Annotated in this window: 42 protein-coding genes (1 of these 42 running past the window's edge); 8 read left to right on the top strand and 34 right to left on the bottom strand. The window is 37.8% G+C overall.

What is annotated here, in order from left to right:
- Together NAT51_RS13090 and NAT51_RS13085 are read left to right on the top strand one after the other, a co-directional pair.
- Positions 1–810 carry the 3' portion of a hypothetical protein gene (locus NAT51_RS13090; protein WP_250599327.1) on the top strand. Its footprint begins 54 nt before the window's first position, so the window shows 810 of its 864 coding nt (coding positions 55–864); the start codon falls outside the window, past its left edge; it ends in the stop codon at positions 808–810.
- Positions 811–891: 81 nt separating this feature from the next.
- On the top strand, positions 892–3,144 hold the full coding sequence (locus tag NAT51_RS13085; protein WP_250599325.1) for a DUF5686 family protein: 2,253 nt from the start codon (positions 892–894) through the stop codon (positions 3,142–3,144).
- On the opposite strand, the gene NAT51_RS13080 is transcribed toward NAT51_RS13085, so the two are convergent.
- Positions 3,127–5,400 carry a cation:proton antiporter gene (locus tag NAT51_RS13080; RefSeq protein ID WP_250599323.1) on the bottom strand — a complete coding sequence of 758 codons (2,274 nt, stop codon included), beginning with the start codon at positions 5,398–5,400 and terminating at the stop codon, positions 3,127–3,129. The two genes, NAT51_RS13085 and NAT51_RS13080, sit on opposite strands and share 18 nt — an antisense overlap.
- Positions 5,401–5,571: 171 nt before the next feature.
- On the opposite strand from NAT51_RS13080, the gene NAT51_RS13075 reads away from it, so the two are divergent.
- Entirely contained in the window at positions 5,572–7,992 is a 2,421-nt protein-coding gene (locus NAT51_RS13075) for an efflux RND transporter permease subunit (RefSeq protein ID WP_250599321.1), read from the top strand.
- 136 nt (positions 7,993–8,128) lie between these two features.
- Here the strand turns inward: NAT51_RS13075 and NAT51_RS13070 are convergent, their stop codons facing one another.
- From NAT51_RS13070 to NAT51_RS13060, 3 genes are all read right to left on the bottom strand, one after another.
- Positions 8,129–8,596, bottom strand: a complete 468-nt coding sequence (locus tag NAT51_RS13070) for a hypothetical protein (RefSeq protein WP_250599319.1) — start codon at positions 8,594–8,596, stop codon at positions 8,129–8,131.
- Positions 8,597–8,604: 8 nt separating this feature from the next.
- Complete coding sequence (locus NAT51_RS13065; protein ID WP_250599318.1) at positions 8,605–8,742, bottom strand: hypothetical protein; 138 nt, start codon at positions 8,740–8,742, stop codon at positions 8,605–8,607.
- Between the two features lie 136 nt (positions 8,743–8,878).
- The gene (locus tag NAT51_RS13060; protein WP_250599316.1) at positions 8,879–9,460 is read right to left on the bottom strand and encodes a hypothetical protein; all 582 of its coding nucleotides are present in this window, start codon (positions 9,458–9,460) and stop codon (positions 8,879–8,881) included.
- A 477-nt stretch (positions 9,461–9,937) separates the two neighbouring features.
- On the opposite strand from NAT51_RS13060, the gene asnS reads away from it, so the two are divergent.
- Complete coding sequence (gene asnS / locus NAT51_RS13055) at positions 9,938–11,383, top strand: asparagine--tRNA ligase (protein ID WP_250599314.1); 1,446 nt, start codon at positions 9,938–9,940, stop codon at positions 11,381–11,383.
- Between the two features lie 78 nt (positions 11,384–11,461).
- Positions 11,462–12,928: an RNA polymerase factor sigma-54 gene (gene rpoN / locus NAT51_RS13050; RefSeq protein WP_250599312.1), complete on the top strand. Its 1,467-nt coding sequence runs from the start codon at positions 11,462–11,464 to the stop codon at positions 12,926–12,928.
- Between the two features lie 251 nt (positions 12,929–13,179).
- Here the strand turns inward: rpoN and NAT51_RS13045 are convergent, their stop codons facing one another.
- From NAT51_RS13045 to NAT51_RS13015, 7 genes are all read right to left on the bottom strand, one after another.
- The gene (locus NAT51_RS13045; RefSeq protein WP_250599310.1) at positions 13,180–13,734 is read right to left on the bottom strand and encodes a hypothetical protein; all 555 of its coding nucleotides are present in this window, start codon (positions 13,732–13,734) and stop codon (positions 13,180–13,182) included.
- Positions 13,727–14,158 carry a hypothetical protein gene (locus NAT51_RS13040; protein ID WP_250599308.1) on the bottom strand — a complete coding sequence of 144 codons (432 nt, stop codon included), beginning with the start codon at positions 14,156–14,158 and terminating at the stop codon, positions 13,727–13,729. Before NAT51_RS13040 ends, NAT51_RS13045 begins: the two co-directional genes overlap by 8 nt.
- Positions 14,159–14,372: 214 nt before the next feature.
- A complete protein-coding gene (locus NAT51_RS13035; RefSeq protein ID WP_250599306.1) occupies positions 14,373–18,188 on the bottom strand; it encodes a T9SS type B sorting domain-containing protein in 3,816 nt (1,271 codons plus the stop codon).
- A 184-nt stretch (positions 18,189–18,372) separates the two neighbouring features.
- On the bottom strand, positions 18,373–19,179 hold the full coding sequence (locus tag NAT51_RS13030) for a hypothetical protein (RefSeq protein WP_250599304.1): 807 nt from the start codon (positions 19,177–19,179) through the stop codon (positions 18,373–18,375).
- Entirely contained in the window at positions 19,167–25,463 is a 6,297-nt protein-coding gene (locus NAT51_RS13025) for an RHS repeat-associated core domain-containing protein (protein WP_250599302.1), read from the bottom strand. The genes NAT51_RS13030 and NAT51_RS13025 overlap by 13 nt, the downstream gene beginning before the upstream one ends.
- Positions 25,463–25,909 carry a T9SS type A sorting domain-containing protein gene (locus tag NAT51_RS13020; RefSeq protein ID WP_250599300.1) on the bottom strand — a complete coding sequence of 149 codons (447 nt, stop codon included), beginning with the start codon at positions 25,907–25,909 and terminating at the stop codon, positions 25,463–25,465. The genes NAT51_RS13025 and NAT51_RS13020 overlap by 1 nt, the downstream gene beginning before the upstream one ends.
- A gap of 227 nt (positions 25,910–26,136) precedes the next feature.
- Positions 26,137–26,871: a hypothetical protein gene (locus tag NAT51_RS13015; RefSeq protein ID WP_250599299.1), complete on the bottom strand. Its 735-nt coding sequence runs from the start codon at positions 26,869–26,871 to the stop codon at positions 26,137–26,139.
- A 337-nt stretch (positions 26,872–27,208) separates the two neighbouring features.
- Between NAT51_RS13015 and NAT51_RS13010 the strand changes: the two genes are divergently transcribed.
- Entirely contained in the window at positions 27,209–27,814 is a 606-nt protein-coding gene (locus tag NAT51_RS13010) for a hypothetical protein (protein WP_250599297.1), read from the top strand.
- On the opposite strand, the gene NAT51_RS13005 is transcribed toward NAT51_RS13010, so the two are convergent.
- The 9 genes from NAT51_RS13005 to NAT51_RS12965 form a co-directional block, all read right to left on the bottom strand.
- Positions 27,809–28,492, bottom strand: coding sequence for a porin family protein (locus NAT51_RS13005; protein WP_250599295.1), 684 nt, complete (start codon positions 28,490–28,492; stop codon positions 27,809–27,811). The genes NAT51_RS13010 and NAT51_RS13005 overlap by 6 nt on opposite strands.
- 64 nt (positions 28,493–28,556) lie before the next feature.
- The gene (locus NAT51_RS13000; protein WP_250599293.1) at positions 28,557–30,362 is read right to left on the bottom strand and encodes a cytochrome c oxidase subunit I; all 1,806 of its coding nucleotides are present in this window, start codon (positions 30,360–30,362) and stop codon (positions 28,557–28,559) included.
- Between the two features lie 25 nt (positions 30,363–30,387).
- Positions 30,388–31,575, bottom strand: a complete 1,188-nt coding sequence (locus NAT51_RS12995; RefSeq protein ID WP_250599291.1) for a cytochrome c oxidase subunit II — start codon at positions 31,573–31,575, stop codon at positions 30,388–30,390.
- Positions 31,576–31,594: 19 nt separating this feature from the next.
- A complete protein-coding gene (locus NAT51_RS12990; protein ID WP_250599289.1) occupies positions 31,595–33,145 on the bottom strand; it encodes a quinol:cytochrome C oxidoreductase in 1,551 nt (516 codons plus the stop codon).
- A 25-nt stretch (positions 33,146–33,170) separates the two neighbouring features.
- Positions 33,171–33,716, bottom strand: coding sequence for a c-type cytochrome (locus NAT51_RS12985; RefSeq protein WP_250599287.1), 546 nt, complete (start codon positions 33,714–33,716; stop codon positions 33,171–33,173).
- 7 nt (positions 33,717–33,723) lie between these two features.
- Positions 33,724–34,248 carry a DUF3341 domain-containing protein gene (locus NAT51_RS12980; protein ID WP_250599285.1) on the bottom strand — a complete coding sequence of 175 codons (525 nt, stop codon included), beginning with the start codon at positions 34,246–34,248 and terminating at the stop codon, positions 33,724–33,726.
- A gap of 6 nt (positions 34,249–34,254) precedes the next feature.
- Positions 34,255–35,661, bottom strand: a complete 1,407-nt coding sequence (gene nrfD, locus NAT51_RS12975; RefSeq protein ID WP_250599283.1) for an NrfD/PsrC family molybdoenzyme membrane anchor subunit — start codon at positions 35,659–35,661, stop codon at positions 34,255–34,257.
- 27 nt (positions 35,662–35,688) lie between these two features.
- Positions 35,689–38,724: a TAT-variant-translocated molybdopterin oxidoreductase gene (locus NAT51_RS12970; protein WP_250599281.1), complete on the bottom strand. Its 3,036-nt coding sequence runs from the start codon at positions 38,722–38,724 to the stop codon at positions 35,689–35,691.
- Positions 38,725–38,757: 33 nt separating this feature from the next.
- A complete protein-coding gene (locus NAT51_RS12965) occupies positions 38,758–40,089 on the bottom strand; it encodes a c-type cytochrome (protein WP_250599280.1) in 1,332 nt (443 codons plus the stop codon).
- A 217-nt stretch (positions 40,090–40,306) separates the two neighbouring features.
- Between NAT51_RS12965 and NAT51_RS12960 the strand changes: the two genes are divergently transcribed.
- The gene (locus tag NAT51_RS12960; RefSeq protein WP_250599279.1) at positions 40,307–40,696 is read left to right on the top strand and encodes an SPOR domain-containing protein; all 390 of its coding nucleotides are present in this window, start codon (positions 40,307–40,309) and stop codon (positions 40,694–40,696) included.
- 67 nt (positions 40,697–40,763) lie between these two features.
- Complete coding sequence (locus NAT51_RS12955) at positions 40,764–41,444, top strand: hypothetical protein (RefSeq protein WP_250599277.1); 681 nt, start codon at positions 40,764–40,766, stop codon at positions 41,442–41,444.
- A gap of 69 nt (positions 41,445–41,513) precedes the next feature.
- Here the strand turns inward: NAT51_RS12955 and NAT51_RS12950 are convergent, their stop codons facing one another.
- The 14 genes from NAT51_RS12950 to NAT51_RS12885 all read right to left on the bottom strand — a co-directional run.
- The gene (locus NAT51_RS12950) at positions 41,514–41,684 is read right to left on the bottom strand and encodes a hypothetical protein (protein ID WP_250599275.1); all 171 of its coding nucleotides are present in this window, start codon (positions 41,682–41,684) and stop codon (positions 41,514–41,516) included.
- A gap of 283 nt (positions 41,685–41,967) precedes the next feature.
- The gene (locus NAT51_RS12945) at positions 41,968–42,537 is read right to left on the bottom strand and encodes an NAD(P)H-dependent oxidoreductase (protein ID WP_250599273.1); all 570 of its coding nucleotides are present in this window, start codon (positions 42,535–42,537) and stop codon (positions 41,968–41,970) included.
- Positions 42,538–42,609: 72 nt separating this feature from the next.
- Entirely contained in the window at positions 42,610–43,431 is an 822-nt protein-coding gene (locus NAT51_RS12940) for an AraC family transcriptional regulator (RefSeq protein ID WP_250599271.1), read from the bottom strand.
- Between the two features lie 80 nt (positions 43,432–43,511).
- The gene (locus NAT51_RS12935) at positions 43,512–45,347 is read right to left on the bottom strand and encodes an autotransporter outer membrane beta-barrel domain-containing protein (protein WP_250599269.1); all 1,836 of its coding nucleotides are present in this window, start codon (positions 45,345–45,347) and stop codon (positions 43,512–43,514) included.
- Between the two features lie 303 nt (positions 45,348–45,650).
- A complete protein-coding gene (locus NAT51_RS12930; RefSeq protein ID WP_250599267.1) occupies positions 45,651–46,787 on the bottom strand; it encodes a type II secretion system F family protein in 1,137 nt (378 codons plus the stop codon).
- Positions 46,777–47,250, bottom strand: a complete 474-nt coding sequence (locus NAT51_RS12925) for a type II secretion system protein (RefSeq protein ID WP_250599265.1) — start codon at positions 47,248–47,250, stop codon at positions 46,777–46,779. Before NAT51_RS12925 ends, NAT51_RS12930 begins: the two co-directional genes overlap by 11 nt.
- Positions 47,243–47,572 (bottom strand): hypothetical protein, encoded by a 330-nt coding sequence (locus NAT51_RS12920; RefSeq protein ID WP_250599264.1) that lies wholly within the window; start codon positions 47,570–47,572, stop codon positions 47,243–47,245. The genes NAT51_RS12925 and NAT51_RS12920 overlap by 8 nt, the downstream gene beginning before the upstream one ends.
- Positions 47,560–48,774 (bottom strand): polymer-forming cytoskeletal protein, encoded by a 1,215-nt coding sequence (locus tag NAT51_RS12915; protein ID WP_250599262.1) that lies wholly within the window; start codon positions 48,772–48,774, stop codon positions 47,560–47,562. Before NAT51_RS12915 ends, NAT51_RS12920 begins: the two co-directional genes overlap by 13 nt.
- Positions 48,775–48,823: 49 nt before the next feature.
- Positions 48,824–49,330, bottom strand: coding sequence for a hypothetical protein (locus NAT51_RS12910; protein ID WP_250599260.1), 507 nt, complete (start codon positions 49,328–49,330; stop codon positions 48,824–48,826).
- A 2-nt stretch (positions 49,331–49,332) separates the two neighbouring features.
- A complete protein-coding gene (locus tag NAT51_RS12905; protein ID WP_250599258.1) occupies positions 49,333–50,265 on the bottom strand; it encodes a hypothetical protein in 933 nt (310 codons plus the stop codon).
- Positions 50,266–50,270: 5 nt separating this feature from the next.
- The gene (locus tag NAT51_RS12900; RefSeq protein WP_250599256.1) at positions 50,271–50,999 is read right to left on the bottom strand and encodes a hypothetical protein; all 729 of its coding nucleotides are present in this window, start codon (positions 50,997–50,999) and stop codon (positions 50,271–50,273) included.
- Positions 51,000–51,286: 287 nt separating this feature from the next.
- Positions 51,287–51,736, bottom strand: a complete 450-nt coding sequence (locus NAT51_RS12895) for a hypothetical protein (protein WP_250599254.1) — start codon at positions 51,734–51,736, stop codon at positions 51,287–51,289.
- Complete coding sequence (locus NAT51_RS12890; RefSeq protein ID WP_250599252.1) at positions 51,726–56,855, bottom strand: lamin tail domain-containing protein; 5,130 nt, start codon at positions 56,853–56,855, stop codon at positions 51,726–51,728. Before NAT51_RS12890 ends, NAT51_RS12895 begins: the two co-directional genes overlap by 11 nt.
- Before the next feature lie 43 nt (positions 56,856–56,898).
- Positions 56,899–57,671 (bottom strand): tetratricopeptide repeat protein (locus NAT51_RS12885; RefSeq protein ID WP_250599250.1); only part of this gene is annotated, 773 nt, incomplete at its 5' end.

Raw genomic sequence — 57,671 nt, 5'->3', positions numbered from 1 at the left:
CTTTTAACAGCATCGCTTTTAGGCAGTTTTTTTTACATCTATAAGATGTCTGACCGCTCAAAAAACATGATTATTTCCCTAAGACAACAAAAAATGGAAGTACTGAAAAATTTGGAAAAATCTGAATCAGTTCTCAACAAAACACTTACTTCTAATAAATCCCTGAGTCAAAAACTACAATCTGAGAAATCAAGGATCAGAAAGTTAATCAACGACCTGAAAAACAAAGAAGTTACCGAAAAAACAATAATCGTATATCAAAAATCCGCTAATGAAGTCGATAGCCGCATTCAATTACTGAATGACGAAATAAACGATTACAGACGAAAAATAGACAGCACTAAAACTGCTCTTTCGGTCGAAAAAACAAAAACCGACACCTTAACCAAAGCTAACAAGAAGCTGACAACCAAACTCAATACAGCTGCTAAGCTATATTACTACGACTTACAGACTGCTAGTCTAAAAATTAAAAGTTCTGGAAAAAATATTGAAACCGACAAAGCCAAAAGAGTTGACTTATTTAAAATCAGTTTCATGATTGCCGAAAATGAATTGGCTAAACCAGCTAAAAAAGACATTTACATACAGATTATCGACAATAAAAACAATGTATTGGGTGTCAAAAAAACAGAGAAATTCGGTAAGGACATTTTGACTTACAGCGCATTTGCCACTGTTAAATACCAAAGTAAAACCTTAAAAGTAGAACAGGATATTCCAGTTGCTGATCTGGAAGAAGGAACCTATTTCGTAAATGTCTTCGACAAATCAAAACTCGTCTTAAAAACATCTTTCATACTTGAATAACCAAAACATCAAATAATCCGGAATACAAAAGCTTATTTTGTTCAAATACAGCTATATTTGCCTTGTAATCCCTGTTATTTAATGAGTTTTAACAACAAGACGTTTTGGCTAATACTGTTTACACTGGTATCGTATCAGGCTTCTTGGGCTCAGGACATAACGGTTTCCGCTCAAAATTGCATCAAAAATGTAATCATCAAAGCCAAAGACAACAATCAGGGTTTTGAAACATTAGGATATTCCAAACTCATTATTACTGCAAATCCCGACTTAGTAGAAGGCAAAACAGACTCCATCTTTAAAATTAAAAGAGAAAAAAAAACACTGGTACGTATCGACTCATCGGATTATAATTTTAAAAAGCGAATCAGTAAACAGCACTTATACCAAACCGAAAAGCTTTCGCGTTTTTACCACCAGAAAAATAAAAATAAAGAACAGGTATTGGCGACTAAAATGGCAGGTTTCAAAGAACCGGTTTATGAATATTTTGCGTTGCAGCTACAGCCTTTCTCACCTTACGAAACTAAATTTACCCTTGCCGAGAAAGATTTCACAAGTCCGGTAACAAATTCCGGTTTATACCTTTACGACTATACCTTTGAGAAGGATATCCAACTCAATGGCCGAAAAGTTCTAATCATCAGCTTCAAACCCAAGTCTGTAAAGAAAAACAATATGCTAACCGGAAAGCTTTTTATTGATGCAGAAAAATTCAGTATCGCCAAAATGCAGTTGCAATCAATTGGCATCATAAATGTTTCCTCTGTACATGAATTCTCTTTTGACGAACAGGCTGCTAATTGGTTTCCATCAAAATCAACCCTGACCATCAAGAAAGGAAAAAGCAAGAATCCTGTAAAAATATTAGGTGAAACCATCACTTTCGAAGGCAACAATCCTCTTTTCATCACGGAAAACAAAAAAAACGCTTCCGATTTTATTGAAATCAGACTGAAGACCAAATATTATGCACTCAAAACAGAAAACCTCCGTCCTTTAAAAACAAGAGGAATATCGGTAGAAATAAGTGAACGTGCCATTGCTAAAAAAGAGAATCTTTGGTATGCCCACCTCAACGACACCATCGACTTGAGAAGCAACCCAACTTATGTATCAGTTGACAGTCTGGTAGAAGCCAAACGAATTGAAAACAAAATCAGGATTGGCCGCAAAATCATCAAAGGCTACTACCCTGTTTCTTTTTTTGATTTTGACCTCAGATACCTCTTCAAATACAACAATTACGAAGGAATACGGATTGGCCTTGGAGGTGTAACCAATGAAAAACTTTCAAAATATTACAAAATTGAAACCTATGGTGCCTATGGAACCAAAGACGGCTTTTTCAAAGGAATGCTTTCCAATTCAGTGAAACTAAACAAAAAAACCGAAACCTGGCTGGGACTTTCCTACAAAGATGATGTATCCGAAATTGCCAATACCGGATTTGAAATCGACAAAAAAGCCTTTAAAATATACGATCCGCGACCTTTTAACATCAGTACGTTTTACAACCATGAAACCTGGCGCGGATTCATTGAAACTAAATTCATACCCAAAACCGAAAGTGTTTTCCAGATTACCCAAAGTTTTATTGAACCGAAATTCAATTATCACTTTTTAAACGACAATCAACTGTATACAAACTTCCGAACGACACTTTTTACAGCTTCAATCCAATGGAATCCGTTCAGTAAATACATGCAGACACCAAACGGAAAAGTCGAAATAGAAAAGCGTTATCCGAAATTCACCTTCCAGTTATCAAAATCAATCCCTAATTTATGGCGAAATGACTTTGACTTCGGCAAATTGGATTTCAGGCTAGATTACCATAAAAAATTCAACTCCAATCACAAATTATTATTTCTAGCAAAAGCACAATACGCTTTTGGGGATGTTCCCCTTACCCATCTATACAATCATTCACCGAACAACCTCACGAAAGACAAATTAATCCAGCGCCTGACATTCGCCGGCCATGAAAGTTTCGAAACGATGTATTTCAATGAATTTTTCTCGAACAGGCTTGCTTTTTTCCAATTGGAACACCAGTTCCCGAAATTGGAAATAAGCCGTCAGATCAAGCCCATATTCTCTTTGGTAAGCCGATACGGAATCGGAAGTCTGGACCACAGAGAAAAACACCTGAATATTCCTTTTAAAACACTTGAAAAAGGATTTATGGAATCAGGATTCGAATTGAATCAGATATTCAAGGGAATTGGATTCAACGCTTTTTACCGTTATGGCCCGAATCAGCTTCCCCGCTTTGAAGACAATCTTGCCATCAAACTGAGTGTTCAGATTAATTTAGGGTTTAATGATTAAAACCGAAGGTAAGTTACTCAACCATACACTTTGCGAATCAACCAGCTTCTTCCAACTATCCAGACTGATCACCATTAAATCCTGCTTAATCAGGAATGACTGAACAATATTTTCCTCATGAACCAAAGTGATGTTATCAGGATGTTTTTGTTCCAAGGTATCAATAGCACTCTTAATCAGGAAATTATTTTCAATCTGGTTTTTTACATCAACAACATTTACTTTGGAATTATTATTAAATACAAACTTTTGAATGTAATCCATCAGGAACGCATCCTCTGAACTGAAGAAAGGTACAAATACCTTATCTGCATTGTGCAAATCATTATCGACCAAAATTCCAAGCGGCGTTTTATTTTTAGCAATAATCTGACGGGTACGTTCATCAAAAATGTTGTTTTCAAACAACCCTTCTTTACCGGTTAACTTATCCAATAAACGATCCGGGTTAATGATTCGGGTAGTAAAACCGATAACTTTCCCTAATATGGTTCCTTCGAAAATGGATTTACCCAATCCAACCAAAAGCAAATCATAATCGCCTTTTGTCGCAATTTCTGCTATGTCATTTTCAATGTCGGTAGTTGCTTTAAAAATAGTACTGATATTTTGATTTAGAACCTGTGACTCTTCAATAATAGGAATAAACGTTTCTTTTTCATATTCCTCCAGGTTGTATCCGTGGATTTCATCACTCACCGATAAATGCATCGCAGTAATCGTAGAGGCATCTTTTTGTTTTTTCACCAAACTGTTAGCCAATTTCAACAAGGATTTCCCTTTTTCATAATTCCCGAAAGAGATCAGGATTTTATATTTATTGTGATCGGCTACTACTTCTTCCGGTATTAATGCTTCTTTTGATTTAAAAATCCAATTGATCAAATCCAAAGCCGGACCCGTCATGAAAGTCGTCACCAAAGCCATGATTACCATCATGGTGAATATTTCAGAGGTTAACACTCCTAGATCATATCCGATATTCAACACGACTAATTCCATCAACCCTCTTGTATTCATCAAAGCCCCGATAGTAAGACTGTCTTTCCACGTTTGTCCTACAAATTTGGCAGCAATGGCACTTCCGACAAACTTACCCACTACCGCAACCAAAATGATGAACCCCGTAATTTTCATTAAATAGGGATCATTGATCAATCCGATTTCGGTACGTAATCCGGTAAATACAAAGAATAACGGCAATAACAAAATAACAGCCACATCTTCTACCTTTTCAATAAAAATGTTTCTGAATTTGCTGATATCAGGCATGATAGCACCAGCCATAAACGCGCCAAACAAAGCATGGATCCCAATTATTTCTGTTGCATATGATGAAAGGATAAGTGTCAAAAAGAAAATAGCCACAACCGGCTTGCTCAAATTCCCATTATTGGAATACAAATCCCCCACGCGCTTTAAGAACGGTTTCACAAGGAAAAGCATTGCTATTACATAAACAACAGACAAACCGATAACAAATAAAGAACTCGTAAAAGCGCCGGCTTTAACAATGGCAATAACGGCCGCCAGCAAACACCAGGCAGTAATATCGTCAGCAGCCGCACAGGTAATTACAATAGTTCCCAAACGGGTTTTGTGTATACCGCGCTCCTGTACAATTCGGGCCAAAACCGGAAAAGCGGTAATACTCATCGCAATTCCCATAAACAAACTGAAAGAAAGGAATTCTATTCCTTCCGGCGCAAACTGATGATACACAAAATAAGCCAGACTGATCCCCAGAGCAAACGGGAATACAATACTCGCATGACTGATTACCACAGCATCATTAGCCTTGTTTTTCAACACCTTCAAATCCAATTCCATCCCAATCACAAACATGAAAAGAATCAAACCTATCTGACTCAAAAACTGAAGATTCCCTAAAGATTCAACCGGAAATAAAACACGGGAAAACTCCGGGAAATACATTCCTATAAGTGACGGACCTAAAAAAATACCGGCAATAATTTCCCCAATCACCGAAGGCTGACCTATCTTCTTAAAAATCCAACCAAAGAAACGGGCAATAATGATAATTGTAATAATCTGCGCCAGCAAAATAGCCAGAGGATGCTGCAGATTATGAATAAGAGATTCCAAAAACTGATCCCATTCTGTTTTTTTGGCTGTGGGCGCAATTACTTTCCTCCCAATTTCCAAACCTTTCCCTTGACCTACCACCCAATACATTAAAGCAATAAAGCCACCGGTAAAAACAAAATAAAATATCGCGTTTTTTAATTTTTTCATATGTAAAGTTGAGTCTGTTTTGCACAAAGATGACAAAATAACCATACATTTAAAAACATTCGGTAAAATATTCATTATAATTTAAAACTTCACGGCAATGTGTTTTAAAAAATTCGCTTCAACTTCTTAATTCTTTAGCTTTTACTTACCTTTGTCAACCACTTTGGATTTATGAAAAAATTACTCAGCATAGGTTTTTGGGAACTAATCGCCCGAATCATTTTAAGAAACAGAATTACTATTTTACTGGGCGTTATACTGATAACGGTTGCTTTCGCGTCTCAATGGAAATACATCCGCTTTACGCAGTCCGAAGCTAACTTGATTCCCGCAGACGACAAAGTCAATATCGACTACAACAACTTCCTGGATAAATTTGGGGAAGAAGGAAACCTGATTGTTATAGCCACAAAAGATCCTTCATTATTCACACCCAAAGTCTTTAAGGCATGGACTGAAATGATGCACAACATCAGCAACCACAAAGAAGTGGATTTAGTAATATCGGTTGACAACTTAAAAACACTAACTAAAAACGACACCATACAATCGTTCCAACTGGCAAATCTGGTTGACAGTAAAAAAACGGCCGACCCGAAATATTTACAGGAAGTAAGAAACGAATTACTCAACAATTTACCCTTCTACGAAGGCTTATTGTTCAATAAAAAATCAGGAGCTATCCGTTCAGCAATTTATATTGATAAAAAAATCGTCAATACCAAAGCACGTAAGGAATACATTTTAAACAGCCTGATTCCCGAAATCAACAAGTTCGAAAAAGAAACCAAAATTGACCTGCGCGCCTCAGGAATGCCTTACATCCGAACACTAAATGCTAAAACCATCATTGACGAAATTGGATTGTTTATCGGAGCTGCCCTTTTCATTACAGGATTAATATTCTTTTTCTTTTTCCGTTCGTTCAGAGCCACGGTTATTTCGCTTTTGATCGTAATCATCGGGGTAATGTGGTCATTCGGACTGTTAGGATTACTGGGCTACGAAATCACTGTTTTAACAGCATTGGTACCAACTCTTGTAATCGTTATCGGAATTCCGAACTGTATTTTCCTGATCAACAAATACCATCAGGAATACCAAAAACACTCCAATAAAGCAAAAGCCTTACAACGTGTAATTACCAAAACCGGTACGGCTACTTTAATGACAAACCTGACTACCGCGTTGGGATTTGCCACTTTTATTGCCACCAACAACGTTTTACTGACCGAATTCGGAGTAATTACTTCAATCAATATAATCGCATTGTATTTATTGTGTTTATTGGTAATCCCGATCTTTTTCAGCTATATTCCGGCTCCAATTCCAAGACACTTGGGCCACTTGGAAAGAGAATACCTGACCTCTTTCTTCAGATGGATTGTCAATACGGTTAAATATAACCGCTTTGGGGTATACATTGTCGCCATTTCAATGTTGATTATCGGTATGATCGGAATTCACCGGATGAGAATATCAGGAAGTATCATCGAAGATATGCCAAAGAAAACAGGCTTCTTTGAAGACATTCGCTTCTTTGAAAAGGAATTCGACGGTGTGATGCCTTTGGAAATCATGATCGACACCAAGCGCAAAAAAGGCGTTATGAAATTATCAACTTTAAAGCGCATGGAAGAACTGGAAGAAACAATTTTGGAAATTCCGGAACTATCAAAACCCCTTTCCGTAGTGAATCTGGTTAAATATTCAAAACAGGCCTATTACAATAACAATCCTGACTTTTATGAATTGCCAACTGCCCAGGAACAGGCTTTCATCCTTTCTTATGCTAAAAATGCAACACAGAATTCCAAAGAGAATTTAATGAAAAGTTATGTGGATTCTACCGGACAATTTGCCCGCATCACCACTTTCATCAAAGATGAAAACGGTGAAAATATGGAAGCCATCGAAGCAAGGATCCGCGCCAAGGCAAACAAAGTATTCCCTTCACCACGATACGAAGTAATCATTACCGGTAAGCCGTCAGTTTTCCAGAAAGGAACAAAATACCTGCTGGACAACCTGCTTTCCTCTTTATTAATGGCATTCGGATTAACAGCCGGACTTGTAGCGATCATGTTCCGTTCTTTCAAAATGGTATTAGTATCAATCATTCCTAATTTATTACCGTTATTAATGACTGCAGGATTGATGGGATTCCTGAACATTCCGTTAAAGCCGTCAACTATTTTGGTTTTCGGAATCGCTTTCGGGATGTCTGTAGATGACACACTCCGCTTTCTGGCACAATACCGACTCGAATTGTCACGCAACGACTGGAAGATCAAAAAATCAGTATTTGCCACTTTTGACGATGCCGGAATCAGCATGTTCTACACGTCAATTGTTTTATTCTTCGGTTTTTCAGTATTTATGCTGTCAAGCTTCGGAGGAACGGTTGCCTTGGGAGGATTGGTTTCCCTGACACTTTTCTTCGGAATGCTGTCAAACCTGGTTTTATTGCCTTCACTGGTTTTATCACTCAACCGCACATTGGCAAACGAACAGGAATTTATCAAACCTACCATCGACATCCTTGAACCAAGCGACGAAGAAGTTGACGCTGTCGAAAAGAAAGACAAATAACAAACAATATCAGTTTATTACATAAAACTAAAAAGCACTGGAAATCCAGTGCTTTTTAGTTTTACATATATTAATTTAAACACAGGAAAACCTTATATTCAAACATCATATTTAAAGCTAATACTCTTTTCTAAAATCATTTATTAAAATTTTGCAAGTCACTTTCAATAAGTTGAATCTTATCAGCATTATTCAAATTCGATATTAAAGAAATAAAATGGTCTCCTCTTTCGGTATCAGTTATTCTTATTTCTTTAAGAATATATTCTCCAAATTTTTTCTGATTAAACATTGATGAAAACAATTTACTTCTAAATTCTTGAGGTAATAACTTTTCGTTTCGAGTAGCTCTCATTTTAATTGGAGCTGTATCACAATAGTAATATAGAACAACATTATGACACTGCAAATAATCATCTATTATATCAGTAAATTTATTCAGTGTCTTCATTGAATTATTTTCAATATCACAACTCATTAGTATTATTGAAACATCTACAATAGGAATCTCGTAATTTATACCATTGGATGAAAATTCAGCAAAACGCACAAGATATTCATAACCTTCTTCAGTTCTAAAAGGAATTTCCTTCTCTAAATTCAAAATAAAAGCTATTTAGATTTAGGAAAATAAGAATCTTTATCAGCAATAGCTTTTGCTTTATTTTCTTCTTTTGTAGCACGAAGCTTTCTAAAGAACTCAAGTACTTCTTTAGAAGGTGCTTTTATATGTAGTGATTGTGCTTTCATAATTAATTGAAACAAAAGTAATTATTATTTTAAAGATATGCAAATTCTGTTCCAAAACTAAGCGGTACATCTTTTTTTTAAAACACAAAAAAAAGCACTGAGATCATCAGTGCTTTTTCTGTATTTAGTAAATATATTAATTGAAATATGAAGCATCTAATTTATACTTGAACACTCCGTTGTTTAATTGGAATGGACCTTCTAAAGCAGTTCCGTTGTTAGTCATATAAGTGAACTCAAAAGTACCTTTAACAATTTTAGAAGCAATATCAAATTCAGTAATGGTTAAAGTTCCTGTAACTGATTCCGTTTTCTTTTCACCACCAATTTGAACTAAACTTGCAACAACATCCGTACCATTGATACTTGTTGTTTCTTCATCATAAATAGTATAAGTACCTACTGCCCATTTTGACTGAGGAATTCTGATATTGATTAAAACAGAATTAGCCAATGGAGTATCAGTTAAGGTAACATCAGATCCTTGCAACAATAAATAATTATAATCAAGAGTTGAAGTCACTTGGTAATTCTCAACTACAGTCTGGAAAGAACCTGCATCAACATAAGTTTGAGGCTTTAAGTTGGTGTAGTTAACATTGTTAATATTTCCTGACATAAAAGTAGGTTCAACAGTGTTTTGGTTTTCCGTAGAATCGGCAGTACAAGAGCTTAAAAGTACTATCAGGGAACTAAAAATTAGGGCTAAATTTTTCATTTGTAGTATTTTATATTTTTTTTGGCAAAGATAAAATCGAAACCCTGTACGACTCATTTTCTTTTTGTTAAAAAAATGTTAATCAATGAATAATTATCAATAACACAACCATTTCTCTTGTTTTAATTAAACAAAATTCATAATATTTTTGCATAAAATAATAAATAATCAACAAATACCCCAATTGAGGTATCAATTAAGTAATTATATATTTTTCATGTTTTTTCATAATTAACCGACTTATATTCAGTAAAATGAAGAATATCATGTAAAAAAAACATACATAAATTACAAGTTGTTAAAATTCAGCTACTTAGCATTTTAGAAGAAGCAATAAAAAAGAGCAATAAAATACATCATCCGCACTTTCAATTCTATCTTTCACTTTTCACACAAATCAATTATATTTGCTGATTATTAAGAAATTGTTTTTTAGATTCAGCCCCCTGATTCTAATTTTTTAAATTCATATTTTAAATGAGACATACAAAAGTTAAAGACTTACTAAACAGTACGAAGACATTACAGGAAGTAACAGCAAAAGGATGGGTAAGAACTTTTAGAAATAATCAGTTTATCGCGTTGAATGACGGATCAACTATTCATAATATCCAGTGTGTGGTTGATTTTGAAAACACGCCGGAGGCCACTTTAAAAAGAATCACAACAGGAGCGGCAATTGCTGTAACGGGAGAATTAGTGGAAAGTCAGGGTGCAGGGCAGAAATATGAAATCCAGGTAAAAAAACTGGAGATTCTAGGAGATTCTGATGCAGAAAAATTCCCTATGCAACCTAAAAAACACTCTTTGGAGTTCTTACGCGAAAATGCACACCTTCGTGTACGTACCAATGCATTTGGTGCCATTATGCGGGTACGCTCGGTATTGTCATTTGCTGTTCACCAGTATTTCCAGCAAAAAGGATTTGTATACGTAAACACACCTATCATCACAGGTTCTGATGCTGAAGGTGCAGGAGAAATGTTCCAGGTGAGCGCATTACCATTTGATAACACTCCACGTACCGAAGACGGCAAAATAGATTTCAAACAGGATTTCTTCGGAAAACAGACTAACCTTACCGTATCAGGCCAGCTGGAAGCTGAAACATACGCAATGGCATTAGGTCAGGTATACACATTCGGACCAACTTTCCGTGCCGAAAATTCCAACACATCACGCCACTTGGCTGAATTCTGGATGATCGAACCGGAAGTTGCCTTCAACGACCTGGCTGACAACATGGACTTAGCTGAAGATTTCATTAAATATGTAATCAAATATGCAGTGGACAACTGCGCAGATGACTTGAAATTCTTAGAAGGACGTTTATTGGATGAAGAAAAGTCAAAACCACAGGCTGAACGCAGCGAAATGGCTTTATTGGAGAAATTAAACTTCGTATTGGAAAACAATTTCAAACGTGTTTCTTATACAGAAGCTATCGATATTTTAAAGGATTCTACACCCAACAAAAAGAAGAAATTCCAATACCTTATTGAAGAATGGGGTGCCGACCTACAAAGTGAGCACGAACGTTTCTTAGTGGAAAAACACTTTAAGTCACCGGTAATCTTATTCGATTATCCGGCAAAAATCAAGGCTTTCTACATGCGTTTAAACGACAACACTGAACCTGGAAAAGAAACCGTACGTGCTATGGACATACTATTCCCGGGCATAGGTGAAATCGTTGGTGGCTCACAAAGAGAGGAAAGATTAGATGTATTGATCGAAAAAATGAAAGTATTAGGTATTGAAGAGGAAGAATTATGGTGGTACCTAGACACACGCCGTTTCGGAACTGCCGTTCACTCAGGTTTCGGACTTGGTTTTGAGCGTCTGGTATTATTCGTTACCGGAATGGGTAACATCCGCGACGTAATTCCTTTCCCAAGAACTCCTCAAAACGCAGAATTTTAATATACAATTCAATGTTTATAGTTTATTGTTAGTGGAACAAACCATTAACAATAAACATCAAACAACAAATAACACAGAATGCTTAAACAGAATTTACAATTTAAATTATCACAGAAACTTTCGCCTCAGCAAATCCAGTTGATGAAGCTTATTCAATTGCCAACACAGGCTTTTGAACAACGCCTTATGGAAGAGATGAACGAAAACCCGGCACTTGAAGGCGGTGATATAGATAGTGAAGATAAGTTTGAGAAAGATGAATTCGACAACGATGAATACGATGACTATAATGACAGCGAAAGCATTGATGCCAATGAAATCAACATCGACGAATATTTAAGCAACGACGAAACCCCTGACTACAAAACACAGGTCAACAACTACAGTGACGATGACGATGACCGCGACACGCCTTTTGCAGCAGCGGTCAGCTTTCACCAGGACCTGATCAATCAGTTGAATACTTTTATCCTTTCTGATGAACAGCGGGATATTGCCGAGTTTTTAGTCGGAAGTATCGATGACATGGGCTACATCCGCCGCAGCATCCAGGATATTGTTGACGATATGGCTTTTACTCAGGGTATTTACACTGACGAAAAAACCGTCGAAAAGATATTGTGTATCATCCATGAACTTGAACCTTCGGGTGTAGGCGCCCGTGACCTGCAGGAATGTTTACTATTGCAGCTGAAACATAAAACCCCTACTGATTCGGTAGAATTGGCCATAAAAGTCATCGAAGACCAATTTGATGCCTTTACCAAAAAGCATTACGAGAAGCTATTACAGAAGTTTTCGGTTACCAAAGACCAACTGAAGAAAGCCATTGACGAAATCGAAAAACTAAACCCGAAACCGGGCGGTGCTTTTGACGGAAGCTCAAAGATAACCGAACACGTTGTCCCTGACTTTGCCATCCGTATTGTGGATGATGAACTGGAACTAACCCTTAACGGACGAAATGCTCCCGAACTTCACGTATCCAAAGATTATCAGGACATGATGAAGACCTACAAGGATTCTAAAGACAAATCAAACGCCCAGCGTGATGCCGTTCAGTTCATTAAGCAGAAACTGGATTCAGCAAAATGGTTCATCGACGCCATTAAACAGCGTCAGGAGACCTTATTTGTCACCATGAATGCCATCATGCACTTCCAGCAGGAATACTTCCTTGACGGCGACGAAACAAAGCTGAAACCAATGATCCTGAAAGATATTGCAGACATGATCGGTTTGGACATTTCAACTGTTTCACGTGTGGCCAACAGTAAATATGTGGACACACCTTACGGAACTAAGTTATTGAAAGACTTTTTCAGCGAAGCCATGGTAAACGATCAGGGAGAAGAAGTTTCTACCATCGAAATCAAAAAGATCCTGGAGCAGGTAATCGCAGAAGAAGACAAAAGCAAACCGCTTCCGGATGATCAGTTAGCCGATATGCTGAAAGAACGGGGCTACCCTATTGCAAGAAGAACCATAGCCAAATACCGCGAACTACTGGACATTCCGGTGGCACGGATGCGGAAAAGAATATAATAAAAAAGCACTGCAATTGCAGTGCTTTTTTTATAACCCCCAGCCCCGATAAGGGATCATCAAAAAAGAAGAGGCGTCCTTTAGTAAAGCCGCCTCTTCAACATAACTGACAAGCAATTTCTCAATCGTCAATTATTTCTCTTTATATTCTTAACTAAATTTATCTACTGTAAAGATACAAACAGCATAACAGCGAAGCGTTATATAATTTCTCTGAATTATTACACAATTTCCATGTTAGATGACTTGTGCTATTCAACAACAACAATATCATTAGGAGTACAGTAAACACCGGTCTTCGGCACATTCATCGTATTGCCGTTTTTCCACAATTTAAAATATCCATCTCTAATTCCGGCACAATAAACATCACCTTTAAATACCGTCATCCCGTACACATACTCATTCCGTTTTTCCGTACTTATGGTTTTTAGCTTTCCATTTACCCAGTAAACAGGTTTTCCATCTCTAAGACCTTCTACATAAACATCTCCGTTAAAAACGAAAATAGAATCCGAATATACATTTTGACCACTGGACAAATAATGTGTCACACCGTTTTTCCAATATTTAACTTTACTTGACAAGACACTCTTCTCCTCATTCACTAAAAAATACACATCATTATTGTCCACATAAAAATCCTCGAATCTGTCAAACACACCCACACTGCCATACACATCAGTAACCACTCCGTTTTTCCATAATTTTACCTGTCCCCCGTCAACAATAGCCATAAAAATACCATAACTGTTCACAGTCATATCATAGGCATTGCCTCCGTTTAAATTATCGATCTCATGCAAAAACCCCATTTTTCCAATAACAACTATGCCCGTTATTATACCCGGAAATATAAACATCGTTATCATAAATACAGATTGACATTGCCAAGCTATCAGAAGAATCATCAATTTCCAGCGTCTGTACGGTTCCGTTTTTCCAATAAGTTGCTTTTTTGACACCTCCATTATACTGCAAAAATCCAACAACATGCACATCTTCGTTATCCACTGCAATTCTGGAAGCATGTCCATAACAATCAGCTGGAGAAAGAAATTGTGGTTCTCCGTTGCGCCATAGCATCGCCCTGTAATTACTTTCGGGCTCGATCCGGCCCTGGCCCACAACATATACAGTCCGCTGCTTATCCCCAATAGCACCGTCAGAATCATTACTGCAAGAATTCAACAGTAAAAATGCACTTAAAATGACTAGTATTTGTTTCATACTCATATAATTTAAAATTAAAGAAGCGACACTGGGAGCCGATCGCCTCTAGCATAGAATTGGCGTGACTTTACAGACCGCGAAATTACATTTTACAAACCCTAAAAACAAACCTCCGACCAACTATCTTATCCGAGGCGTATATGCAAAACCCAAAGCTTTCAGCCGGAATTTGGGATTCCAAAAAACCACACTTACAAACCAAAAAAAGCAGTTACCGCTTCATAGCAAAATGTCCCTTCAGAATACGCCCGTCAGCTAATTCAACAGTATACCAGTAATCGGCCGAAGGTAACGGATTACCCGCATAAGTACCGTCCCAACCCTGACTTTGCAGACTAATTTGCTTAATCAGTTTCCCGAAACGGTCAAAGATCATGATCTTCGCACTGGTTCGCTGACCAATCCCTTCCATGTTCCAATAATCATGGTAACCATCACCGTTAGGGGTAAAGTAATTCGGGATACCCAACACACTTATTTCCATACTGGCAGTACCACATCCGTTCAAATCCTGAACATAAAGTGTATAAACTCCGGCCGGTACATAATCAAAAGTATTCGACGATTGAAAATCGATATTATTTAAACTGTATACATAATCTCCGTTTCCAGAAACTTCCACAACAACCGTATTGTTATTGGAGAGATCTTTCACCTCGACATGGGTAATAGTGGCTAAATCCGAAGCAACAACACTAATAGTACGTATTCTCGAACAGCCCTGTACATTGGTCACTTCAACAGTATAAGTTCCTTCCTGGTTTACATTCAGGGTATAATTGGTCTCATTCGGGATTACAACACCATCCTTTGACCACACATAAGTATAATCAGCCGGAGAAGTACCGTCAACAATTCCCGCATCCAACGTTTTGATAATCGTTAATGCATTACAGACAATTTCATTACCGGACAAGTTTATTTTCGGTACTGGATGCACCACAAACGGAATCGTATAAACTGCTTTGCAACTGGTATTGGCCGGATTGATTACTTCCACCCTTACATTTTGTGTTGCTGTGACAAATGGATTAGGTAGCGGACTTGGCAACGGATTATTATTCTGATCAAAGTACAATACGGTCATTCCGGTCTGGCTTCCCAGAATTGTGCTTTGAAACGAAGAAGTATCAAATCCATATCTTCCGTCCTGACTCAACGGATTGGCCTCATCATCACATACCGTCGTCAGACTTGCAGCAACCGGAAAAGCTTCCGGTAAATCATCCACAATAAAACGGATTGTTGTACTATAATCACAAGCAGTTGTTGTATTGTTAGTCACAACCGCACGGATCGTTTGGGTTGCCGTAGTAAATGGATTCGGGAGCGGTCCAGGCAATGGATTGTTATTCTGGTCAAAATAAGCCACCGTCACATTAGTCAATCCATTAAGAAGATTATTTTGCAACTGTGAAGTATCAAATCCAAACAGACCGTCCTGATCATCATCACACGTTTGCAGCACTTGCGGCTGAACCACAGGGATACGTTCAACGTTCAGTGTAATGTGTTGTCCCAATCCCAAACAATCGTTATTCACGGCACTGTCCACACGAATGTAGATATTTTGGGTATTCGGATAGCCTATATTTCGGTAATTCGCTGTATCGGTAATCGCATTTTGTTCTGCCAGTGCATCATTCAGATTTCGGTAATATGTTATGATAAGTTGTTGTCCTGCCGGGAAAACACTTTGCATCTGCCCGGTTACACTGCTGAAATCAAATGCACTGATACCATCAGCATTACTTCCTTGTACTGCATCATCACAAACCGTAAAACTGCGGCTGAAGTTCATCGGGATTTGTGTCGTCGATACATTCAGGTTCAGCTGCGCCACTCGGAAACAACCACTGGCGTTAGATACTCTCACATACACCACATCATTGCTCACGATCTGATTGACATAAGCTGTATAGTTTGCAATCGGGTTGATATTATTCTGCGCATCGGCAGCTGTTTCAAAATAACGGAACGTTTCATTCTGGTAATTAGCCGAAACCAAAGCATTGGCTTGGATCAAATTGAAAGCACTGAAACCGTCGGTATTGTCATCGCATTGTTTTAGTGAAACCACAGGTACAACCGTTGGCAACGAAAACACTTCTACAGTAAATGAAGTAGTCGCAAAACAATTCGGATTATCGGTATTGGACACTTTCACATAAACGGTTTCCTGAGCAGTACTGTTTACATAGTTGTTCGGTGTAGCAATGACATTGGTCATTCCTGCATCGGTATAATATGTAATACCAAATTGTGATGCTGGCTGTCCGTTTAATATAGCGGCAGCTCTTTGGGTCAGGTCAAAACGCACTCTTCCGTCGGTATCAGTTCCGAAACTTGTATTATCACATATAGTCAATGGAGCTATGACAGTCGACGGTCTTGGCATGTCAAACACATCAATACCGAAAGACGTAGCCGTTTTACAATCGGAATTATCTTTATTGTACACCTCGGCAATAATGGTTTGCTGCTGATAAGCTGTCGTGTTAGGATACGCATTCGGGGTAGCTATGGCAACGTTATTGGCATAATCGGTGGCATTGGCAAAATAACGGATTAGGTACTGACTCGCATTCTGTCCGTTTAAAATCGTAGTATTTCTGGAGGTCAGATCAAAAGTATGTAAACCATTGTTATCGGTATCACAGACGAATACATCGGCTGGTTGTGTAGCTGTAGGCACAGCAGATATGTTGATAGTTCTGGCTTTAACAATAGTCCCTCCCGCAGTAGTAACCGTTACACTAACGGTATAATTACCTGACACACTATAAATATGGCTTCCTATTACATTGTTCTGAGGAGGTGAACCATCCCCAAAATCCCAAGTGGCACTTAAAATAGGCAGACTCATATTCAGATTAAATTCTGTATTCTCGCCCACACAGGCATTCACAAATCTAAAATCATCTTCTACAAAAAAAGACTGTACAAAAGTAGGCAGCCCGCTCCTACAGATTCTTCCTCCTAAATCAATACTGGAATTTTGAAAATCACATCCCGAACCCAATACACCAGGTTGATTGATGACCGCTATTTTATTACTGGAAATCAATGCAACATAAATTTTATTATCCGGCCCTAATTGCATTGACAAAGCATGTGAGGAATGATCATTTTGATTAAGAACAAATGCAGAGGAAGAAATTGGATTTGCAGTCAAGTCATATTGAACAATTTTCCCGTTTCTTGAAATATACAACACTTTATTATCAACGGAAAATTCCGCACTATATACCTCTCTTTCCCAGGATGATAAAATCTGATGATTTGAAAGGACTCCTGTTGTTTTATTAAAATCAAACAACTCTGCCGTTTCCGTAATGTAATGACAGGCAATTAGTTTACTACCGTCAGGAGAAACTTTCATTGCTCCGACCGCATCAGCCCCACTTCCCAAAAGTGGCCTGGGAGTAACTATACCTAAATCGGTAATAACAGGTGCAACCTCCAATCCCGTACTCTTCAAAAGATAACTGTAAAACCTGTTATTGTTCCAACCATGGGTAATAATCCAATAGTCTATATTGTTTGAATGCTTAACTACCGTCAACTTCTCAGTGGTCGGTGTATAAATATCCACATTTTTTTCATTGGTCACGGCACCTAATCCTCCATCAAGTGTCATATCCACCACAGAATATTTGAACCCATCCGAATTGGCCTCATCGTCAGTCGTAAAGATATAATATAGGGAAGCCGAACCGGGCTTAGGAACTATCACACAGGCTTGTGTACTCGATTCGTTACCCAGTAAACCACTACCATTGAGCATTATTTGATGATTTTTATTCCAAACATTAACGCCATTGGAATAAAAAAGCATTTGTCCTGCAGAATTCGATAAAACAGCACAACCTTCATGAGTATCCATTTGGCTGTTCGTTAAAGCAACGGGAATACCACTATTAAAATCCAATCCGGCTTTGTTTCCAAAATACCAAATATTGGTTTCTCCTTGGGAGTACATTACAGTAACACAAAAAAATAAGAATAGGAAAAGCTTTAATTTCATACGACAATAACTATATAAGACCCGCAAAATTTGGGCGTGCAAAATTACCACTATTTTATGCCAATAGCAATTAACAAATTGCTATTAATTTCAGTCAGTAAATTCACTCCATAACATCAGTTTAGTATGACTTACAAATAGAAACCCCAACCATTAAGGTTGGGGTTTCTAAGAAATAATAATATTAGTTTATTTTAAAAACTACTTTTCTTCGTTTTTTGGGACACTTTTTAGATCCTTCATATAATTTATCAGAAACATACATTCCATTGATCATATCATTTATCTGTTCAATCCCGGCATACTTTAATAAATAATCATTAGCCAATTCTTTATCCCTACTTGATCCTGGGCCTGTAATACTCACATAGAGCAGACCAGTCTGTTTGTCAATTTCAAAAAGCAAACCATTCAAACCAAAAATGGTAAAAAAGGTATTTTCAGGACTACTTTTCAGCCTGGCATTTATCTTTTTAATTGCAAGAGCGTTTTTTGCATCTATAAAAGACTGCAAGACATTATTTTCATAATCTTTTTTATTAAAAACATAAGGAACTCTTCCTTGATGAATTCTGGATAATTCAAACTTAAAATCCGGTATTTGCACATAGTTTATCGCCACATCGTCTTTATATAGAAAAACTTGCTGGAATCTAAAATCCTGATTAAAATCAATATAGTCCTCAATACAACTCTTCAAACCAAAGGGTTGATCTCCCTTTTTAAGTTTAAAAGTCGGAATTGAAACGCATTGGATATCCTTCAATTCAAACAATCTTGATATGGCATCATACTGATTGACAAATCCTCCTGCCTTAATTCTTTTTTCCTGATTATGGTAAATACTTCTAACACTGTCCAATCCAACTTTCTGATATTTACGATAATCAATTGAAAATGCAATCGTATCAACCACAATCCTTTTAGATTTAACCTGTGACAACATTGGTAAAGAAACCAACAGCAATAAAATTCTGACTATTTTCCCCATATACTTATAATACTATAAACTTTTGAAAACCCTGTAAGAACCTGATCACCTCCACGTGAAGGATTCATAATCACCATTTCGAATTGTGAAAAATCATTCATATAACGAAGCGTTCTTACTAAACTGGCATGTCCCATCGAATTAGGATTAGTTAATACGGGAGGTCTCCATCCCAACTGCACTACCCTTCCATTTAGCATTTGGTTCTTCATAAATGTCAAAGTCCCTTTTACATCAAAAAAATGGGTATTGACAGAGTTCCCATATTGAATTACATTATAACCCGCTTTATTATAATTTGGCATAAGAAAGCTACTTTTTAACCCATTGTCTTTTTCCACCCGTTCAAACCAAAATTTATTTATTTCATCCTGATTGGTATATCCAAACTTTAAATCAATTGACAATTTACAAGCATGTGTACAATCGAAATCTTTCTTTTGGTCAACTTGCGGAATATCCATAGTTATTTCAACATCCCAATCCCTAGGTCCAGTAATCCCTTCTTCATCATTTGATTGCGATTGGATACCACCACCATAACCTGTTAAAACATCATTACCATTATCAACATAATCATGAAGCTCAATAGTATTTTTAACTAAATCCGGTTTATTAGCCTGCATGGCATGATTCCCCTGATTTTTGTTACTATTCCAGCTTTTTTCAATCATCCTGTTGGAATAATCAGTCGCTACCGATGAAATAATAGGCGCTCCAGCACTTAAAGCCGCATTTACATACTCCCCGGCATTCCAGTTAATTGGATTGGGATCACCCGTAGCCTGTGCACCGTGTACATACATGGAAAACACAAACCCCGCAAACATTGCTAAAAAATTCTCCCCGCTCGGATCTGTAAATTTAGCAGGATTATTCATTACATACGCATAGCGGTTGTAATTTTGTGTATTATAAGGCTGTTGAATATCATTATCCGGCTGTAGGAAACGATGAAAGTTATGGTCGTAAACACGCCCGTTCATATTGATCAAATCCACACCCAATAAATGTTCGTGACCGGTATACCCCCTATCCAGCAACATTGTTCCTGTCGCAATTGGAATAGTAGTCACTGCTCCCCTTTGATATTGTATCAATTTTCCCCATACATCAAATAGTCGTTTTTCTACAACAGTTCCTAAATCATCTGTAATAGCCACTATCGTACCCTGATAATCACGGTGCAGGTAATGCATTTTTGGTGTTGTTCCGTTACTTATCAAAACCGCTGGAGCCGAATAAGCATCTCCTGCTATATACGTTATAAATTCTACAGTTGAAGAGGAACCTGTTTTGATTTTAATTTCCATACTACCGTCTGCAGAATAATACTTACGGTAAAGACGGTCTGCTTTATTGACATCCAAACTACCATAATACATCACAGATCGTCCATTGTTCAAATTATAGTCAAAATCAATATTTTCTTTATTGGCCACTTTAACCGTCAAAGGACTCTTAAAAGCATTATAGGTAACATCCTGTGTGGCCTGCTCGTAATAATTTAAAATGGGAGAAGTTTGCGATTGATCCACAGGAGTAACTGACGATACCTGATAAGGTCTCCCAGAAACGTTATAAGCAAAATCCCCAATATTGTTTTTGGCAATGGTACCGTTGGCATTATAGGTTTGTGTCTGAACACCGGTCGCATCTTTATAGGTAGTCAATCTGTCGGCAGCATCATAACCCAATGTTTCATTCCAACTGCCAAATAAATTAGTACTGCGGGTTTTTAAATTTCCGGTAACAGGATCAAAGGCATTGTTTAATGTCATGATGTTAACATTACCTTTCTCATGTTTATTCTCGGTAACAAAGCCGTAGATATCATACGTATTGGTTATGGCAACACCATTTCCAAGATTGGCTGTCATAATTGATCCTTCAGCATTTACCGCAGTCGCTTCCCAAATCGGAACAGTGGACGAACTGTTGTCTATAACCTGCCATTTATATCCGTTTTTGTATGCATTTGTAACCGTTCTTGAAGAGGTTTTACCATCCGCTTTATTCTCAGCGAAATTAGTTTCAGTATAAGGTCTACCAAAACCGTCATAACTAATCGTCTTCACAAACTTAGCCTTGGCATTCAATTCCTCAGTAGAAGTCAAAACATTATAATAATTGTCATACGTAAAACTATTCAAAGTAAAAGTACTGTTGGCATAATCATCAAACCTTACATTTTCTAATAGTTTGGTTGTCACATTATAGGTATAAGTCTCTTTTGATTTAACAATACTGGTTGTCAAATCTTTTATGGTTTTAAATAGAGGCTTCCCTACATCATTCAAATCATGTTTAATTTCCCATTTCCCGGCATTTTCTTCTCTGGTTAATTCACCAAAATGGTTGTACTCATACTTCCGCTTACCTGCTGATGGGTCATCCATCTCAATTTTACGTCCCCATCCGTCTTCTAAAATGGAAATGGTTGCACCACTGAAATTGGTAGCTTTTAAACCTCCTGTCGCAAAATACTCATAAGTAATCGTTCCCCCTGGGGTTTCTGTTACTATAATCGGTTGTCCCAATGAGTTCTTAGTCGTAATTTTCGACTTTATACCATCATTCTCAGTAACCGTAGAACCGGAATAAGTATGTGTTGTTACCTTCCCTGGCGAACTACCTGATTTTAAAGCGGTAACTTTGGTCATTCTTCCGTATTCATCATACTCCATTTCATTCCAAACACTTGCAAAACCATTATGCGGCTGACTTTTCCAGATAACCCTGTCATAAATATCATACTTGGTCTCAACAATTGACCAATCACCATTAAGGTTTTTGACCTCTTTTCTGATTTCCCTGCCGGCTGTATCAAAATAAACTCTCGAACCACTTCCGTCAGCACCCGTCGTCTCGTTAACAACCTCTCCATCTATAGTAAGAGAGTAATTATAAGTATCTGTTTTCCCGTAGTAATTTTTCAACGAGGTTACTTTACCCCAACCATCATACGTATAGGTCTTTTTAAGTGTAGTCGTCGAAATCGAAGGAAAAGATTCTGTTAACAACAATCCTTTGGCAGTATCATACGTATAATTAATAATCATACCTTCGGCATCCGTCTTTTTAGTCATAAATCGCCCGGAAGCATCAAATTCAGACTTAACTACTCTTGGGGTCAAACCCGGAGCTGTCAATGTTTTTTGGATAACATTTCCAAAAGCATCATATACATTTTTCTCTGCAATTTCAACAGTATTATGCCCTTTTCTCTTAACCTCCATCAGTAAATTACCGCTATAAACGTAATTTTCCTCTTTACTCGTCGTATCCGTGCTGGGATAAACTGTAGCCGAGCTTGTTTTTTTAAGAGGTCTGTCAATCAGGTAAGGCAAACTGCTTGCTGGCATATACCCATAACTTTCGGTTGCTGTTTTCTCAATAGTAGTCCCTTTTTTAGAGGTAATACTTATTTGAGTTGGATTATTATTATCATTATAAACATAAGTGGTTTCAGCACTTGTTCCTTCCAGACCATTAGTTTCCTTAACCGAAGTGGTTCTTAACTTGAATACTTTACTGACTAATAGCGGATTTTCATAAATACTGTCTTCATTATTATAAACCATTTGGCTTCTGCTGATAAAAGCACTTCCTGCATTCAATACGTAATCGGGTGAAACCTGACCCAAAACAGAAAAACTTTCAGCCAAAGCACCTCGTTTACCAACATCAAATCGTGATATATGGGAAATGATTTGTGAAGGGGTATTATACCAATTGGTTCTTAGCTGTGCCCGGAATCCCAAAAAGCCTAATCCTTCCTGGTTACTGGTTGCACCATAATATTTGTAGTCCTGTGCCACAAACTTGCCTGCTTCATTCATATCAATCTTCGAAACAACTTTGAATGACGATAAAGAACCTAAATCCGTATTAGGGTAATTCTCAACTTGCAAAGCTTTCACATACACACCATCCCACTCTGTCAATGGTGAATAGGTGATGGTTTCCATTTTACCAAGCCCTGAAATAACACTTTTCAGAAGCTTTTGGTTATCCATTAAATTATCCAGACTGAAATAGGAAAGCCCCATATATCCGGATATTGCCAATTGGTTAGTATATTGGTTTGATTTATTGGGTCTCACAAACATTACACCCGCTTGATCACCTGTTAAATTATTTTTTATGGGATTAGTCGTGCCGGTAAACTGTTTGGCATAAGTAGTCCAAATACTTTTTCCTGTTCTTTTAAACAACTTGAATTCTGCTGAACCCTGATACGTAAACAAATCCGATTTCCCGTCACTGTTGTAATCCATAGACATCAGGTTTCCAAAATTAGGAAAAGACGGAATCGTTGAAGGCAGACTTTCCTGGACAAATCCACGGCCTGTAAAAAACAATACCGATCGCTGTTCTCCCGGAAGCAAAACGTCCTGCTTATTGTCACCATTGTAATCACCCATAATAATCGGATTTTTCAATTCTCCGTTAAGATAGTTAACCTGACCGATGGTGGAGGCCATGGTATACGGATACAAGATTTTATTCACAAGTGTATTGTTGGGACCAACCGTATGCACCTCAATCATATTCCCGGGAGATCCTCTGAAAAGAATCAAATCGGTTTTACCGTCCCCGTCAATATCATCAGCTCTCAAACTACAACCCAATTCAGTGTCCTCAAAACCGGCTTTACGGTCACAAACAGAAAGATAGCCCAAATCCTGAATATAATTACTGGTGATTCTTGGATCCAGATTAACCAGATAAACCTTTTTATTAATTCCTTCGCGTTCCACCATCAAAATATCAGAGATATTGTCACCGTTAAAATCTCCCGGAAAATAGTCAATCGTTTTTTCATATGACCAAATGAATTCATTACTAGTCCTATCTTTTTCATATCTATCATAGAACGGAAGTTCAAAAATCTTGGTCATTTCCAGTTTTTCAGGATTGGAAGCAGACTCATAAGTAAACACTTTGAAGAAAACATCATAAGCATTTCTGGTCGTATTCAACTGACGGTAAATCATACCCCAAGCCTGCTTTTCCATCATTTTATAATTCCCCGAAACATCCTGCTTAATCCAATTAGTCGCAAATGCATACTTAGCAGGAAGTTTTCGGTTGATGGCAGAATAAGGTGTCCCTTCATCAGGGCTAATCGCAATGCTGTAATCGCTATTGTTCTTATACAATCTGATCAAATCAGTAATACCGTCACCGTTGAAGTCTCCAGTTATCGATGAAGGAAACTGTCCTTGCGGATACTCATATCCAGGTGCCAAATCTGATGTCGATGTGAATTCAATTTTCTCACCGGTGTCATTCTGCACATAGGTAAACCTAATGGGATTAACAGATGCTCCTGCAGCATTCTTTTCTATCACTTGTATCAATCGCTGATAACCTATGGCCACATCATGATCTAAACTATAAGTCCTGTAAGTCAACGCATTTCCAACTACTTTTATCTGGCTCAGGATCTTATCATTCTGTATAAGGATACCGTCTGAATACGTTTCTTCAATTCGGCTTCTTGTTTTATAAGTAAACTGCACGTCATTAATTTGCGCAGCAGCCCCCATCGAACCGTACTTTATCGAGTTGATATATAAAAAGTTATTCGTCTTGGTGTACGTATAATTTATTTTTATCGCCTGGGGATTCTCCCAAGAGGTTATAGAAGCAACAAAATCAGTGCTGGAGTCATCTGTTTTACCGTAATAAGCCACAGATCCATCAGGATATTCCACTTTAAAAACGGCTCTTCTTACAATGGTATATTGAGTTCCTCCTTCTGAATATTGGGATGTCGTGGTCGCAGTTGTCAATGTTACCACTGCCGTGGAAAAGTTTTCAGTCTGATACGTGGAACCCGCTTGACCGTACGTTCCGCTTTTTAAAATCAGTCGCTGTCCGTCAAAAGCAAAACGGTCATTGTTGTCAAAATCCACTGGATCATTAAAACCATCATGAAACTTTGTGGCAGGAATACGCGTAATAGCTGACAAACCGGAAATATTCCATCCATATCCGGCTATCCCAACTCCTCCCTGACTGTTATAAGACAAACCAATTTTGGGCTCAACCCCCTTTATTCCTAACGGAAGGGAAATCGGCACATGATAAGTGGCTCCTCCCGATCCGCTAACCGATAATTCTCCTTTGGTATATCCAACTTCCTGGGATAATTCAGGATCTATCGGGTCAACAACTAAACTCTGACTCTGCCCGGACAACTTATTCTGGGAATGCAATGTTACAACACTAAATAAAACAAAAAGCAACGCAATTCTTATTCTCATCTCTTTCATTATTTCTGCTTTACAATTTTTAAGGTTTTACGTTCATCGTTACTGTACAACAACACTACATTGTAGTAACCGTCCGGTAAATTGTAAAAAGCAACTTTAGCTGTTTCCTGATTTTTCAAATTAGTGTAATGCTTGAGCAATTGTCCGTTCAAAGTGTAGAGGTCAATGGCTACAAGACGGGAATTTTCCGTGTTTGACCATTTCACATAAAGTTCTTCCAATACGGGATTCGGATAATAACTTACCTGTTCATCCTCTTTAACCAAATCGTTCTCGGTTAATTCTTCTAAATCCTTATAAATGGAATCATTGGCCGTTTTTGCTGCACAAAGACAGACTAATCTTTTTTCCTGATTACCGGCTGCATCATAATTGAATGTTATTCTCCGTTGAGAATAACAGTTTATTAGGTTGAGACCTAATAATAATAGTAGTAATTTTTTCATTCTATTTGGGTAAAAAAGGGTGCAAAAGTACTACAACCAAACCGTTCTCAACTCTTTTCAAAAAGCAAAATCCAAACATTTTTTTTAGATATTGGTATTCAACGACGTACCTATAACAGAAGAGAGGAAAATTCCCACACCCATGCTCCGGCAGTATTAAATTGAAAACAATAAATTAATAATTTTCCATCAGATGGCGCCCATTTCTAATCAGATGGCGCGGATTTCTAATCCGTGCCTACAACCGTCAAACTACAACCTTCCAATCCCAACAACTCCTCATTCACTTCCTGTAAAAATTCAGCAAACAATAACACTATTGACAATCCTGAACCTTGATTCATGTCAACGGCAAGTGAAACTTCAGGTTCAAATCCGGGTTTCGGTAACACCACCCGCTCACCCTTCACAAGACTGAACATTTCTGTTTCGGCATCAAACCAAAGAACAACCAACTCCAAAGCAATATGGCTGCCATACTCCGGAAAACGGATATCTCCCTTCTTCAAATCCGGAAACACCAATTGCCCTTCTTCGGCCAACACCTCAAACTTACTTACAACTACCGAACTCAACGGAACGTTCTTATTGAACTCAAATCCCTGAAGCAATTTCCTTCCTTCTTCGGTTTGCAACCCCATCGTGACAGTCCGCTTCCCTCTTTCAGACAAGATATCACAACGCATGATTTCTAAAAACTGCTTAAGTACATAATTATGCAAATATGGTGTGTGGATCTTTTTCAAAAAAGGATAAAGTTCCATGCGCAAACGTTTCCCAATTACTGATACCCTACCGAATTCACTCGCATTTTCTCTGGTGCGCACATAATTCGCTTTAGTTTTAATGCCTTTACCCTCAAAACCAGTTTTTTTCCGCACCACAATTTGACCATTCAGTTCATAAAACAAAAGCCCGTCATATTCTCCTGTAATCTTCAATATCCCTTTTAATTTTCCCATATACAAATTCTCTTTAATTGTTTACTACTTGTTGGTTCTAGCACAGTTCTAGCACGGTTGTAGCACTGTTATAGCATAATTACACCACTGATAACTAACAATTAACATACCAAAGAGTATGACACAAGTAAGAAAAAAGAAACAAAAAAGACTACCTTGCCTACCGGAGAATCATACTCAACCAAAGACACACCCTCACAAACAACAAACCATAAACTATAAACCCAAAACAAACTACAATAAACCACCAACTAAAAACAACTAACCACAAACAATAAACTATAAAAGGCACAACATCAAAAAACTTTGTAACTTTGGTCAAACATCAAAAACGAAATTGAAAAAGATATTACCATTCTTCTCATACGCCTTCCATCCCATTTTCATTTCGGTGATGGGCGCCCTGTTCTATTTTAAGTCAACTCAGGGATATTTCAACTACGAAACCATCTATACCTATCTGCTACAGATACTCATCATTACGGTTTTTATTCCCATAGCGGCTTTTTATCTCTTGGTTTCCTTACAGAAAATTGATTCGATTATGGTGACCAAAGTGGAACAACGCAAGATTCCGCTTTTCCTGCAGTCACTCCTTTTAAGTTCACTGATCTTCAAAAGTATTACGATAGATGTTTTACCCGAATTGTTCTTCTTCTACCTAGGAAGTATCATCAGTACATTCCTGGCACTCATTCTGGCTCTCTTCAAAAAGAAAGCAAGCCTGCACATGCTGGGCATCTCTTCACTGACGGTTTTCTGCATGGCCTGCAGCCTCCACTTTCAGTTTAAGTTCCCCATATTGATGGCGGCTTTGCTATTGATCAACGGATTGGTCGCTTCCTCACGTTTATACATGAAAGCCCATACAGTTTTCGAACTCACACTGGGATATACGATAGGCGCACTCCCCCAGTTACTGTTGCTGCTATTTTGGTTATAGCATGTAAAACATCAGCCCGATGTTAATGGTATTCAGATTTAATGGCTTGTCATTAAGTGTACCGTTCCTGAAAATATCATTCAAACCATAATACGCATACATATTGAAGGTGTTGTAACCCACACTCACATAAGCACCATAATGAAACTTATTAATGTCCGGGTTGTTACTGACCTTAAAACTCTCTGTTGAAGAAACAAACTTTGACTTACTGGCCAATAAATAACTCATCTTGACTCCGGTATAAATCCTCCAGAACTTATGGGATTCATACGTCGATGTACGCCACCGGAACTCAATGGGAACATCGACAAAGTAAAGGGCCAACTTGTTTTTATCAAAATCAGTCGTAGGCAAAGTAGAATAGGAAATAGTTCCGTTTGCTTCTTTGATTACAATATTGTCTTTATAATTATTAAAAGAAAAACCCAAACCCGGAGCAATGGCCACCGTGCGTTTCTTATTGACCGGAAAATCCCTCAGGAATCCAAAACTAATACCTGTTGAAAAGGAATTCTGGGACGCCGCCTGTGGTTTGTTGTTTAAAACATTATACGTCAATCCCAAATAGAACTGGTCTTCCCTGTAAAGCGAGTCTATCGCCTCAAAATCGGGCACGGTCTGGGAGTATAGTAATACAGGAAACAGAAAAGTAAATAATAAGAATACCTTCTTCATAAAATTTGTTTGGCTAAAGGTAATAAAAAAGCCTTTCTTTCGAAAGGCTCTTTGAACTTGTATATTAAGAGTGATGTAATTCCTCTTCACCTTCCTTCATAGGAACAGTTTGCGGAACGAAATCATCATCATGACCAGGCTTACTGTAGTCATATGGCCATCTGTGTACTGTCGGTAATTCACCAGGCCAGTTTCCGTGGATATGTTCAACAGGAGCTGTCCATTCCAAAGTATTCGATTTCCAAGGGTTTTGTACTGCTTTTGGCCCTTTGAAGATGCTGTAGAAGAAGTTCCACATAAACACCAATTGGAAAGCTGCTCCCACTAAAGCAAAAGTAGTAATCAATACGTTAACATCTGCTAAATCATCAAACAACGGGAAGTTAGAGTTCGTATAGTAACGACGTGGTAAACCAGCCATACCGATGAAGTGCATTGGATAGAATACTCCGTAAGCACATACTGCTGTTACCCAGAAGTGGATATAACCTAAAGTCTTGTTCATCATTCTACCGAACATTCTTGGAAACCAGTGATACACACCGGCAAAGAATCCATATAAAGCAGAGATACCCATTACCAAGTGGAAGTGAGCCACTACGAAATATGTATCGTGAACGTTAATATCCAATGTACTGTCCCCTAAAATGATACCTGTCAAACCACCTGAGATGAATGTTGATACCAATCCGATAGAGAACAACATCGCAGGATTTAACTGTAAGTTACCTTTCCATAATGTTGTAATATAGTTGAATGCTTTTACCGCTGAAGGAATCGCAATCAATAAAGTCGTAAATGTAAATACCGATCCTAAGAATGGGTTCATACCTGACAAGAACATGTGGTGACCCCATACAATTGTCGATAAGAAAGCAATAGCTAAGATCGAAGCAATCATCGCACGGTATCCAAAGATTGGCTTACGAGAATTCGTAGCAATAATCTCAGAAGTAATACCTAATGCCGGTAATAATACAATGTATACCTCAGGGTGACCTAAGAACCAGAATAAGTGCTCGAACAATACCGGAGAACCTCCTTGGTAATGTAACACCTCACCAGAGATAAAGATATCCGACAAGAAGAATGAAGTACCAAAACTTCTGTCCATGATCAACAACAATGCTGCAGATAATAATACCGGGAACGATACAATACCGATTACAGCTGTAATGAAGAATGCCCAAACAGTAAGTGGCAATCTTGTCATTGACATACCTTTAGTTCTTAAGTTGATAACAGTTACAACGTAGTTCAATGATCCCATTAATGAAGATGCAATGAAAATAGCCATAGATACCAACCATAAAGTCATACCTGTACCTGATCCTGGGATTGCCTGTGGTAAAGCCGATAATGGAGGATAAATTGTCCAACCTGCAGAAGCCGGTCCTGACTCAACAAATAATGAACAAATCATTACAACTGAAGAAAGGAAGAACAACCAGTATGAAATCATATTCATAAATCCGGATGCCATATCGCGTGCACCAATCTGCAATGGAATTAACAAGTTACTGAACGTTCCGCTCAAACCTGCAGTCAATACAAAGAATACCATGATAGTACCGTGTATCGTAACCAATGCCAGGTATATATCATTACGCATTACACCTCCCGGAGCCATTTTCTCGCCTAATAAGAATTTGAAAATTCCAAAAGACTGCTCAGGCCAAGCGATCTGCATTCTGAATAATAATGACATCACAACCCCAACGATTCCCATGATAATACCTGTAATAAGGTACTGCTTAGCAATCATTTTATGGTCAATACTAAAAATGTATTTCGTGATGAATGTATCTTTATGGTGATGTGCGTGATCGTGATCGTGTGCGTGATCGTGGTCGTGTGCTGCTGCTCCCATATTATATATCTTATTTAAAATTTAATTATTTGTTTACTGCTTCTTTGTCCTCTGCTGTTGCAACAACTGTTGAATCTGCAACTTTAGCAGCTGCTTGTGCAGGAGCCGCCGCTGGTGCCGGTGTGTTTTCAGCTGCTTTTGCAGCTTTATCATCGTTAACAGCTTTAACAATAGTTCCTTTGTCTTTAATCCAGCTCTTGAAATCCTCTGGTGTATCAACAACTATCTTCATCTGCATGTTGTAGTGTGATGCACCACAAATTTTGTTACATAACAATAAGTAGTCAAAAGTATAAGGCTCAAGTGGAGATTTTCCTTCAGCAACAAGTTTAGCACTGTTTGCAGAACGGATTTTGTTAATATTATGCACTTTTTCAACAATTGCAGGATCCTGACGCATTTCATCAGTTGTCAACGTTGGAGTAAAAGCAAATTGCGTCACCATACCCGGAACACAGTTCATCTGTGCTCTGAAGTGTGGCATATAAGCCGAGTGCAAAATATCCTGTGAACGTAATTTAAACAATACTTTTTTACCCTTAGGAATGTGCAATTCAGTTACAGCAATATCATCCTGTGCATTTGGATCATTAACATCAACACCCATAGTGTTAACACCTTCGATCAAACGTACGTTTGCTTTTCCAAGTACATTGTCTTTTCCGGCATAACGCGCTTCCCAGCTAAATTGTTTCGCATATAATTCAACTACGATTACCTCTTCGTCTTCATCAACAAACATAATATTTGTCCAAGTGTACAATCCGTAAAGGATCAAACCTGCCAATACGATTACCGGGATAATTGTCCAGATAAACTCTAATTTATCATTGTCAGCATAATATAATGCTTTTTTATCTTTCTCACCTCTGTATTTGAAAGCGAAATAGTGTAACAACAACTGAGTGATTGCCTGTACAAAAAAGATAATACCAAAAGAGATATACATCAAGTTGTCATAATCAGATCCATGCTCAGAAGCCGGTGTACCCAAAACTAAGTGTCCCCATTTAAACAATCCGAATATCGTGAAGATATAAAGGAATGCAAGAAAACCGAACATTAAATATCCTTGTACATTATTATCATTGTCGGTAGCAATTTGCGAATCGTCTTTTGATACGCCTACCTGAGTTAAGTCGAAAATTTTAGTCATTTGCCAGATAGCAATTGATAATAAGACTAAAACTATAATAACCAACAAACCTGTCATCTGTTTTCTTGTTTAAATATTAATAATGGAAATGCTTACTTTCTTCAATAAGTGGATTCCCTTTTGCTAATAATGGAGCTTTAGATAAAGCGTTGAATACAACAAATAAGAACAATCCTGCAAAGAATGCAACTGAACCAATTTCAGCAGCACCAATAAACCAATTTTCACCAACAGTAGCAGGGAAAATCATATTGTGGAAATCTAAATAGTGACCTGATAAAATGATCAAACCAGCCATAGTGATAATCCAAGGAACACGTTTGAAATCAGTGTTGATCAAAATCAATACAGGGAAAAGGAAGTTCATAACCACCATTCCGAAGAAAGGCAGGTTATAATGCTCAATTCTGAATTTAAAATATGTAACCTCTTCCGGGATATTAGCGTACCACATCAACATGAATTGAGAGAACCATAAGTATGTCCAGAAAACTGAAATACCAAACATGAATTTTGCCAAGTCATGGAAGTGACTGTTATTGATGAACTCCAAATACCCGTTAGATTTTAAATGTAAAGTGATCAAAGCAATTACAGTGATACCACTTACAAAGAAACTTGCAAATACATACCATCCGAATAATGTACTGAACCAGTGTGGATCAACTGACATTACCCAGTCCCAAGCCATCATAGACTCAGACACAAGGAAGAATGCTAAGAATCCTGCTGAAGCCTTAAAGTTCTTTTTGTACAAAGACAAATCTCCTGTTTCATCTAAAGCGATAGAGTTTTTACGTGTATAAGAACGGTAGAAAATCCAACCTCCTAAATAAATTGCAGCTCTGATCAAGAAGAATGGCACATTTAAATAACCAGATTTACCTTGAATTAAATGATCTTCAGCTACAACTGCCGGATCCATCCAGATAAATAAATGGTTAACATGCACTCCTGCTAAAACCAGAATTACAAAAACCACAATACCTCCGGGAACCAAGTAAGCAGTAATCGCTTCCATTACTCTGAATAGAGCCGGAGACCAACCTGCCTGTGCAGCCCATTGGATTGCATAGAACGCCAACACTCCTAATGAAATAAGGAATATAAACAAAGCACCAACATATAATGCTGCCCATGGTTTGTTTTGTAATTGGTGGAATACATGCTCAACATGTTCTGCATGCTCATCACCGTGAGCTTCATGCTTAGCAGCCTCATGCCCTTTTTCAGCATGTGCTTCTTCTGCATGTGCAGGAGCAGCAGGAGTTTCCGCATGTGCAACAGACGAATCTGCAACAGACGAATCTGCTACATGAGCCACTTCAGCAACAGCTGAATCATGAGCGGCTTCAGTTTTTAATGCTGCTTCAATTTTGTGTTCTGCTTCAACGTGTGCTTCTTTTGCCTCAGCATGGGCTTCAGTAGCTTTACCATGACCTGCAGCCGGAGCAGCTTCATGACCTGCAGTAGCACCATGATGTGCGCCATGTGCATCAGCAGCTAATATTTTTTCTACATCTTCAGTATTCTTCGGTGCACTGAAAAAACCATACCCAATACCCAATAGTCCTAAAACCATAAGGATAATTGAAAGGTTTTTTATTTTGCTTGATAATGTATACATAACTTATATATCGTGTGTTTTACAATTATAATTCAGACTTAAGCTTCATCACATATTCTGCCACTTGCCATCTTTCTTTCTTAGACAATTGGTTAGCATGGGATCCCATTGCATTCAGACCGTAAGTTTCAACATGGAAAACACTTCCCACAGTGACTGCTCTGTCTTTGTAGCTCGGTACTCCTAAGAATTTCTCTCTTTGTACTAATTTACCTTTTCCGTCTCCTTTTTCACCGTGACATGAAATACAGTAGATATTGAATAAATCTTTACCTTTTTCAAGATTTACTGCAGAAGAATCAAGTGGGGATGACATCCCTTTTGAAGCCTCATATCCGGCAGGTGTATTGGGTAAATCATAAACTTCAAAACCTCTTTTGATTGACCCTTGCGCAGGCAACTGTCCTTCTTTTCCGTTTTTGAAAGCATTAGACTCTGAATAAGTTTCATAAGCAACCGACTCATACATGTTCGGGAAGAACTGATAGTTAGGCTTCTTATCACTTTTACATGAAACCATTAATGAAGCTAACCCCATTAAAGCTGTTAATGAATATACTACTCTTCTCATAATCTTATTAATGCTTTTCAACAACTTTAACTTCAACAGCACCAGTGCCTTTAAGGAAAGAAGTTAATTCGTCTTCATTATTATTGACAGCGATCTCCATTAAAAAGTGATCATCTGTTGTACGTACATCTGGATTTTCAGCTTCCTTGAATGGCCATAACTTACTTCTCATATAGAAAGTAATTACCATTAAGTGTGCCGCGAAGAATACAGTCTCCTCAAACATTACCGGTACAAAAGCCGGCATATTCTGAATGTAACTGAAACTTGGTTTACCACCAATATCCTGTGGCCAGTCACTAATCATGATATTATTCAATAACCATGTTGCGAATGATAAACCTGTAAGACCGTATAAGAAAGCACAAATCGCAATTCTTGTTGGTGCTAACCCCATTGCTTTATCTAATCCGTGAACAGGGAATGGAGTATAAACCTCTTCAATATGGTGATGTGCTTTGCGTGTTTGCTTTACCGCATCCATTAAAACATCATCATCAGTATATAGTGCATGTATTACTTTATGACTCATGACTTATTAGTGATTATCGTGATTATGACCTGCTTTTTCTCTCTCTGCTTTGTAATTATCCCCTGAAGTTTTCAAGATTGTTTTAACCTCTGCCTGTGCAATAACAGGGAAAGTTCTTGAATACAATAAGAATAATACGAAGAAGAATCCAATAGTACCAACGAAGATACCGATATCAACAAATGTAGGTGAGAACATCGTCCAAGATGACGGTAAGTAATCACGGTGTAATGATGTAACGATGATTACGAAACGCTCAAACCACATTCCAATGTTTACAACAATCGAAATAATGAAAGAGAACATGATGCTGGTTCTTAATTTTTTGAACCACATGAACTGTGGAGAGAACACGTTACATGTCATCATCGCCCAGTAAGACCACCAGTAAGGACCGGTTGCCCTGTTCAAGAATGCATATTGCTCATACTCTACTCCAGAATACCAAGCCACGAAAAGCTCAGTGATATAAGCACATCCTACGATTGAACCTGTAATCATGATTACAATGTTCATTAATTCGATGTGCTGGATTGTAATATAATCTTCAAGGTTACATACTTTTCTCATAATGATAAGCAAAGTATTTACCATCGCAAATCCTGAGAAGATAGCTCCTGCAACGAAGTACGGAGGAAGAATGGTAGTATGCCATCCCGGAATAACCGAAGTTGCGAAGTCAAAGGATACGATCGTGTGTACAGAAAGTACAAGCGGTGTCGCTAAACCTGCCAATACAAGAGACACCTCTTCAAAACGTTGCCAGTCTTTTGCTCTACCTGTCCATCCGAAAGAAAGGATAGAATAAATTCTTTTTGTGAAAGGAGTTACCGCTCTGTCACGTAGCATAGCGAAGTCAGGTAATAAACCAGTCCACCAGAATACTAATGATACTGATAAATACGTAGAGATCGCGAATACGTCCCAAAGTAACGGAGAGTTAAAGTTAACCCATAATGAACCGAATTGGTTTGGAATCGGCAATACCCAGTATCCTAACCATGGACGACCCATGTGGATGATCGGGAATAAACCTGCCTGAACTACCGAGAAGATAGTCATCGCTTCCGCAGAACGGTTAATAGCCATTCTCCATTTTTGACGGAATAACAATAATACAGCCGAGATAAGCGTACCGGCGTGACCGATACCAACCCACCATACGAAGTTCGTGATATCCCACGCCCAACCAACTGTTTTATTTAATCCCCATGTTCCAATACCTTCGGTAATTGTATACAACATACAGCTCATACCCCATAAAAAGGCAGCTAATGCAATATAAAATACTGTCCACCATTGTTTATTAGCTTTTCCTTCTACCGGAAAGGCCACATCCACTGTTACATCGTGGTAGCTCTTACTTCCAAGTACTAAAGGTTTTCTGATAGGTGCTTCGTAATGAGACGACATAATCCTTTATCTTATTTCTTATTAATATTAATTTCTAACTTTTACGTGGTATACAACATTTGGCTTAGTTCCAATGTGCTCTAATAAATGATAAGCTCTCTTATCTTCTGCCAATGCAGCAACTTTAGACTCTTTATCATTCACATCACCGAATACCATAGCACCCGAAGTACATGCATTAGAACATGCAGTCTGGAACTCACCGTCCTTAATTACACGGCCTTCGTTTTTAGCTTTAAGTATGGTAGCCTGTGTCATTTGGATACACAATGAACATTTCTCCATAACCCCGCGAGAACGTGCATTCACATCCGGATTTAATACCATACGGCCTAAATCATCATTCATGTGATAATTGAACTCATCGTTGTTGTTGTATAAGAACCAGTTGAAACGACGTACTTTATACGGACAGTTGTTTGCACAGTAACGGGTACCCACACAACGGTTGTAAGCCATGTGGTTTTGTCCCTGACGACCGTGTGATGTAGCCGCAACCGGACATACAGTTTCACAAGGTGCGTGATTACAGTGCTGACACATTACCGGTTGGAAAGCAACTTGTGGATTTTCTGATGGATCCTCCATAGCTCTTAAAGTAGAGATAGATTCCATTAATCCGTCGCTCTTCGCTTTCACTTCACCATCACCTACGAAAGTAGTTTCAGAAGAGTAGTATCTGTCGATACGCAACCAATGCATATCACGGCTTCTTCTTACTTCTGATTTACCAACTACAGGTACGTTGTTCTCAGCATGACACGCGATAACACACGCTCCACATCCGGTACAAGCATTTAAGTCGATAGATAAGTTGAAGTGGTGACCGATAGTACGGTCGAAAGACTCCCATAAGTCAACAGACTTAGCAGGCACTTCTTTGTGGTCTAAAGATACAACCGGTACGATATTCCATTCCGCAGCATCTTTAGTATTGAAAATTTCCAATGAAGTTTCTTTGATAATATCTCCACGACCCATTAATGTTTTCTGTAACTGAACACATGCAAATTCATGCTCTCCGTCAGCTTTAGCAACAGTAACAGCCTGTACATTATCAAAGTTGTTGTATAATTTGTAAGCATTAACACCTACTTGCATTTCTTCCTTTAAGGCAGCTTTACGTCCGTAACCTACTGCAAGACCAACAGTACCTTTAGCCTGACCTGGCTGGATCATTACCGGAACATTCTCCAGCTTTGCAGTTCCAACTGTCAAAGTCACCAAGCTACCATTCAAACCTCCATTAGCCACATTCCAGTTCTCCAAGCCCCATGCATCTGCATCAGCTTTAGCAACCGTAACATAGTTATCCCAAGAAGCTCTTGTTAATGGATCCGGAAACTCTTGCAACCAAGGGTTGTTTGCCTGTTGTCCGTCTCCCATACCCGTCTTAGTATACAATACTAATTCAGTTCCGGCAGATTTTGTATTAGCCAACACAGCTGCAGCACCGTTAAAATCAGCACCTGCACCTGCTCCGGCAGCAGCCTCAACAACTGCAATACCGTCATGCACTAATTGGTTCCATGATTTAGCTCCAGCCCAAGAAGAACGGATATAATCATAGTAAGATTGTACATTCCCGGTCCAAGATAATAATGCATCCTGGAATTGAACTGTATTGAACAACGGACGAATCGTTGGCTGTGTAACTGCATACTGCCCTTTAGCAATACTTACGTCTCCCCAAGATTCTAAATAATGCGGAGTTGCCACCGCTATAGATGAAGCCAAAGCTGTCTCATCTTCTTTCATTGAGAAAGAAACTGACAACTTAGCTTTGCTTAAAGCCGTTTTGAATTCTTCACCGTTTGGCAATGAATATACCGGGTTCACACCACTCATGATCAAAGTGTGAACGGTACCCGCATTAAGATCCGCAACTAATTGCTTCACTTCAGCAGCATTTCCTTTACGGATCTGACGTGCATTAACCGGATTGAAAGCCTCACTCGCCAAAGCACGGTTGATTGCCAACACCACTAATTGAACGTTTTTGTCTTCAATACCTGAAACCAATACACCTTTGCTTCCCGCAGCTTTCAATTGCTGAGCCGCTTTTACCACTTCTGCCTCACCGTCGAATTTACCAACAGATACCGCAGCTCCGGTAACAATACTATAAATTTTAGCTAAAGCCTGTTTTTGCGCAGAAACTTTCATCGGCACACGCTTATCAGCAGAAGCACCTGACAAAGTCATATTTGCTTCAAACTGGAAGTGACGCGACATCTTCCCTGCATGCGGGATACGCCCTTGAGCATAACCTGCATCATAGTTACCACCCTGCCAGTCTCCTAAGAAATCAGCCCCAACAGAAACAATTACATTAGCTTTTGAGAAATCATATTCAGCCAAAGCTCTTTCTCCATAAACAGCCTGGAATGCATCCAAAGCATCTGAAGAAGAAACCGCATCATACACTACATGCTTAGCATTCGGATTAGCAGCCAAAAACTGACCGATCAATCTGTCTGTTGAAGGCGAAGCAGTCGTATTAGTCAATAAAACAACCTTACCTCCTTTTGCTTTAGCATCAGCAACGCTGGCTTTAATTTTTGCATTTGCCTCATCCCAAGACGCATCTTTACCTGCAATTTTGGTATTTTTCAAACGAAGACTGTCATACATAGACAATACCGACGCATGAACACGGGCATTTGCATGGAAGTTAGCACCTTCCATTGTGTTATTTTCAATCTTGATAGGACGACCTTCACGCGTTTTTACTAAAATATTAGCAAAATCAAAACCATCAGAGAATGATGTAGCATAGTAATCTGCTAAACCAGGGATGATTTCTTCCGGTTGAACTACATAAGGAATTGACTTATGCACTGGACCTTCACATGCAGCTAAAGTAGCCGCCGCAGTACTGAATCCAACATACTTAAGAAAATCGCGGCGTGTTGTATTAGAAGATGCTAACGAGGCAGCATCGCCTAAAAATTCATCAGTTGGAATTTCTTCAACAAACTCGTTATTTCTAAGCGTCTCAACAATAGAGCTATTTTCGTTTAGCTCCTCAACACTTTTCCAGTATTTTTTGTTTGATGACATATTGTATATAAATATTAGCTTCTTAATAAATAATTAGTAGTGACACTTACCACACTCTAAACCTCCCATTTGCGCTGCAGTCAATTTGTCTACACCGTACTTCTTAGAAAGTTCTGCGTGAATTTTTTCATAGTAAGCATTACCCTCAACTTTAACATTCGTCTCACGGTGACAGTTCACACACCATCCCATTGTTAACGGAGAATGTTGCTTCATGATCTCAAAAGTCTCAACAGGACCGTGACATTTCTGACACTCGATTCCCGCAACCGAAACGTGTTGTGAGTGGTTAAAGTAAACGAAATCCTGTAGATTATGGATTCTAACCCATTTAACAGGCTTGGTTTTACCTGTATATTTTTGAGCTGTTTTATCCCAACCCACTGCATCGTATAATTTTTGGATTTCAGCAGTATAGAATTCTTTAGTATACTCAACATAAGTCGAATCTTTATCTCCTTGGAATTCTGAAATATTTTTGTGACAGTTCATACAAACATTCAATGAAGGAATACCTGCGTTTTTACTTACACGTGCTGCAGAGTGACAGTATTTACAATCAATACCGTTATCTCCTGCGTGGATTTTATGCGAATAATGGATCGGCTGGATCGGAGCATACTCCTGATCAACACCTACCTGCATCAAGTAACCGTAAGCAAAGTAAGCACCAACTAACAACATTACAATTGTAGATACCAATACCAGGAATTGGTTTTTAGCAAAAGCTCTTACCAAAGGCAATACTGAAATTTTCTTCTCAGGAACCTCAACACCGTTAGCTTTGGCAATTTTACCCAACGCATTGTTTACCATCAACAACACACCAACTAAAAGAACCAAAATGACAGCCAACAATCCTAAGATCATGTTGTTTGACATTCCTCCACCAGTCCCCGCTTCAGCTCCACCAGCAGTTGCAGGCTTTTCAGCTTCAGGTTTTGGCTCAGCAGTATAAGCTAAAATGTTATCAATATCAGCATCTGATAACTGAGGGAAAGCAGTCATCGCCACTTTATTAAACTCTTCAAATACTTTAACCGCATCCGCATCTCCGGAAGCAATCATACCTTTCGAATCTCTAATCCATTTACCCAACCAGGCTCTGTCGTGACGCTCTGTCACACCACGCAAAGCAGGCCCTGTCATCTTCGTGTCCAACTTATGACAAGCTGCACAGTTCGTGTTAAACAATGCCTTTCCAGCCACAGCATTACCGGCAGCAGCTGGAGCCGCAGTTGCAGCAGCATCCGGAGCAGGAGCAGCAGCATCTTGGGCAAAAGAACTAAAAGAAACTGATAATAATAACGAAAGACTTAACGTTACTACTTTAAAAAACGATTTATGGTTTCCCACCTTTTTCATATATTAAATGATTATCATCTAAATTTGGCACGGAATTTTCAGTACAATAAATACCGAATACAATTTGCCATTTAAAAAACTCCGACAAAAATACGACTTATGAGCTATTCTCAAAACCTTAAATATATCTTAATTATTAATTTATAATTATTCTAAATAAGTTTCAGTTACCAACATATACAGTATTCCATTACTTTTGCACAAAATACCATTCATTATGAGAATTTTAGATTTTTTTAAGAAATACCAACCAGCACTTCTAACCCTTTTGATTTCAGGTTTTTGCTATGCCCAGGAAGGCAAAACAACAATCAAACAGGATCCCAGATTCGAACAGCTCCTTGCCGAAAAAAGAAAGGTAAACAGCTCTTTAAATGTGAGTGACCGCTTTAAAATACAGATTTTCACAGGCGAAAATGAACCGGCTAAAAAAACACTGACAGAATTCAGAAAAGCTTTTAAAAACACAGATGCCACCATTGTTTTCAATACTCCCATTTACAAAGTATGGGTTGGCAATTTCAAAACAAGGATTGAAGCCGAAAAAAAACTGTCGGAACTTAAAAAGAAATACCCGAATGCTTTCATCGTGAAACCTAATAAATAGTCCGGAACTTTGTTCCGGATTTTTTTTGCCACAATTTCATTATATTTGGACATCAATCCCAAAAATCATGAAATACAAACATTTATACATCACCATTGGCTTATCACTAATAATCACTTCCTGCAAGGAAGAATTGCAACCGCAGGAAAGTTCAGGCGCAGTAAGAGCTGAACAAAACCAGCCAACTGCTAATCAAACCACTGCCACTACCAAAACAGCAGCGCAACCAACGGTCCAAACAACCCAGACAACACCCGCAAACACAGGCACACAGACACAGGGAGCTTTAAATCCGGCTCACGGACAACCCGGACACCGCTGCGACATTGCCGTTGGCGCTCCGTTGAATTCAAAACCGGCTCCTGCTCCGGCTCCCGGAAACAAAACAATAACAACACAAAATATACAGGCAGCTCCACAAATTGTATCAGCACCTGTAAAAACAGCCAAAGGCATGAACCCGCCACACGGCCAACCGGGGCACCGTTGTGATATCGCAGTGGGCGAACCTTTAAATTCAAAACCAACAAAACCGGCCACAACCGCCAATACAACTAACGCATACACGGTATCACCAACAAACAATTCTACCGGAATACCCGGCTCACTACCACCACCGGCCGCAACACCTGCTCCTGTTGTAGAAACAGCACCGGGCATGAACCCTCCGCACGGGCAACCGGGACATGTTTGCGGAATTGCAGTGGGCGCACCACTAAACAGTGAAAAAAAAGAAGAAAAGAAATAATCGCAAAAAACAAAAAGAGAGCCACTAAAGCTCTCTTTTGTTTTACTAAACCCCTATAAACAAAATAAATCAGTTGATCATATCTTTATCATTAACCTCAATTTCCTGTATCTTCTTGTAATCTTCATTCATCTGTTCTTCCAACTTTTTTTTATCTTTTTCATTCTGAATGTACAAAAAACGGACTAAAAAAAGCACTACAAATAAGGCAATCGCTATGTAAAATAAATACGTATACATGACTATCTTTTTAATCTTATAAAATTAGTCATATTCAAAAAAACCAAGGTTACCTTAAGGTTAAATATGAAAACCAGTTATAAAGGCTAAAATTTTGGTATCAAACCTAAAAAACTGCATTTCCGTGACCTTATCACTTGATCAACACCAATGTTCTACACATACTCCATAATTATATCCCGTATATATGGCGTATATATAGCGTGTTTATAGCGTGTATATAGTATATATAACTTACCTCTGTTTACAGCCAGATCCCATTCAAATTAACAAATCATTACTATTAAAATACACTCTTAATCTGGGATTTCCAATCTTCAATAAGATTCAAATTGGCTCTATCGGCTTTACCAAAGAAGAAATGCTCTTTAACTTCAAAACCGCAATAACTATAAATCCCATGATCAGAAGTAAGCAACAATGCTTTATCCATACCCATACTGCTATACTCTTCCTGGGATTTTCCGTGTGTATTGATAATTACAGCCTGCTTACCCGAAAGCAATCCCTTTTGCACGCCCTGATCATAACGATACGCAAACCCATAACTGAAAACCCTGTCGATATAACCTTTCATAATGGCAGGCAAACCCGTCCACCATATAGGATGGATAAATGTTATGCTTTCTGCCCAGGTTATATACTCCTGCTCTTTTTTAACATCTTCCGTCAACTGACCCTTCATCTGTCCGCTCACGTCTTCCAAAGAAAGTACAGGATTAAAATCCAACTGGTATAAATCACGGATTTCTACTTCATGTCCTCTTTCCAATAAATGTTCAGAAATGATTTGCTTGAATTGTCCGTTTAAACTTTCAGGGTTCGGATGCGCATAAATGATTAAATGTTTCATGATCTTTTCTTTTTAATTGTTACAGGACAAAACTACCACGCCCCATTATCATAAAATTGTAAGAAAACGAAATCAGTCTTTCGCAATACAGATATCCTGCTGAAACTTCAGATATTGCTTCGGACTCAAATTGATGTAGTGCTTAAAATCGCGTATTAACTGACTTTGGTCATAATAACCACAACGCTCAACAATTTCAAACCAGTCGGTTTTCACATCAGATTCAATCTTTTCCTGAAGAAGCCGTATCACTTTCAAAAAACGGTTGTACCGGCCAAGTTCTTTTGCACTATAACCCAAATGCTTTTTATGAAGAAGCTGGATACTTCTTTCGGTTAAATGATTAGCCTGTGCCACAGCTTTTACCGAACTCATCCCATCACCCACAAAACCCTCAAGCTGACCAACGATAGCATTGCGCTTTTTTAAGTATGGTGCACAAAATTCCAGTATGAGACTAATACGCTTATTGACATCCTTCTCTTCATTCAACAGAATCCACAAATCAGTAAAGCAATTAGCCATTATCAACGAATCCGGATTCATCGGCACATGCTCCGGCACAGTAGCCTCCCCGAAAAACCGGTAAAAAGTATCACCTTCAAAATTAACCACTAAAATCTCAGCTTCAGGAGGCAACTTATAATCAAAAGAATGCTTAACCGGTCCCAGAACAAGACTGTCACCCACTTCTATTTCAAAACCTTCTGCAGAAACCAGAAAAGGCTTTACCCCAAACGTAAAAATAAGGATCGTCTGATAAGAAGGCAATAATGTTTTGGTTACGGATTCAGAAGTAAAATTAGCCGCATAATAGAAATGGGAAAACAATTCCTTATAACCTTCAGGCGTTGCTATCCTGAAACTCTCATATTTTTCTTTTTCTGATTGCATCTGAAAGCAAAACTAACGAAACAATCTTTAAATCATCAAATTAACAGCAATAAAAAAGCGCCCTTAAAGGACGCTTTTACTTATGATTTAATCTTCTTTTCCAAGTTTTCAATTCTTTTGTTTTGCTCAAGAATTGTCTTGTTTTGTGCTTCAATCTTTTTGTTTTGTTCAATTGTATAAAGCGTTAACTCTTCAATTTTCTGTAACAATTTGATTTGGAATTCACCTACATTAACTCCTTCTTTCTCCATTTCTTTAGCAGAAGCAATCTCAGGCAAGTGTTTCTTTTCTTTGATATGCTTTTCAACATCTTCTAACTTAGGCAGGTTGTAATCTTCTTCGAAAACGAAATCGGCAGTTGGCGTTAGGGTAACTTTAATTTCTTTAGCCTCAATTTTAGCATCCACTTTCATATTATCACTGAAAGATGACTTACCTACTACGTCTAATTTAAAGGCTGGCACAGTTGTTCCAATACCAATATTACCATTGTCTTTTACTACGAATTTTGCAGGTTGGTAATCTCCTTTCGAAATTCTCCACTCATCTGTTCCAACATTACCAAAAAACCAGTTATTGGTTCCGTCCAACAATTGTGTTTGAACACCTTCGATATAACCTCCTGTTGTTGTGTTTCTCTTCAAAGTCAACACAGGCGAATAATTCTGAATAGTATGGCCTTCTGAATAAGAATCCCCAACAACATGCAATTTATAAGTCGGATTAGTTGTTCCAATACCTACGTTACCATTACCAGAAATCCTTACTTTCTCATCATTCCCTGTAGCAAACGCAATACTTCCAACGTTGTCACCACTTGAACGGATTGTCATTGTTGTATCATCTCTAAGCCCTGAAGGATCCCCATTTGTTAATTTATATCCGGGCAAAATATCCAATGCTTGGGTTGCATTAGGACTTACAACCCTAAGAGCATTATTATAAGATCCAACTCCTTTTATAGTTAATTTTGCAGTTGGAGAAGTTTCACCAATACCAATATTTCCGTTATCAAGGATTTTCATTCTATTGGTTGTTGCAGTAAGGAAGTTTATTGCACTTGTTCCTCCTGTACTGTATGTAGAATTGATATTAGCACCATTCGCATCAGCAGAAAGTTCAACTCTGTTATTTCTTGTGCTGTTTGTTTCAAATAAAGTAAGCTTTCCTCCCGAACCTTGTGTAGTCGTAATATTACCGTTAACATCCAGTTTAGCTCCCGGGCTTGAGGTTCCGATACCTATATTCCCTGTTTCTCTTACTGTTAATTGTTCAGTCAAGGCAACTGCCGTACCATCAGCCAATGCCTGGCTCGTTCCGCTTCCATACACATGAAAACCTTGCGCATCAACTGTAACAGCCGACTTAACTGATGCAATAGGCGTACTCGACACCCATCCACCTGGCGATCCAGTTTTGGCTTTTACACCATATCCCATATAAGAAGCCGACGAACTCCATAAAGACCCCCAGTTTGAAAAGGTTCCGTTCCCATATTTTCCTGATAGGATAGTTTGCCCCTCGGTACTTGCACCGACTCCCGCAATGATTGTCCCGTTTAACTCCACATTTCCGGCATCGTTAGTCACCAAAAACTGTCTCCAAACACCCCAAGCCGCATCTAAAGGATTCGCATTTCTGTAAAACAAACCTCCATCATTAAAATGAAGTTGATGGATTTTATTTCCTGAATTATCAAGGTTTGTCCATGGATTTATCGTCAAAGATGTTCCATGCTGGCTAATTCCTGGCACTGATATTGCACTTCTCACTTTAAAATCCGCCCTTATACCCTTAGTATAAAAGCTTGGTGTTTCATTATCATTTCGGGTATCCGCAACATCTAATTTAGTAGCGACCTGTGCATTTGAAACAAAAGAAGACAATGTCACAAGGGCTATGAAGATTTTTTTCATATTACTGCTTTGTTTTATTTTTTTTTGGATTAAGTAACCAATCGGCATAAGTCTTCAAAAGCAATAGTTATAAAACGCCATTGCAGTCAAAAGACAAATAAATATTGATTAAATAAACAGAGAAATTAATTCGGGCGCAAAATTAGTTTTTTTAGTCAGCACAAAACACTTATAATTAAAATATTTTCAATATTTGCATTTCCCTAATCTACCGATTATAAAAAAAGCTGACCGAACGTTCAAAAAATCGGCAAGACAACCAACCTTAACAAGGTTTCATCTACAATCAAACACAAAATATCATTACCCAATAACACTGCTCAGCTGGAACATTGGCAAATACATCGCCACAAGCAAAACAGCAACCAGTCCTCCAACAATAAGAATAATGAGTGGCTCCATCACTGTCGATAAGGTTTTAGACTGTGTCAAAAGCTCCTGACTGAACTGTTCATTCAACTGCCTGAAAACATACTCGGTTTGATTTGTTTCTTCTGCTACCTTCACCAAAGAGATAATCCTGTTATCAAAAAGTGCATCTCCTTTCATACTTTCGCTCAAAGAACTACCCAAGACTATACTTCTTTTGATCCGCTCAAGGGATTCCTGCAACGGAATAAAGCCAATCATTTCCGAAACCATTTCAATACTGGTCAGCATTGGTACTTTCGAAGCAGTCAAAAGCGCTACCGCCTGAATAAACTGTGCCATATACACCTTAGACACAAATGGCCCGATCAGAGGAGTTTTCAGAAGTACCTTATGCACCACTCTTTTATACAATGGATTATTGGCAAAAAATTTAACGGAAACCAAAAGCCCCAAAAAAACCAGTAACAAATAAAAACCAAACGCTTTCAACAAATAAGATAATTTAACCACAACCTGTGTCAGGAATGGCAATTCCATATTGTTTTGCCTGAAAATATCTTCAAACATAGGCACAACATAAGTAAGCATAAACACAACAACCAACATCGCAGTACACAACACAATGGCAGGATAAGTCAATGCAGCAACAATCACTCTGTTTTGCTCATTCTTTCGGGCATAATAAACCCCTAACTCATCACAAATCCTGTCTATATTCCCGGTTTCTTCACCTATCTTCAAGGATTGTATTTCATATTCTGAAAATTGCCCGGTCTTTTTCAACGAATCGGAGAAAGAAGCTCCCTGTATCAAATCAGACAAAACGCTTTCAATGCGTTCTTTGTCATTCTTCTTTTTCATCGACTCGGAGATAAGGCCTAAACCATCTTTAAGACTTACGCCCGCTTTAAGTAACACAGCAAGCTCCTGATAAAAGTATTGTTTCTTTTTTGAACCAAAACTTTTACCGAAGATTTCAATTTCTTTCTTCAATATACTCTCTATACCGCCGTCAAATGATTTATCACTTGATTTTTGCGGTTCTGTATTTTCTATTTTAAAAGCCATTTACAATCTCCTTTCTTGAAAAAACCAAATCATTTTTCTTAAACACAAAAATCTTATACTCCTTTATCTCATTCTCACAGGATACTGAAACAGCATCAATAGGACCAATTCTAACTTTATCCGATTCAAAAAACACTTCTTCAACAGCTGCAGCAACTTTAATTGTATCCTGATTCCGAAGAACAAAACTTTCTTTAAAATCATACACAACACTGTCCAATTCTGATTTCATTTTTAGTTGATTTTTACCTAGAGATTCGACATTTTGCATGCGGTTAAAATCATGCCAGAGCATCTGTTCAAGAAAGACTACCTGAACCGCTTTTTCATTGTCTTTCCCGATTACTTCAATCTGTTTTTGAATGATACGCAAAACCGAAAATGCCAAGCCAACGATTATCCCTGTAATAATCATTACAACAATTAACTCTGCCAATGTAAAAGAATGCACTTTTTTACTCATAAGCCCGCTCCCTCTTTACTTCCTTGCCTTTATCATTAACAGCACTGATTTCATATGTATCAATACCATTTTTGGCTTTACCGTTAATCACAATTTTCCAATTCTGGTAAACTTCTTCATAAGGAACCTGACGCTTATGGTTTTGAAGTTCATATTCTAAAACATTCAGGCGGTAATTCACAATATATTCTTTTTTTGAATAGGTATTCAAAACCAGATTATTCAAAATAGTACTGGCCACCATAAAAATCACAACAATAAGCACAGTTGCTACAAGTGCTTCAATCAATGTTGCCGATTTCAATTTCTTCAGTACAACCATTTCACAACTCCTTTCTTCTGTTTCTCAAAAAGCAAACCTGAATACATTATCGGAATATTCACATTTTCGATGACTCCGTTGTTAATGTGATTCACAAAAACTGAGCCCGCTTCATTAACCACAAACTGATTGACAAAAACCGCCCCGGACACCTTCCCTCTTATTTCCAGATTACCATTGCAATAAACCTGCCCGGTCACAGTAACTCCTTTTTCAAAAAGAATATTAGTCTTGAAGTTACTCATTTGCTCATACTGCCGCAAAAAACATATATTGCCGTTTACAACTGCATTCTCAGAAAGTTTTATTGTTGATTCAGCCGTATTGGCATCACTGGTCATCTTTTCATCAAAGAGCATTAAAGCTGATGGATACTCAAGCTTAGCACCACGACCAACTTCAATAGCCTGGGAAGCAGCAACCTGAAAACTACCTTTAGTATTGTCATCTATAATTACAATTGGCGCTACAAGTATTACATCCTTAAGTTTTGCCGAACTTCTAACCCTTATCATTATACCGGATTTCAGAATGAAATTTCCGGTTAAACTTACATTGTCCAGTACAATTTCAGCATCAGAATACAAAATACGTGTAGCCTTTCTGAAAGAATTAAAATTGGTGCCTTGATTGAGATTCCCTATTGATTCAACTGACTGTTCATTTTTTTTATAGTTCCCTTTCAGTTCATTTAGAAACTCCACATTAAGTTCAGGTAACTTAGGTCCATTCACCTTCACCGGCCCATAAACCAGTTGGCCGCCATAATAACTATTCCCGTTGATATAACCCGGTTTTATTCCTTGGGAAGGTAAAAAAACATTCCCCTGTAGTTTTGTTTGTCCCACAACGGTCAATGGATTATAAGTTTCCTTAAGGCATAGAGTCGGAGAAGAATTTGCATTAAAAATACTGGAAAACAAAGCTACTTTTTCGAATACTTTTTTTCGGTTTTCCATTCTGACAAATGCTTTTTGAAAACAACCCCATTGCGAAAGATATGATTCACTTAAAAAATCCTCTCCGCTAAGTTTAATTTTAACCGTATCAGCAGATAATTTTTCCTGATGCAACAGTGAGGCAAATACATTATTTGCTAACTGTACATTTTCTATTGATGCTTTGGATTGTTTTTTAAAATAGCCCAAGGTATAGGCATAGAGAATTAATCCGGACAGCAGCAATGCAATAAGCACTGCCATAAAAACCGCAAATTGTAGAGCCCCTGATTTTAGTCTCCTGATAATCATTTTACTCTTCAATCAGGATCAGATTGACTTCTTTTTTATACTTTACATCAATGGTTTCACGATCTCCATCCATTAAAGTAACTTCACTTTCGGTAGAGCCGATTTTCATCAAATAAGTCCGTCCATTAATAACAAGCATAAAGACTTTGTTCTTATTCTTTGTGTCAGACACAATTCCCTTATACTTGATATCAGGCCAAACCAATGGCTCTTTTATTTTAACTACCGGTTTTTCTTTTTTTATCCTTTTAACTTTTAGTGAATTACCTGATATACTATTACCCGTTACCGGTTGATAAGTCCCTCCCAAAAAAGGATCCCGGAAATTAACATCAATTTCTGCAGTATCTACGGCAAAGGTCTTTAAAGGTGATAGATTAGCCATTTCAGATGGTCCCGATTCCAATTGTTCTTCTTCCCCACTGAATGAAAAGAATTGATATAACACCGCTCCCCAGATACCCAGTACCAGAGGCAACAATAGATAAATGCTTTTCTTGCTCTTCATACTTAATTGATGATTAAAGTATAAACAGAACTACGGTTCCCTTCATTTCCTGCTACATCGAATCCTTTAACAAACCAATAATAAGTCCCCGGGGTTAAGGTAGTATTATACCCGCTGGTTGCTTGGGTTTCAGAATGCAAATCAGTCAAAGAAACATTTTTATAAATGTATATCTTATCATACTCCGTACTACCCGATATATTTGTTCTGGACCATGTAAATACAACACTGGTTCCCGATGTACTTGAATTTGCAGGTGAAATTAAAGTCGGAATATTAGGAACTGTAGTATCCACTAATATTGAATTAGAACTGTACAAAGTATTTTCAGAGCCATTACTTGCTCTTACCCGCCAGGTAAAACTTCCGTCCGGAAAAGAATAATTAAAATTAGTAGCATTTAAATTCTGGTTGGTAACAATTGTATTCGTATTATCATAAATCTGTAATTGATAATTCGTTGCACCAATCACAGACTGCCAGGTAAGATTTTGTGTAGGTGTTTTGGTAATAAAATTATTTACCGGTGAAGTCAACATTACTACATTGTCCTGAAAATTACTGTTATTGGCAATTGTAATCGTTCTCGTTTTATATAGTGTTGACGTACTTCCGCTAATTGCCTGAACCCGCCATTGATAGGTGCCGATATTCAATTGGGCTGTATAAGAAAGTGTTGTAACTTCGGTATCGACCAAAATTTGGGAAGGAGCATCAAAATTAGGCTTTGCAATCTGGATATGATACTTTTTGGCATATTGAACAGCTTCCCAATTCAAATTCACGGTTGTCGTATTAAACTGTGCATTATCTTGTGGTGCCACCAAGATGATTTCTTCTTCTGAAATATCATCTTCCAATAAGATTTCTTCGCATGACAAAAAAAAGAAAGAAGCTAAAAAAGCTAATAATCTGAGAATCACTTTTTCTTTCATCTTCATTACATTTTAAATAAACTTTCTTCTCTTTTATCTTCCTTGATTTTGGAAAAGCTCTTCCCTTGGCATGAACTTCCGGAATTCACCATATCAGCAACATACCACTTCCCTTTCGCATTCGATGACCAGCAAAACGACCCCGACTGATACCCTAAAATACGCTCCGGTTTCAATTCAAGTGTTCCGGTCTTTTTACCTTCATTATACAAAGCGACAGTATATTTTTTATCCTGATTGTTAACCAGATAATAAGCATCTGACTGTTTAATTTTCATTAACTCCTCATTGGAAGGAAAAACCGCAACCGAAGAAACCACCCTGAAGTCTGAAGAATTAGAAAGCAGGTTAAAAATCTTTTCATTGTAAGATTCGTTAAGCTCGGTCACATAACCCAACTTGTCGGCAATTTTAAGAACCATCATTTCCGGTTTTACGTCTAAACTGTCAACGTAGTTCAGTTTTGCAGCATTTTGATTGTACTTGTTTTTCTTAAAATAACTTTTGGCTGTCTTTTTTGAAAAAGGAACTATTTCGACCGTCAAACGGATTTTATTTTCCAATACAGGAAATGCGTTACTTTCAAATGTGTTTTTGGTAAATGACGATTTAACAGAACCGATACTTCCCAGTTCAACAATGCTATTGCTTACATCGTAATTCTCCTTATTAATTTTAACTGACTGGCAGGCAATCAGGAATACAAGAAGCAAACCGGATGTTATTTTTTTCATTTTTAAAAATTTGGGTGTAAAAGTACGGATTAAAAGGGATAACGCAAAACTATCGGTTCGAGGTTGAATACAACGATACATTTTATGTTATATCTTTTACAGCTAAGAGTAATTTGCTACAGAACTAAACAGCTTTTGTAATTTAGTTGAAGTCGCTTCTTTTCAAATAGTATGCACTATACAATAACAAAGAGTTAAACAAATCAAGATCTGAAAACAGCGAACTACCATGAGAAAATATTTCTTATCCCAGGAGATTCAAATATTCTTGAAAACAAATATTCAGACTAATTAAACCAATTATAACCTCTTTTTTGAGATATTTCATCGGCTTTTTGATTACCATATATATCTACCCTATTAAATTGAGACAGATCCTCATCAATAAATAAGATTTCCTGACTTACTATTAATTCATTTTTAACAGCTGTCTTCAAAATATAATTACCTTTAAAAAAATCATTTAATAATTTAGCAACAATCTCACAATCAACTTCATCTATAAATATTAATAATTCAGAAAAATCAAATCTTATTTCCAATGATTTATTTGACAAATCAATAAAAAGGTATTTATTATATTCATTTTTAATATCTATAGATAAAGAATTCTTATAGACTTCTAAATTGTAATCTAAATTTTCCTTAAAATTCAAAAAGCAATTATGCATCAATTCCAATACAAAATTTGTCCCTAATTCAGGTTCAATTTGTTTTATAAAATCACTATTTAGCATATTGTTTTAATTCTTTTGCATTCCTAATAAAAAAGTGCTTAGCACCATTCACTCCATAGTTAAAATGAGTTCTTAATAATTTTCCATTTCTAGCTTGCACCAAATGTCTTTCTATTCTAAAATGCTTTTTTGTATTAATTGCCCTTAAACCGACTTGCCATTTCCCATGTTTCATTTTACTAAAATCCAACATAGGCTTTAATTTTTTTGCATTTTTAAGTGAACTTCCTCCTCCCAAAGCAATCGTTGCAATGTCTGCCCCGGTAGCAATGTTCTCAGCAGTTTCATTACTGGCTCCAGCAAATTTTGCTGTAGCATAAGTTCCTTTGTGCAAATATGTATCTTGATCACGACCTGTCCACAATTGTTTTGCTCCCGTAACGGCATTATCGATTCCATTCATAAAAACCGCATAGCCTACAGCAGCTCCAACACCTGTTTCTGCTGTCAAAATTCCACCAACACCACCAACAACTATTTCAGCAACTCCCCCAATCATTTGTAAACCTCCCGTAAATCTTGACCAACCACTGGTTGTCGGCCCAGATTTAATGACAACCTCCTCAATAACAGAGTAAGCTCCAATCCCGATCCAACTTTTCCCATCAAACTCGTAAGTCCAAGTAGTTCCTTCATTACAATGGCTATAAATTTGCCCTTTCTCAGGATTTGATGGAAATTCTGGACCTCCGACTGCTCCTCCATCTGGATCGACAAGATTTATGGGATTATTACCCATACCTAAATAAGGTGAGAAAAACTCACTATAGGGGTCAGGATTCAACCATCTTCCAATTCTTCCATCCCACAAACGCAATTGAAAAGCTTCCATTCCGGTTCCTCCATCAAGTTCCTGTCCTTGAAATGCATAACGGTACTCATTTGTCATGTTATCCCTTGAAGGTAATTTTTCTCCAAAAGGATAATAATCAGACGTAAATATAGCTACAACTGGATTGTTAATTATTTTTTTAATCACTGCACGAACATTCCCTAAGTGATCAGCAATTTCATAAGTAATATAATCATTAATTGGCAAAGGTGCTTTAGTATATATAGCTAAACGCGACAAACCATAAATTGACAATTCTTTTTGTTTAATAATACCCCCAGCCGGTTTATTATAAATTGCCATAACATTCCCTCCAACATCGAGTACATAATAATCTGTGTACAGGTGCACCCCACTTATGTTGTATGACTCCTTACTGATACGATAACCGTGCTCATTGTAAAAAAACTTCACTATTGTATTACCACCCTTTCTAACTTCGGTAGTCAATCCCTCTGAATTATAAAAATACTCCAATCCTTCAGCGTTGTTTTTCCACAATTGTCCTATGGCATTATACTCATAATTATTAGGCGACTGTGAATCAACATCATAAGACACAACGTTTGAAGCTACCATATCGTTTACCCTGCTCAATTGGTTTTTAGTGGTATAATCATAAGCAAGATTATCAATCATCAGTCCCGTTTCATTGGTTCGTTGTAAACTCTTAATATTACCATTAGCATCATAGGTTATTGCTCCTTCTTTAAACATCCCGGAAGTAGTTATAACCCCTGCGTTGTTAGTAGTCCCAAAGGTCGCATCAGCTAACCATCCATTTCGGTTATAATTATACATATATGCTCTCTGGTTAGCCACTCCTCCCACAATATCATTCTTATTTGACCAACGTACCGCCTTGACATTACCGTTAAAATCCTGATTTACTCCAGCAATAGTTGATGAAGATCCTATATTGGTATTAGCTCTTTGATAGTCTCCATTATGATAATCTAACATCACCCCAAATACATCATTCCCATCATGTCCCGGATCTTTGGCTTGCTCTAAACTTGGATGATTAATACTCTTGAGTTGCCCCTCTAAAGTATATACATAATCCAATCCTTGAGTCCCTTGGGCAATATTTACTCTTTTTAACTCACCTGAAACATAATATTCATAATCCGCATGTGTAATAAATGCCGTATTATCTGTAGAAGTCTCCACTTTAACCAGTATATTATTTAAATCATAAGTATAGCGGTGTACAAAAAGCTCTGTTGCTTTATCTTTTTGGTAGATTACTTTATTTACGTTTCCTTTATAATCGTATTCATAATGAATGGTTTTCGCTCCCAATCCTTCTGCATATTGTACGATCCAATTCACCCTCCCATAGGCGTCATAACTATACCAACTCACTGCATTAATGGTTGAACCATTCTTACCGAAAGTAATTGCGATATTACCATAAAGATTTTCCTGAAGATAGTTTACTGTATTAATTCCCTCTGCAGCAAGCACATTAGCTAATGTCAGACTTGACGGAATTGCAACTGAGGTTGTATTATTTTCAGGATAATCATAAATCGTCCCGGTTTGCTCTGAAAATGCAAGACCAGGAGTCGATATTAAAGCACCATCAGGATCAACTGAAGCCTGGACCCAGATACCCGTGGTGCCGGTTATCACACCGCTTTCAACAGGTCGTGCCAACTCATCATAATTAGTATATGACACTTTTGAATCGGATTGCAGCAAATTTTGTGAATAACGGATTTGTCCGTCATTACGATAAGCAAACTTATAAGTTCCTTCATCGGGACTTATCATTTCTTTAACCTGTCCCTGACCATTATAAGCAAAAGTAGTAATAAAAGCAGTGGCCATAGGTTGCATATGAGCAGGCTGCATAACAATCGTAGCGTTCTGCTGATATCCGTTAGGTTGCAAAATTTTAATTAACTGACCTGTATTATTATAAATATTTAGCGAATAATCATAATAATTTACTTTATAATTTACTCCTTTGCCATTGGCAGACACAACTCCAATACTACCTGTTGTTTTATCGATATACGTCAAATTTGATTGCACAGCGGCATTTATTAATTCCACTCGGTAAACACCGGCTACTAAATTTGCTTTTTCAGCAGCTGTCAGCACATTACCGTTTCGCATATCAAATACTTTATACAAAGATGCGCCACCTATAAATGTAAGTGTACCATCACATCCTTTTGGCAAGTGTATATCCACAAAACCGTCTTTCCCGACTAAAGAAGTCACTGGATATTGTTGTGTCCCACCTGATCTTGCTGCTGCTAAAATTTTACCATCGCTGTCTGTAAAAGAGACATTTTCCACTCCGTTTGCATCCACCATGATGTTTTTAACACATTTTAATCCTGCAATAATTTTATTAGGATCATTTAACACCGTCTGTGTCTCTTGTATGACTGCATCGTTGGAAATACTTTGGCTAATTTCAGAAAAAGTACTCCAATTCCCTTCCAAAATTTTCATTGACGGCCAAAGGTTTTGTGTATTTCTGAAAGGTCCTGTTTGCTCTAAAATCTGCACATAAGTAGGATAACCATATCTTAAAACCTTGTAAATTTTCCCTATTTCAAGGGGTGAATTTGCTTTCATATCGAAGTAGTCAAGCGAAGCAGCATTTGTATAAGGAAGAGGTGCCAAATCATTATCTGAAGTAACTACTTTAATCCTATACGCAGTTAACCCTAATCCATCATAATCAGGGTATATTTTACTGCTACCAGGCATATCACAATAATAATTGACATCCCTGTTATCGTAAAAATGACTGGACCCAAAGGCATAATACATCTCCTGCGCTGCAGGAACCGTATATGAATAACTTGATTTCCATTCATTGTCTATTTTATTACCTCCAACTAAATTAATAATATTCCCCGGATTCAGACTGTCATCATAATTAATCTGAGAATACGGTTGTTCAGCTGTAGCCTGATGAGTTTCATAAGCATTATTATCACTGTAATATTTATCTAAAAACTGTGATTTATAAGTGGTATCTGAAAGATATTTAATGTTATCAAATCCCATACATGTCGGCGTAGGAAACGACTGTTTCCATTGTCTGCCAAAATCATCATAAACCATTTCTGTTCCCCAAGTCAGGTTCGTTTGAAAATCTTTACTGACAAATACTTTTGGTTTTCCTAATTCATCAAAATACGTTTTTGAGTGACCAATTATACTTCCGTCCTTGATATCATATGCTATGGATTCAGTATTATTATCATTATTAGGATTGGTTAATGTCAAAGTAGTCATGTAAGGATCCAACTGCATCAAAGGCACAACAATCTGTGGATTGCTTCCTGGTGAAGCGGTAGCAATGGCAAAAGTCGTTGAACCTCCTGTGTAATAGCCTTCCACTGTTGAACGGTAAATAGCTTTCTTTAAATTGTTATCAATACCACTGTATGTACGATTTCCGTCAACATCCAAAATATAATTTCCTGTTACTGGATCTCTGGCCGGTATACCTCCCATGGGACCATTAAAAACGCCACCATCATCATTACTCAAATAAGGACCAATCACAGCCCAATTAGTATCATCATAACCTAAATGCAGATTATTATTAACCTGATCCTGTCTATAAGTGACCTGATCCACTAGTTTACCGTTTGGAGCGTGAATTGACACTTTATCTTCCAGATTGAACAGCACCATTGTGTTCTGGAGTATGACATCATTTGCAGCATTATACCCGCTAGCTGTCAACACATCAGGAAATAATTCTTCAAATTTAGCCCGCCCGCCAATCGCACTTTGCGCTCCACCGGCTGTACCTGGCCAGGGATCAGTATAAGACATCGCCCCATAATACCTGAATCCACCATAAGTAATAATTTTATGACCTCCCGGAGGTATAATAAAATTACCGTTTACTGCATCAGCCGTAAGAACAAACTCCGTATGGTTATCCTTGATAATCCAACCGGTTAAGTCAACTGGAGATGTCGATGAGTTAAACAATTCAATATACTCCCCAAAAAAATGGTACTTATCCTCAATACGCTCATTATAATGTGTATCAAAATGAATCTCAGAAATCACCACTTTACCATACTGGTTACAAATTGTAGGATTGTTAGATGATGTTGTCCCGGTTTTTGCCGCAAAAACAATGTTAGGATTCGAATTAACACTGAAACCGGATTGCATTGTAACCGAAACCGGATCTACAACCGTTTGCGAAGTTGTTACGGGTGTATTAAGAACAGTTTGGGCGTGAAGGCCGAAACATAAAATGGATAACCCTGTTAGTAAAAGTTTTTTTATCATAAAAACAACGTCTTTTGTTGTTGATTGTTAATTTCTGTTTTTTTTAATTTCTCCCCTGAACAAATTTATCCGAAGGGTTGAATGACTTGAGTTGCATCAGAATCCTTCCGCTCTGTTCCCTGTCTCCTGCCGAGTGGTATACTTTATAAAGAAGATGATATAGCGGAATTTTATGCTTGAACGATTCCTTTTCCTTCTTATCTGAAAGGGTTTTCAACTTGGTAAGATTGGTAGTGGCAACATCCCCTTCCTTAAGTCCGATCTGCAATACCTCTCTCGCTTTCTGCAAATTACCCGAAGCCAATAAAACGCTCGCATAACGGTAAATCAATTTGTTTACTACAGACGGTGAATTAGTTGTTACTATCGAAATAGTATTCTCAAGTATCTTTATCGCGTCCGAATAATTTCGTTGTGCCACATACAGCTTACCCAGCTTATCCAACACATCAACTGCAGTTTTGTCTACCAGATTGTAGTTGTCCAAAACCATTTTCAGGATTGAAACACCGTTATTCAGTGATTCGGCTGTTACTTTTCCTTTACTGTGCGCCTCTTCAATGGCGTCCACCACTCCAAGATAACTGTAAACCGAAGGATGTTTATCGGCAAACTTCTGACGCTCTTTGATCAACTCAAAGTACTTCCCATTGGCACGGTAAGCTTTCTTCAATTCGAAAAACGATAACGAATCGGATGGATCCAGATCAAAAAGTCTCTGTGACAACACAAGGCTCTTTGCAGCATCCTTCTTATGTCTGTCCAATAAAACACGTAAGTGTTTCTTTTTTTCTTTGGTGATATGGAACGTACGTT

Origin of the sequence: Flavobacterium amniphilum, assembly GCF_023634845.1 — a bacterium.
Lineage (GTDB): Bacteria > Bacteroidota > Bacteroidia > Flavobacteriales > Flavobacteriaceae > Flavobacterium > Flavobacterium amniphilum.
The sequence above is the reverse complement of the archived record's forward strand: the minus strand, read 5'-3'. Positions and strand labels throughout refer to the sequence as shown.

What these genes read in the sequence shown, in the direction of transcription:
- NAT51_RS12920 (WP_250599264.1), bottom strand. Translation starts at nt 47,572, where the DNA reads ATGGTTGTACTGAAGAAATTGAAATCGGCAACATTGATTGAAGCACTT.
- NAT51_RS12950 (WP_250599275.1), bottom strand. Translation starts at nt 41,684, where the DNA reads ATGTATACGTATTTATTTTACATAGCGATTGCCTTATTTGTAGTGCTT.
- NAT51_RS13065 (WP_250599318.1), bottom strand. Translation starts at nt 8,742, where the DNA reads ATGAAAGCACAATCACTACATATAAAAGCACCTTCTAAAGAAGTACTT.
- NAT51_RS12905 (WP_250599258.1), bottom strand. Translation starts at nt 50,265, where the DNA reads ATGAAAGAAAAAGTGATTCTCAGATTATTAGCTTTTTTAGCTTCTTTC.
- NAT51_RS13030 (WP_250599304.1), bottom strand. Translation starts at nt 19,179, where the DNA reads ATGGGGAAAATAGTCAGAATTTTATTGCTGTTGGTTTCTTTACCAATG.
- NAT51_RS13040 (WP_250599308.1), bottom strand. Translation starts at nt 14,158, where the DNA reads ATGAAACAAATACTAGTCATTTTAAGTGCATTTTTACTGTTGAATTCT.
- NAT51_RS12945 (WP_250599273.1), bottom strand. Translation starts at nt 42,537, where the DNA reads ATGAAACATTTAATCATTTATGCGCATCCGAACCCTGAAAGTTTAAAC.
- NAT51_RS13035 (WP_250599306.1), bottom strand. Translation starts at nt 18,188, where the DNA reads ATGAAATTAAAGCTTTTCCTATTCTTATTTTTTTGTGTTACTGTAATG.
- NAT51_RS13080 (WP_250599323.1), bottom strand. Translation starts at nt 5,400, where the DNA reads ATGAAAAAATTAAAAAACGCGATATTTTATTTTGTTTTTACCGGTGGC.
- asnS (WP_250599314.1), top strand. Translation starts at nt 9,938, where the DNA reads ATGAGACATACAAAAGTTAAAGACTTACTAAACAGTACGAAGACATTA.
- NAT51_RS13015 (WP_250599299.1), bottom strand. Translation starts at nt 26,871, where the DNA reads ATGGGAAAATTAAAAGGGATATTGAAGATTACAGGAGAATATGACGGG.
- NAT51_RS13020 (WP_250599300.1), bottom strand. Translation starts at nt 25,909, where the DNA reads ATGAAAAAATTACTACTATTATTATTAGGTCTCAACCTAATAAACTGT.
- NAT51_RS12995 (WP_250599291.1), bottom strand. Translation starts at nt 31,575, where the DNA reads ATGACAGGTTTGTTGGTTATTATAGTTTTAGTCTTATTATCAATTGCT.
- NAT51_RS12960 (WP_250599279.1), top strand. Translation starts at nt 40,307, where the DNA reads ATGAGAATTTTAGATTTTTTTAAGAAATACCAACCAGCACTTCTAACC.
- NAT51_RS12970 (WP_250599281.1), bottom strand. Translation starts at nt 38,724, where the DNA reads ATGTCATCAAACAAAAAATACTGGAAAAGTGTTGAGGAGCTAAACGAA.
- NAT51_RS12930 (WP_250599267.1), bottom strand. Translation starts at nt 46,787, where the DNA reads ATGGCTTTTAAAATAGAAAATACAGAACCGCAAAAATCAAGTGATAAA.
- NAT51_RS13000 (WP_250599293.1), bottom strand. Translation starts at nt 30,362, where the DNA reads ATGGGAGCAGCAGCACACGACCACGATCACGCACACGATCACGATCAC.
- NAT51_RS12890 (WP_250599252.1), bottom strand. Translation starts at nt 56,855, where the DNA reads ATGATAAAAAAACTTTTACTAACAGGGTTATCCATTTTATGTTTCGGC.
- NAT51_RS12895 (WP_250599254.1), bottom strand. Translation starts at nt 51,736, where the DNA reads ATGCTAAATAGTGATTTTATAAAACAAATTGAACCTGAATTAGGGACA.
- NAT51_RS12980 (WP_250599285.1), bottom strand. Translation starts at nt 34,248, where the DNA reads ATGAGTCATAAAGTAATACATGCACTATATACTGATGATGATGTTTTA.
- NAT51_RS12925 (WP_250599265.1), bottom strand. Translation starts at nt 47,250, where the DNA reads ATGAGTAAAAAAGTGCATTCTTTTACATTGGCAGAGTTAATTGTTGTA.
- NAT51_RS12955 (WP_250599277.1), top strand. Translation starts at nt 40,764, where the DNA reads ATGAAATACAAACATTTATACATCACCATTGGCTTATCACTAATAATC.
- NAT51_RS12900 (WP_250599256.1), bottom strand. Translation starts at nt 50,999, where the DNA reads ATGAAAAAAATAACATCCGGTTTGCTTCTTGTATTCCTGATTGCCTGC.
- NAT51_RS12965 (WP_250599280.1), bottom strand. Translation starts at nt 40,089, where the DNA reads ATGAAAAAGGTGGGAAACCATAAATCGTTTTTTAAAGTAGTAACGTTA.
- NAT51_RS12990 (WP_250599289.1), bottom strand. Translation starts at nt 33,145, where the DNA reads ATGTATACATTATCAAGCAAAATAAAAAACCTTTCAATTATCCTTATG.
- NAT51_RS12935 (WP_250599269.1), bottom strand. Translation starts at nt 45,347, where the DNA reads ATGAAAAAAATCTTCATAGCCCTTGTGACATTGTCTTCTTTTGTTTCA.
- NAT51_RS13085 (WP_250599325.1), top strand. Translation starts at nt 892, where the DNA reads ATGAGTTTTAACAACAAGACGTTTTGGCTAATACTGTTTACACTGGTA.
- NAT51_RS12915 (WP_250599262.1), bottom strand. Translation starts at nt 48,774, where the DNA reads ATGGCAGTGCTTATTGCATTGCTGCTGTCCGGATTAATTCTCTATGCC.
- NAT51_RS12985 (WP_250599287.1), bottom strand. Translation starts at nt 33,716, where the DNA reads ATGAGAAGAGTAGTATATTCATTAACAGCTTTAATGGGGTTAGCTTCA.
- NAT51_RS13060 (WP_250599316.1), bottom strand. Translation starts at nt 9,460, where the DNA reads ATGAAAAATTTAGCCCTAATTTTTAGTTCCCTGATAGTACTTTTAAGC.
- NAT51_RS12940 (WP_250599271.1), bottom strand. Translation starts at nt 43,431, where the DNA reads ATGCAATCAGAAAAAGAAAAATATGAGAGTTTCAGGATAGCAACGCCT.
- rpoN (WP_250599312.1), top strand. Translation starts at nt 11,462, where the DNA reads ATGCTTAAACAGAATTTACAATTTAAATTATCACAGAAACTTTCGCCT.
- NAT51_RS13025 (WP_250599302.1), bottom strand. Translation starts at nt 25,463, where the DNA reads ATGAAAGAGATGAGAATAAGAATTGCGTTGCTTTTTGTTTTATTTAGT.
- NAT51_RS13005 (WP_250599295.1), bottom strand. Translation starts at nt 28,492, where the DNA reads ATGAAGAAGGTATTCTTATTATTTACTTTTCTGTTTCCTGTATTACTA.
- NAT51_RS13075 (WP_250599321.1), top strand. Translation starts at nt 5,572, where the DNA reads ATGAAAAAATTACTCAGCATAGGTTTTTGGGAACTAATCGCCCGAATC.
- NAT51_RS12910 (WP_250599260.1), bottom strand. Translation starts at nt 49,330, where the DNA reads ATGAAGAGCAAGAAAAGCATTTATCTATTGTTGCCTCTGGTACTGGGT.
- nrfD (WP_250599283.1), bottom strand. Translation starts at nt 35,661, where the DNA reads ATGTCGTCTCATTACGAAGCACCTATCAGAAAACCTTTAGTACTTGGA.